This window comes from Sphingomonas sp. URJC2, assembly GCF_059803575.1.
Genome location: NZ_JAPFGX010000016.1, coordinates 1 through 53,894, shown reverse-complemented (window position 1 = coordinate 53,894; position 53,894 = coordinate 1). Strand labels below are relative to the sequence as shown.

Genomic DNA, 53,894 nt, shown 5'->3' with positions numbered 1-53,894 from the left:
TGCGGCCGGACAAAGCCGATCTCCGCCATATGGGCGTTGAACGCGATCAGATGATCGTAAAAGCCGCGCGCGTTGAGCAGCCCGACCGGCTTTTCATGATAGCCGAGCTGCGCCCAGCTGACCGCTTCCCACAGCTCGTCCTGCGTGCCGACGCCGCCCGGCAGGGTCACGAAGCCGTCGGCCAGATCGGTGAACAGCGCCTTGCGCTCATGCATGGTCTTGACGACGTGCAGCTCGGTCAGCCCCCGGTGCACGACTTCGGCGCGGGTCAGCGCCTCGGGGATCACGCCGATCACTTGGCCGCCCGCGCCCAGCGCCGCATCGGCCACCGCGCCCATCAGCCCCAGCCGGCCGCCGCCATAGACAAGGCCGATGCCGCGCGCGGCAAGCGCCCGGCCGACCTGCCGGGCAAGTTCGAGGTAGAATGGGTCGGCCGGGCTGGCCGACCCGCAATAAACGGCAAGACGCTTCAACACGGGTCCTTTCACCAGCGGGCGGTTACGCGCCCAGATCGTCGAGCATCAGCCCGGCGGTCGCCTTGGCGCTGCCGACGACGCCCGGAATGCCCGCCCCCGGATGGGTGCCCGCGCCGACGAAATACAGGTTGGGGATCACGTCGTCGCGGTTATGGGCGCGGAAATAGGCCGACTGCATCAGGATAGGCTCAAGGCTGAACGCGCTGCCGAGATGGGCGGCGAGATCGGCCTGGAAGTCGGTCGGCGCGTAATGGAAACGCTCGACGATCCGGTCCTTCAGGTCGGGAATGCCCAGCCGGCGCGCGACCTCGTCGAGGATGCGGTCGGCAAAGCGCGGCCCCTCGACATCCCAGTCGATGTCGAGCTTGCCCATGTGCGGCACCGGCGCCAGCACATAGAAGGTCGAGCAGCCCTCAGGGGCCATCGACGGATCGGTCGCGGTCGGGTGGTGCAGATAGAGCGAGAAATCGGGCGCCAGCCGGCCATTCGAATAAATGTCGTCGAGCAGCCCCTTGTAGCGCGGCCCGAACAGGATCGAATGGTGCGGCACCTGCGGAAAGCGGCCGCGCAGCCCGAAATGGACGACGAACAGCGAGGGCGAGAAGCGCTTGCGGCGCAGCCGCCGCGCCGCCTGCGGGCCGCGCGGGCTGTTCTTGAGCAGATCGCCATAGCTGTGGACGAGATCGGCGTTGGAGGCGACCGCATCGGCATCGGTGCGCCAGCCGCTTTTGGTGCGCACGCCGGTCGCGCGGCTGCCATTGGTTTCGATCTCGACCACCGGATCGCCCAGCCGCACCTCGCCGCCCAGCCGTTCGAACAGCTGCACCATGCCCGCGACCAGCCGGTTGGTGCCGCCCATCGCGAACCAGACGCCGCCATCCTTTTCAAGCTTGTGGATCAGGGCATAGACGCCGCTGGTCGCCATCGGATTGCCGCCGACCAGCAGCGTGTGGAACGACAGCGCCTCGCGCAGCTTTTCGTTGCGGACATAGCTCGACACGATCGAATAGACCGAGCGCCACGCCTGATAGCGGGCAAGCGCCGGCGCCGCCTTGAGCATCGAGCGGAAATCGAGGAACGGCACCGCGCCCAGCTTCAGATAGCCCTCGCGGTAGACGCCCGCCGAATAATCGAGGAACCGCTGATAGCCCGCAACATCGGCGGGATCGAGCTTGGCGATCTCGGCGCTCAGCTGCGGTTCGTCGTTCGAATAATCGAAGTTCGTCCCGTCGGGCCAGTTGAGCCGGTAGAACGGAAACACCGGCACCAGCGTCACGTCCTGCGCCATGTCATTGCCGCTCAGCTGCCACAGCTCAGCCAGCGAATCCGGGTCGGTGATGACGGTCGGCCCGCCATCGAAGATGAAGCCCTGACGATCCCAGAAATAGCCGCGCCCGCCGGGCTTGTCGCGCGCTTCGACGATCACCGTGTCGATGCCCGCCGATTGCAGCCGGATGGCCAGCGCAAGACCGCCAAAGCCCGATCCGATCACCACCGCCTTTTTCACGCCCTGTTCCTTATGATGGCCCCGATCGCGCGGGGAATGGGAATGGGAGGATTCCCCGTCAAGATACGCAGCTTGTCGAAAACGGATGTCTCGGCGGCGTAGAATCGCTGGATCAGCGGTTCGGGCAGGCCGTAGAAACGCTGCATCACCCGGTAACGCTCGTCCGGCCGCGCGGCGCGGAACAGCATGGTGTCGAGCAGCCGGTAAAAGCCGCGCCGCCGCCACGCCCGCGCAGCATGGCCATGGGTCAGCCGTTCAAGCGCCGCCGCCGACAGATCGGGCGCACGCGCGATCCGCGCCGCCAGCCGCACCGCATCGGGCAGCGAATAGCCGGTGGTCGCGTGGAACAGCCCGGCGCGCATCCCCGCCTTGGCCATGCCGGTGCCGGTCGACGCCCAATAGGCATCGAAATCGCCGCGCACCACGACCGGCAGCACGCCGGCTTCCTGCCGGTTGGCGGGCGTCACCGCCCAGCCCTTGGCCCGCGCATAATCATGGATCCGCGCCTTGACCGCCTCGACATCAAGATCGGGGCCGTCGGAATAATAGGTGTCCTCGATGAACAGCGTCTGCGGGCCGAAAGGCAGCACATAGACGAAGCGATAGCCGTCAATCTGCTCGACCGTCGCATCCATCACGATCGGCCGCGTCAGCCCGTGCGGTTCGGCGGTGTGCAGTTCCAGCCCGACAAATTTCTGCCACCCCGCGTCGAGCGTGGCGAGATCGCCGGGGCCGCGCGTGTCGATCACCGCCCCTTCGGCCTCTTCAGGCACCGCCGCCACCGTCGAGCCGAGGCGCAGCCGCTCGGCAGGCAGCGCGCGGCGCAGCACCGTGTCGAATTGTTCGGATTCGATCGAGTTGTAGCGGCTGGTCAGCGTCCGGCGGAGTTCGGGGAACAGGACATCATAGCCCTGCCAGCTGTGCGAAATGAACGGTTCGACCAGCCAGCGGTCCTCGGCCGCGACATCGCCGTCGAAAAACGACCAGACATGATTGCCGCCCAGCGTCTCGGCGCGTTCGTGCAGCACGAACGGCACTTCGGGCCGCTTCTGACTGAGCGCATAGGCGATCAGCCCGCCGGCCAGCCCGCCGCCCAGAATGGTGATCGGCCGGGTCACGCCACGCCCTGCCCGGAACGGCGCGGCCATCCCCGTGCAGGGCAAGCTCCCCCGGCACGGGACGCTGTGATCATGGTCTGGGCATGCGGCACATGCCCCCTTAGCGCGGATCGGGGGGCGATTGAAATGGCCCGGCGCGCGCAAATCCAACCTGCATCAATCTGCATGACCGGCGGTGCAGGCTGCGCTATAGCCGCGCCGCGATGACTGGTCTGCTGCTTGCCGCCCTGATGATGACGCTGATCGTCGGCCTGCGCTATCTGGCCGTCAGCGGGGCGTTTGCGCTCGTCACCCGCCGCATCCGCCCCGGCCTTTATGCCGGGCTGGATCCGCAGATTCGCCGCGAGATTTCATGGTCGCTGCTGTCGGCGGCGATCTACGGCGTGCCCGCCGGGCTGATGGCCTGGTCGTGGCAGACGCTCGGCTGGACGCGCATCTATACCGATATCAACGCCTATCCGCTGTGGTGGCTGCCCGTCTCGGTGCTCGCCTATCTGTTCGCCCATGACAGCTGGTTCTACTGGACCCACCGGCTGATGCACCGGCCGCGCTGGTTCCGCATCGCCCATGCCGTGCATCATGACAGCCGCCCGCCCACCGCCTGGGCGGCGATGAGCTTTCATCCCGTGGAGGCGCTGACCGGCGCGGTCGTCATTCCTTCACTGGTTTTCCTTATTCCCATCCATGTGTCGATGCTGGGCGTGGTGCTCGGCATCATGACGCTGATGGGCGTGACCAATCACATGGGCTGGGAGATTTTCCCCCGCGCCCTTGTGCATGGGCCGGCCGGGCGCTGGCTGATCACGGCCAGCCACCATCAGCGGCATCACGAGCAGTACAGGTGCAATTATGGGCTTTATTTTCGCGTCTGGGACCGGCTGTGCGGAACCGATCAGGGCTTGGGGGATCTGGACGCGTCGGCTCGCGCTCGCGCTGAGCGCAGGGCTGCTGGTCGGGGCGGCAAGCCCGGCCACGCTTGACCTGACGATCGCCGGCGTGCGTTCCACCAAGGGGACGCTGCGCCTGTGCATCACCCGCGATCCGGCCAATTTTCCGCGCTGCGTCGACGATCAGCGGGCGATCACGCGCAATGTGCCGGCGGGCGCGCCGCGGCTGGCGCTGACCGGGCTGGCGACCGGCGACTGGGCGGTCGCGCTGATCCATGACGAAAACGACAATCGCAAGCTCGATACCTTTGCCGGCATCCCGCGCGAAGGCTTTGCCTTTTCGCGCAACCCGCCGCTCGGCTTTGGCGCGCCGCGCTTCGACGCCGCGCGCTTTCCGGTGACCGGCGAGGCCGCCCAGACGCTCAGGATGCGCTATCTGCTCTGATGCCGCCGGCCCGCGCCGCGCGGGCTTGCATCGCAGGCGCTGTGCGCCAACATGACGCCGCCCGGGCAGCACGCGATCACGCCCGGTCCGGCAACCTGCGGCGGGGGCGCGGCGTTGCCGGCGGATCAACTGCCAGGGATCATCCATGTCCGCCCCTTTTGCGCCCACCCCTTTTGCCGCTTGCCGGCCCTGCCCGCGTCCGTCCGCGTCGACCGCCCGCCGCGCCGCGCTGCTGCTGGCGGCACTGGCGACCGGCGCGCCCGCCCTGGCCGTGCAGGACAGCGGACCGCCCGCCAATGCCGCCCCGCCCCGCGACGATTATGCGCTGACCTTCGGGCTCGGCGCGGCGGTCAACCCCAGCTATGCCGGCTCCAACGACTATCAGGTCAATCCGGGCGGCATCATCCGTGGCCGCGTCGCGGGCTTTGCGTTCCAGACCCAGGGGCTGGGGCTGCTCGTCGACCTGATCCGCGACGGATCGGGCGCGCTCGACGTGCAGGCGGGGCCGGTGGTCGCGCTCAATCCCAACCGCGTGAACCGGATTCAGGACCGGCGCGTCGCCGCGCTGGGCGAACTGGATCTGGCGGTCGAGGTCGGCGGCTATCTGGGCCTGTCAAAGACCGGCATCGTCACCAGCCCCTATGACAGCCTGACGATGACCGTCGTGGTGCGCCGCGACGTCACCGGCACGCATGACAGCCATGTCATCGAACCCCGGATCACCTATGCGACCCCGCTCGACCGGCGCACGCTGGTCGCGCTGTCGGTCGACACGACGATCGTCGGCCAAGGCTTTGCCCGCACCTATTTCGGCGTCACGCCGCAGGGCGCGGCAGCGAGCGGCCTTGCCGCTTATGATCTGGGCGGCGGCGTGCAGGATGTCGGGCTGAACCTGATCGGCGTGCGCAGCCTGGGCCGCGACGTGCGCCGGGGCTGGGCGCTGTTCGGAATTGCCGGCTTTTCCCGCATCCTCGGCGATTTCGCGCGGTCGCCGGTGGTGGGCGATGCCGGCAGCCCCAATCAGTTCTTCAGCGCGATGGGCCTTGCCTATAGTTTCTGATCCGGCGCTTTCCGGCGGAACACCGCTTGTTGCAGCGAAACGAACGCTCTACATCCGCGCGTCAAGACATGCGCGGAGCACATGATGTATAAATGGTCGCTATTTACTTGTGCAATACTTGTAGCCGCCAGCCCGGCCGCCGCGCAGCTGGGCAATGACCGCAATGCGCTGACCATCGGCATCGGCGCGGGCGCGATCCCGTCTTATGAAGGGTCGAACGACTATCGGCTGATCCCCGCCCCGGTGCTGCGCGGCCGCGTGGCCGGATTCGGCTTCAACACCGTGCGCACGCACCTTTATGTCGATGCCTGGCGCGACGGCGCGGGCAAGGTCGATTTCCAGATCGGGCCGGTGATCGGCGTCAATCCCAACCGCACCGGCCAGATCGGCGACCGCAGGGTCGAGGCGCTGGGCGAGCTGGACCTGGCGATCGAGGCCGGCGGCTATGTCGGCGTGACCAAGACCGGGCTGGCGACGCCGTTCGATTCGCTCAGCCTCACGGTGTCCTATCAGAAGGACATCTCCGATACCCATGACAGCCATGTGATCCGCCCGCAGATCGCCTATATCCGGCCGCTCAACCTCAAGACCGCGCTGCGCGTGACGGCGGGCGGCGAGATTGTCGGCAGCGGCTATGCCCGCACCTATTTCGGCATCGATGCGGCGGGCGCGGCGGCCAGCGGCCTTGCCCGCTATCAGCTGGACGGCGGCCTCAAGGACGTGAACATCGGTGTCGGCGTCAGCCATGCGCTGACCGGCACGCTGCTGAAGGGCTGGTCGGTGTTCGGCCAGGCCAGCTATGCCCGCGTGCTCGGCGATTTCGCCGACAGCCCGGTGGTGCGGGTGGCTGGCAATCCCAACACCTTTGCGGCGGCACTGGGCATCGCCTACAGCTTCTGACCGGTTCCGGCCCCGCGCCCGGCGCGCGGGGCCGGACCCCACTGGCATATTGCACGCAAAGCCCCTAAGCATGGGGCATCCCCGGGGGAACGCTGCACCGGCGTTTGAGAGGCGGGCACGAGCCCGCGACCCGCTGAACCTGATCCGGCTGACACCGGCGGAGGGAGGGAGTGACCGGGCGCTGCACAGGCGCCAGCCGCTCCTATCTCCCCGTTTTTCGAGGACGAAAGAGCGCATCATGGCTGACATTCCCGCCCGCACCGAGCTGAAGGTCACGACCGGCCCCATCCGGGGCAGCCGCAAGATCCATGTCGGCCCGCTCAAGGTCGCGATGCGCGAGATCGTGCTGGAACCGTCGTCGGGCGAGCCGCCGCTGCGCGTCTATGACACCTCCGGCCCCTATACCGATCCCGATGCGCGCATCGACATCATGGCCGGCCTGCCCGAGCTGCGGCGCGACTGGATCCGCGGGCGCGGCGATGTCGAGGAGGTGCCCCAGCGCGAGGTGCGGCCCGAGGACAATGGCCAGCTTGGCCCCGACCGGTCGGGCGGCGTCGCCCCCTTCCCCCATGTCCGCAAGCAGGTGCTGCGCGCGCGGCAGGGGCAGAATGTCACCCAGATGCATTATGCCCGGCGCGGCATCATCACGCCCGAAATGGAATATGTCGCCGAGCGCGAAAATCTCGGCCGGGCGCGGCTGAAGGAGCAGCTGGCGCGCGACGGCGAGGATTTCGGTGCCGCCATCCCCGATTTCGTGACGCCCGAATTCGTCCGCGACGAAGTGGCGCGCGGGCGGGCGATCATCCCGGCCAACATCAACCATCCCGAAATCGAGCCGATGGCGATCGGGCGCAATTTCCTGGTCAAGATCAACGCCAATATCGGCAATTCCGCCGTCGCGTCGGACGTGGCGAGCGAGGTCGACAAGATGGTGTGGGCGATCCGCTGGGGCGCCGACACCGTCATGGACCTGTCGACCGGGCGCAACATCCACGACACGCGCGAATGGATCCTGCGCAACGCGCCGGTGCCGATCGGCACCGTGCCCATCTATCAGGCGCTCGAGAAAGTGGGCGGCATCGCCGAGGATCTGACCTGGGAGATTTTCCGCGACACGCTGATCGAACAGGCCGAACAGGGCGTCGATTATTTCACCATCCATGCCGGGGTGCGGCTGCCCTATATCCCGATGACGGCGAAGCGCGTGACCGGGATCGTGTCGCGCGGCGGCTCGATCATGGCCAAATGGTGCCTCGCCCATCACCGCGAATCCTTCCTCTATGAGCGGTTCGACGAGATTTGCGAGATCATGAAGGCCTATGACGTCAGCTTCTCGCTGGGCGACGGACTGCGGCCGGGATCGATCGCCGATGCCAATGACGAGGCGCAGTTCGCCGAGCTTTACACGCTGGGCGAGCTGACCAAGCGCGCATGGGCGCATGACTGCCAGGTGATGATCGAAGGGCCGGGCCATGTGCCGATGCACAAGGTCAAAGCCAACATGGACAAGCAGTTGGAAGCGTGCGGCGAAGCGCCCTTCTACACGCTCGGGCCGCTGACCACCGACATCGCGCCGGGCTATGACCATATCACCAGCGCCATCGGCGCGGCGATGATCGGCTGGTTCGGCACGGCGATGCTCTGCTATGTCACGCCCAAGGAGCATCTGGGCCTGCCCGACCGCGACGATGTGAAGGTGGGTGTCGTCACCTACAAGCTCGCCGCCCATGCCGCCGATCTCGCCAAGGGCCATCCGGCGGCTAAGCTGCGCGACGACGCGCTAAGCCGGGCGCGGTTCGAGTTTCGCTGGCGCGACCAGTTCAACCTGTCGCTCGATCCCGACACGGCGGAGCAGTATCACGACCAGACCCTGCCCGCCGAAGGGGCCAAGACCGCGCATTTCTGTTCAATGTGCGGGCCGAAATTCTGTTCGATGAAGATCACCCAGGAGGTGCGCGAGTTTGCCGGGCGGCAGAACCAGCAGGCCGACGCGTTCCTCGCCGCGACCGAAGCCCCCGCCGATCCGGCAGCGGCCGAGGCGGGGATGCAGGAAATGAGCGCCCGCTACCGCGAAGGCGGCGATCTTTACGTCCCGGCGGAGTAAGCGCTGAACGCGGAACGGGGCGCGGATAGGAGCGCAGGCCGGGGTGGCGGCTGAGGTTGGCGGCAATCTCCGCTTAAGCCTTTCCCGCTACGGTTTGCGCCTCGCCAACGGCCCGAGGTGTGCCGCATGACGTTCAGCTTTTCCGATTTCGCCGGGGCCGTCAGGGCCGAGGGCGAGGTCAGCGCCGAACAGGTGCTGGCCGCGCGCCGCTGGGCCTGGGCCGACGGGGTGATCACCCCGGACGAAGCGGATACGATCTTCGAGCTCAACCATCTGGTCAGCCGGCCGACCGCCGACTGGACCGATTTCTTCGTCGAGGCGCTGACCGAATATCTGGTCAATGGCGTCGCGCCGCGCGGCCATGTCAGCGACGACAATGCCCGCTGGCTGATCGACCATGCCAGCCGCGACGGCCGGGTCGAAAGCCATGCCGAGCTGGAACTGATCGTCCGCGTGCTCGAAAAAGCCGAGACCGCGCCCGAGGCGCTCAGGACCTTCGCCCTCGCCCAGATCGAGCGCGAAGTGCTGACCGGCGAGGGGCCGACCCGGCGCGGCGACGCGCTGCGGCCGGGCATGATCACTGATACCGAGGTGGCGCTGCTGCGCCAGCTGCTCTTTGCCGGCGGCAGCGCCCATGGCACGATGATCAGCCATGACGAAGCCGAGACGCTGTGGGCGATCAAGGACGCGACGCTGGGCGCGGCCAATGCCCTGGGCTGGCAGACGCTGTTCGTGCAGGCGGTGGCGCGGCACCTGACCGGCCATGGCGGGCGCGGCAACGTCACCCGCGCCGATGCCGCGCGGCTGGACGCGTTCATGGCCGACACCCGGCCGGGGATTGGCGGCTTTCTGGGCCGCATGGCCCGCGCGCTGGGGGAACGCCCGGACTTCCGGTCAGCCGCGATGTTCGAACAGGATCATGCCGCCGCCGCCGCCCAGGCACAGGCGGTGACGGCCGCCGAAGCCCAGTGGCTGCGCACGCGCATGGACGCTGACGGCCAGCTCGACCCGCTCGAACAGGCGTTGCTCGACTTCCTCGCCGAGGACTAAGGCAGGGCGCGGCCGGTCAGGCCATGGTCGCAACCAGCGCGCCCCGGCCCCGCGCCCGCGCTTTCCAGACCTGTTCGTGGAAGAAGAACGCGACCGCGTTCACGCACGGTTCGATCAGCGCGATCCCGCCGGCAATCTCGACCGAGCCGGTGAGCAGATAGGCGACCGAAAAGCCGATCGTCAGATGCAGCGCGAGATAGGTCAGCGTCTTGATGAGATCGAGCGGCATGGCGACAGTCCCTGTTGAGCGCCCCCAGTTAAGACCGATTCGCAACAAGCGCCAATCAGGATCGCGCGTCACAGTCATCGATCCGGACGATCAGCACGGCCTTTCGCGGCCTGCCTGAGCTTACCGGCCTGACCCGCTTCAGCCATCCAGCGTCCGCGCCAGCGTCGCGCAGGCGGCGAACAGCCGGTCGCGCGCATCGCTGCCGAGCATTTCGCACAGCAGCCCGTCAAAGGCGAGCCGCCGCCGCGCACCGGCGGCATCGATCATCACCAGGAGCGTCGCTTCGTCATGCGACAGCACCGAACAGCAGGGCGGCGAGATCGCGAACGGCTCCGGCCAGCAGCTGCGCACCGTTTCCAGCAACAGATGCAGCGCCCGCGCCGCCTGTGCGCACCCCAGCCGTTCATGCGCGACCTGCAACGGGCAGCGCCGCATATGGCGGGCCAGCACCCAGCGGCGGACCGCACCGGCAATGGCGACCTGCGCGGGCGTCAGCTGGTCAAGACGGGGAAGGGCGAGCTGGAGGCGTTGGTCGAGCATGGACGAAGCATGTCATGCCGCTTTATTGCGATCAAGTCGCATTAGCAGATAAATTACCGGGCCGGTCGGTCGGTCAGGCTTCGGGCCGCGCCGCCCAATAATCAAAGGCTTGACCTTGCAGCCGGGCGACGAGCGCGCGCGCCGCCGGCCCTGTCCAGTCGCCATCATGCCCCATCATCAGCGCGCGTCCGCCGGCCCACCAGCCCTGGCCGGGCAGCCCGTCCGATTCGCGCACCACCAGCACGGCCAGTTCCGGCTCGCCCCGCCCCGCCGCCTCGGCATCGATCGCATCGAGCGTGCGGCACAGGCTGCGCATCAGCGGGCGGGTGAAACGATGGCCAAGCTGGCCAAGCAGCCCGGCATAGCTGACCGCCGCGCGCGCCCGCGCCGCCGCGATCAGCAGCGCGCGAACGCGGTCACGGTCGGCAACGGCGGACACCGGCGCGTGCGCGAAGTCGATGCTGTCGGTCACCGGTCGATTGTGGCGCGTCCCGCCGCACCGCTCAACGCCGTTCAGCGCAGGATCATCGACGGGCACGCAGGATTGGCACTCGTCCCCGGCAGGAGCCACAGCATCATGCGTTTGTCCGGATTAAGCCTCGCCCTCGCCGCGCTGATCGGGCTGGGCGGCTGCGCAACCCTTGGCGATGGCGGCTATGTCGGCACCGAATGGGGGCCGACCCGCTATGCCCCCGGCCCGGTCGCCTGGGGTGCGCCATGGTTCGGCCCGCCCGGCGGCCAATGGGTCGGTGCATGGGGCGGCGGCTGGGGCGATCCATTCCATGCCGGCTGGGGTGCCGGGCCCGGCTGGGGCAACCGCTGGGGCGGCTGGTATGGTCCCGGCCAAGGGCCGTGGCTGTTCGATCGCGATGGCCGGCGTTACCGGACGCCGCGCGAACGCGCCTTCGAGATTGAGCGCCGGCGCGACCGGCGCGAATTCCGGGCTGACCGGGCGCTTGACCGGCGCGACTATCGCGCGGACCGCCGCGCCGACCGCAATGCCTATCGCAGCGGCACGGTCAGCCGCGGCGAATATCGCGCCGAACGCCGGCAGGACCGGCGCGAATATCGGGTGGAGCGCTGGCGCGACCGCGCCGACTATCGGCAGGACCGGCGCGAGGATCGCCGCGATTTCAGGCGGGGCCAACCCGGCCGGCGGCGCTAGGGCGGGCGTCCCCCGCGCCAGCGCCCCGGCGCGGCTTATTTACGCCCGGCCTTCCACGCGCGCACCGCCTGCATCGCGCCCTTGATATGGCCGAGCGGTTCCGCCGCCGTATAGGCGAACAGGATCCGGCCATCGGGCGCGATCACATAGGAGGTGCGGTTGCTCATCGCCACGCCGGGGGCGAGCGCGACGTCATAGCTTTTGATGACCGCCGGGGTCGCGCTGGCGACCGCGAATTTGCTGCGGCATTCCTCGACCGAAAAGCGCTTGAGCGTCTCGATATCGTCGGCCGACATGCCGATCACCGTCGCGCCGAGCTTGGCAAACTCCGGCGTCGCCTCGGCGAATTCATGCGCCTCGATCGTGCAGCCCGAGGTGAAGGCCTTGGGGTAGAAATACAGGACCACCGGGCCCTTTTTGAGCGCATTGCCGAGCGCAAAGGAAAACGCCTTGCCGGCAAGCGCACCCTGTGCGGAGAAATCGGGCGCACGCGCCCCGGGGGCGAGCGCTGCCATTGCAGGGGCGGCGGAGAGGGCGAGTGCGGCGCCCAGAAGGCGGGCGGCACGCAGGTAAGCGCTACGGGGGCGAAGCATCGGGCGTCTCCTCGGATTGCGGGGCGCCCTTTCCATAAGCGCCCCGTCAGCCCGACGCCAGCATCAGCGGGCCACCCAGCCGATGATGAAGTAAAGAACGGCGATTTCGATGCCGAGCGCCAGCAGCATGATGACTGCGGCAATGCGCACGATCAGCGGATCGATGCCGGTCGCGCGGGCGAGGCCGCCGCACACGCCCATCATCTTGGCATTGGCGCGGTCGAGACGGAAAGCAGACATGGTCGGTTCCTTATGAACGACGGGGCCGATGATCAGGCGACAAACGCCACATTGGCCGGGCCGACCGCGGCGACGACGAAGAAAGCGGCAACCGCCAGCGCACCGACGACCGACACCAGCGATTCACGGACAGACGAAAAACCCGACATGATCATTCTCCCTTGGCGATGCCGACGGGACCGTCCCGCCAGCGACACCAAAGAGAATGCATGGGCCGTGCCAAGTCATAAAAAGCCCGGAAAACCGGGCTTTTCATTCCGATCCGGGTCAGCGGGCTCGCAAAATACGCCAAATCGACAGCGCCAAGCGCCGGATGTTGGCGGTTTCCGCGATCAGGCGAGGGTGTCGATGATGTGCGCGAGATCGACGTCGCGCTGCGACAGCCCGCCCGCGTCGTGCGTGGTCAGCAGAATGTCGACCCGGTTCCACACATTCGACCATTCGGGGTGATGATCGGCCTTTTCGGCGGCCAGCGCCACGCGGGTCATGAACGCAAAGGCTTCGGAGAAATCGGCGAACAGGAACCGCCGCGTCAGCGCATCGCGTGCCTCGTCAAAATCCCACTCGCCCAGCCGGTCGAGCGCGGCCGCGCGCTGCGCTTCATCGAGCTGTTCGACCATTGCTTGTCCCTTCATGCCTGTTTCCCCTATGTCGCCTTCATGGGATCGCCACGTCAACGGCCGGAAACATATGCGCCCGACGCTGCGACCATCGAGGCGCTGGCGCGCGCGACGCTCGCCGGCCTGCCCGACACCTTCCGCGTTCATCTGCAGGCGGTGGTCGTGCAGGTGCATGACTGGCCGGACGAGGCGCTGCTGGCAGAGATGGCGATCGACGATCCGCTCGACCTGACCGGCGTCTATCTGGGCCAGCCGGTCGGGGACAAGCATAATGGCGCGATCGCCGCCCTGCCCGACATGATCCAGCTGTTCCGGATGCCGATGCTGTTCGAATGGGCCGAAACCGGGGTCGCGCTCGAACATCTCGTCGCGCATGTGACGATCCATGAAATCGGCCATCATTTCGGGCTGTCGGATGCCGATATGGCCGCGCTCGAGGATGCCGCGCTGGAGGATGGGGCCTGACCGCGCTTACCCTTGACCGGCTGGCCTGCCGCCGGGGCGGGCGGCTGCTATTCACCGGCCTGTCGCTCGATCTGCGCGCCGGGCAGGCGATCCGCATCAGCGGCGCGAACGGCACCGGCAAATCCAGCCTGTTGCGGGTGGCGGCCGGGCTGCTCGCGCCCTTTGGCGGCACGGTGGTGCGGCAGGGCCGGGTTGCGCTGGCCGACGAGGCGCTGGCGCTCGACCGCGATCTGCCGCTGGCCGAGGCGCTGGGCTTCTGGGCGCGGCTCGACGGGCGGGCGGCGCGGCTTGGCCCCGCGCTGGCGGCGCTGGGGCTGGAGGCGCTGGCCCCGGTGCCGGTGCGGATGCTGTCGACCGGGCAGCGCAAGCGCGCCGTGCTGGCCCGCGCGGTGCTGAGCGCCGCGCCGATCTGGCTGCTCGACGAACCGACCAACGGGCTGGACGCCGACGCCATCGCCCTGCTGGAGCGCGCCTGCGCGACGCATCTGGAGGCGGGCGGGCTGATCCTTGCCGCCACGCATCAGCCACTTTCCCTGCCGGGGGCGGCGACGCTTGACCTCACCCCCTTTGCCGAGGCCGCGCGCGCCCGGACGATGGCGGAGGATGACGATGATTGAGATCATCCGCCGCGACCTTGGCCTTGCCTGGCGCAGCGGCGGCGCGGGGCTGCCGCTTGCCTTTTTCCTGTTGAGCGCGACGCTGTTCGCCTTTGCGATCGGGCCGGATGCCGCGCTGCTCGCGCGGACCGGGCCGGGGCTGGCCTGGCTGGCAGCGCTGCTCGCCGCGCTGCTGCCGCTCGACCGGCTGATCGAGCCGGACCGGCTGGGCGGCGTGCTCGACCAGCTGGCGCTGCGCGGCCATGCCGATGAAGCGGTGGCGGCGGCCAAGCTGATCGCCCATTGGCTGAGCTTCGGCCCGCCGCTGATGCTCGCTTTGCTGCCGGCGGCGGCATTGCTGTCGATCGACGGGCCGGCGCTGCTGCGGCTCGAACTGGCGCTGGCGCTCGGCACCCCGGCGCTGGCGGCACTGGGGCTGACGGTCGCGGCGCTGACCGCCGGGCTGCGCGGCACCGGGGCGCTGGGCGGGCTGCTGATGCTGCCGCTGGCGGTGCCGGTGCTGATCTTCGGCGCGGGGGCGGTGGCGGACGGGTCCGGCTCGGCGCTCAGGCTGCTCGGCGCGGTATCGCTGCTGCTGACGGCAGGCGCGCCCTTTGCCGCCGGCGCGGCGCTGCGCGCGGCGCGGGAGTAGGTGGGGAGTTGTTTGTGCCGCGCCTTGCGGCGCGGGGGCGGCGTTGTTTGTGGTGCGGCTCACGCCGCACGGGCCGGTGCCGCGACCAAACAAAGACTCCCGGTGCCGGGAGCAAACAACTCCCCCGCAACCTCAATCCACCCTCAATCCCGCTGCCAGCGCGCCCAGATCGCGGTCGGCAGGATCAGCCCGCGCGCTTCCTCGCGCACGCCCAGTTCGCCGCATTCGACGCGGCCGGGCAGATCGGCAAAGGCCTGGGCGACCAGCTCGCCGATCGCCAGCGCCGACAGCCGCACCGCATAGACGGTGAGGAACAGGAAGCGCGATTCGGCGTCGAGCAGGCGGCGGCAATCGGCAACCAGCGGCGCCAGATGCTCTTCAAGCTTCCACACCTCGCCTTCGGGGCCACGGCCATATTTGGGCGGATCGAGGATGATCCCGTCATAACGCCGGCCGCGCCGCACCTCGCGCGCGACGAACTTCGCGGCATCGTCGACGATCCAGCGCACCGGCCGGTCGTCCATCCCCGACAGCCGGGCATTGGCGCGCGCCGCCTCGACCGATTTCTTCGAGGCGTCGACATGCACCATTTCGGCCCCGGTCGCCGCCAGCGCCAGCGTGCCGACGCCGGTATAGCCGAACAGGTTGAGCGCGGTGGCCGGCTTCAGGCCGCGCATCCAGTCCCACACCGGGGCCATGTCGGGGAAAAATCCCAGATGCCGGAACGGCGTGCAGGCGGCGGTGAAGCGCGCCTCGTTCCAGGCGAGCGGCCAGCCCTCGCGCGGGACCGGCCGGTCGAAGCGCCAGCGCCCGCCGCCATCCTCGTCCGATCCGGGCACGAACTCGCCGTCAGCCTGCCAGTCGGCGCTGGCGGGCGCCCACATCGCCTGCGGTTCGGGGCGGATGAAGCGGTAGCGGCCATAGCGTTCGAGCTTGCGGCCATGGCCGCTGTCGATCAGGCCGTAATCGGCCCAGCCATCGCCGATGAGCAGCCGGGGCGCGTCCATTCAGCCCTGCACCCCGGCAACCGGCGTCGCGCGCGCGGCGATATGGCCGATCACCGCCTCCAGATCGTTGGGCAACAGGCTGAACCGTTCCTCGCGCTCGAACAGCTTGCCGACGCGCGCCGGGAGCGAGGGGCGGATGCCGGTCGCGCGTTCGACCGCGTCGCGGAATTTGGCCGGATGCGCGGTCGCCAGCGTCACCACCGGCACATCGCCGGGCAGATCCGCCGCCCGCGCGGCGGCGAGCGCGACGGCGCTGTGCGGATCGATCACCTCGCCCGCGCGCTCGCACGCCCAGCGCATGGCGAGCGACATTTCATCGGCATCGATCCGCGCGCTCGAAAACAGCGGCCGCGCGCCCGTCAGCTGCGCATCGGTGAGCCGCATCGCCCGGTTGGCGGCAAAGGCCGCCATCTGGCCGGGCACGGCGGCGGCATCGAGATCGTGGAGCAGCCGTTCGAAGTTTGAGCTGACCTGAATGTCCATCGACGGAGTCGCGGTGGGCGTGACCACCCCGGCGGCATAATCGCCGGTCGACAGAGCCCGGTGCAGAATGTCGTTTACATTGGTGGCAACGATCAGCCGCGCCACCGGCAGGCCCATGCGCGCGGCGACATAGCCGGCGAACACATCGCCGAAATTGCCCGTCGGCACGGCAAAGGCGACCTGCCGGTCGGGCGCGCCCAGCCGGACGGCGGCGTAGAAATAATAGACGATCTGGGCCATCAGCCGCGCCCAGTTGATCGAGTTGACCGCCGACAAAGTGAAGCGGCCGGCGAAATCCGGGCGGCCGAACATCGCCTTCACCATCGCCTGGGCATCGTCGAAACTGCCCTCGATGGCGATGTTGTGGACATTGGGGGCGAGCACCGTGGTCATCTGCCGCCGCTGCACGTCCGACACCCGGCCATGCGGGTGGAGCATGAAGATATCGACCTTGGCCCGCCCGGCGAGCGCGTCGATGGCGGCCGAGCCGGTATCGCCCGAGGTCGCGCCGATAACGGTCAGATGCGTGTCGCGCCGCGACAGGAAGCGCTCGAACAACAGGCCGAGCAGCTGGAGCGCGACATCCTTGAACGCCAGTGTCGGGCCATGGAACAGCTCCAGCAGCCAATGGCGCTGGTCGAGCTGGACCAGCGGCGTCACCCCTGCATGGGCGAAGCGGCCATAGGCCTGGGTGCACAGCGCCTTCAGCGCATCATCGTCGATCGCCCCGCCGACAAAGGGGCGCATGACGGCAACCGCCGTGTCGACATAATCCAGCCCGGCAAGCGCGGCGATCTCCGCCCGGTCGAGGCGCGGCCAGGCGCTGGGCACGTAAAGCCCCCCGTCACCGGCAAGGCCGGCCAGGGTCACGGCCTCGAAATCGAGCGTCGGCGCCGCGCCGCGCGTGCTGATATAGTCCATGGCGGGCCGGATTAACCGTCGGGGACCGCCGGGGCAAGAAAGCGATCAGCCGCGCGCGCGGCGGCGCAGGGCGAGCAGATAGATGACCGCCGCGGCGCCGGCGAAGAAGAACCATTGCAGCGCATAGGCGATGTGATTGTCGGGCACATCGGCAAGGCTGGGTGGCCGGGCGGGCAACAGGCCGGGGGCCGGCGTCGTTGCCACCAGCCGCCAGACATGCGCCTTGTCGGGCGCGATCACGCCGCTGACCGGCCCGCCGGTCCAGCGCGGCGGCGCGGGCGTAGGCGACCAGCCCATCACCGCCTGAAAACCCGGCCCCTCGGCCCCGCGCGCACAGGCGGCGACATGCACCCAGCCAGTATCGCCCTTGGGGTTGCGGCCGGCCTGCGCGCTCCAGCCGGTGACGGTCAGGCAATAGGCCGAGGCCCGGCGGAACAGCGGCGGATCGCGCGGATCGGGCACCGCCGGTAGCGCGATTTCGGGCAGGCCGCGCGCGGCGGCATAACGGGCGATCAGCGCCTTTTTCTCGGCCGAACGCGCCAGCTGCCAGATGCCGAGCGCGATCATCACCGCCACCGCCCCGGCGACGATGATGGTGGGGACAAGCGGCAGGCGCAGGGGCGTGCGGGGACTGGTCATGACGGCTCGATCCGGCCTTCGCGCGCCTGATTGCGATGTTCAAGGAAGATCAGCGCCGCCTTGGCCGCGCGCAGGCTGAAGAGCGTCAGCACCAGCGTCAGCGGGCCCCAGAGCAACAGATGAACGAACACCGGCGGCGAAAAACGCAGCTCGACCAGAAGGGCCGCGACGGTCACCACCGTGCCGATGCCGAGCGTCAGGAACGCCGCCGGCCCGTCGCCGACATTATAGCGCCCGAAATCCAGCTCGCACGCCCGGCAGCGCGGCGCGAAACGGACCACGCCATCGAACAATGTCGGTGCGCCACAGGCCGGGCACAGGCCGCGCAGGGCAGCGGCGGCGAGTTCGGGAGACGCCATGTCAGTCCTTCCCCGGCGGGCGGTTTGCGTCAGCTGCAATGCAAAACGGCGCCGGGACGATCCGCCCCGGCGCCGTTTGAACAGGATGGGCGCAGCCCATCACCGGATCAGCCGTGAACCGGCGCGCCCCAGCTGCCCCACACATAGATGGCGACGAACAGGAACAGCCACACCACGTCGACAAAGTGCCAGTACCACGCCGCCGCTTCGAAGCCGAAATGCTGGCGCGGGGTGAAATCGCCGCGATAGCCGCGCACCAGGCAGACGATCAGGAAGATCGTGCCGACAAGCACGTGGAAGCCGTGAAAGCCGGTCGCCATGTAGAAGGCGGCACCGTAATTCAGGCCCTTAAACGGGATCGGCGAGTGCAGATATTCATAGGCCTGGATGGCCGAGAACAGCAGGCCGAGGCCGATGGTCAGCCACAGGCCCTTCTTGAACCCTTCGCGATCGCCGTTGATCAGCGAATGATGCGCCCAGGTCACGGTGGTGCCCGAGCAGAGCAGGATCAGCGTGTTGAGCAGCGGGAAGGCGAACGGATCGATCACTTCCAGCCCCTTGGGCGGCCACTGGGCGGCGATCTCGGCGATCTGCGCCGACCCGTCGACGATTTCGAGCGGCACCGGGAACAGCGAGAAGTCGAACCACGCCCAGAACCAGCCGACGAAGAACATCACTTCCGAGGCGATGAACAGGATCATGCCGTAGCGCAGGTGCAGCTGCACGACCGGGGTGTGATCGCCGCTGTTCGCTTCGCGCACAACGTCCGACCACCAGCCATACATGGTGTAGAGCACGCCGGCGAGGCCGAGCAGGAACACATAGCCGCCATAGGCCGCCTGGTGCATCCACATCACGCCGCCGACCGCCATGGTCAGCGCCGAGAACGAGCCCAGGAGAGGCCAGGGGCTGGGGGGCAGAATGTGATAATCGTGGTTCTTGGCGCCGGCCATGATGCGTCCCTGCTCCGTTGATCGAAAAGCCCTAGCTGCCCTGCCCGGCGGAATCCACCGGGTAGAAGGTGTAGCTGAGGGTGATTTGCTGGATATCCTTCGTGTCGGGATCATCAAGGATCGCCGGATCGACGAAGAATGTGACCGGCATGCGCACGCGCTCGCCGGGCTTGAGCGTCTGCTCGGTAAAGCAGAAACACTCGATCTTGTTGAAATATTTGCCCGCCTGATCGGGCGAGACGTTGAACACCGCGCGGCCCGTCACCGGCCGATCGGTCAGGTTCTGGGCATAATAGAACGCCATGTCGCGCGCGCCGACCGCAACGCGCTGCACCGGCTGTTCGGGACCGAAGCGCCAGGGCAGACCCGAGGCGGTGTTCGCGTCGAAACGCACGGCCACCTGCACGCTGCTGGCACGGGTCGGCAGATCGGCCTCGGTCGCGCGCATCGTCGTGCCGCCAAAGCCGGTGACCTGACAGAACAGCCGGTAAAGCGGCACGGCGGCAAAGCCGAGGCCGACCATGGCAAGCGCCATCAGCGCGGCGAGCGCGGCGCTGCGGCGGTTGCGGAGCGCGAGATCGGTCATACGCCCGGCTGCCCGATCTTGGCGAAGGTGAGGAAGAAGAACAACAGCGCCATGCCGGCCAGCACAAGCGCCATCACCCGCGACCGGGCACGCTGACGGGCGCGGATCTCTTCGATCGGATCGGTCATGCGAGCCTCATCGCGACGATGTCGGCAACGAGCGCACCGAACAGGATGAACAGATACAGGATCGAAAAAGCGAACAGCTTTTTCTCGGCCTTCATGCCCTCCACCGGCTGCGCCGGCGGAAAGCCGACGCGCACCGCAAGCAGCAGGAACACCGCGCTCAGCACCGCCGCCGCGACGCCGTAAACCGGCCCGGCAAGCCCCAAGGGCCAGGGGGCGACCGCCGCCGCGATCATCGGCAGCGTGTAGAGGAAGATCTGCCGCCGCGTCGCGCGTTCACCCGCGACCACCGGCAGCATCGGCACGCCGGCATTGGCGTAATCCATGCGCACGAACAGCGCGAGCGCCCAGAAATGCGGCGGCGTCCACAGGAAGATGATCATGAACAGGAGCACCGGCATCAGCGTGACGTCGCCGGTGACGGCGGCCCAGCCGATCAGCGGCGGGAACGCCCCGGCGGCGCCGCCGATCACGATGTTCTGCGGCGTCCGCGGCTTCAGCCACATCGTGTAGATGACGGCGTAGAAGAAGATCGAGAAGGCGAGGATCGCAGCGGCGAGCCAGTTGGTCGCCAGCCCCATGATCACCACCGAAAAGCCCGACAGCGCCATGCCGAAATGCAGCGCCGATTCAGGCGCCATCCGCCCGGCGGGCAAAGGCCGGCGCGCGGTGCGCTTCATCTTGGCGTCGATATCGGCTTCATACCATTGGTTGAGCGCCCCGGCGGCACCCGCCGCAACGGCGATGCACAGGATGGCGGTGAAGCCGATCACCGGATCGATCCCGCCCGGCGCGGCGAGCAGGCCGCACAGGGCGGTGAAGACGACGAGCGTCATCACCCGCGGCTTGGTCAGCGCGAGAAAGTCCCGCCAGTCGGCGGGCATCGGAACGGATGCGTCGAGCGTGGTGCTGTTCATCGCCTGGCACTCTTGCTGTGCAGCCGGCGCGAAAGGCCATGCCTCCCGCGCCGTCCGCTGCACGTCCCGCCAACAGGGCGGGGCCGGTGGCCCGCCGCCACGATCGGCAGCGGGCCGGACGCCGAAGGTCAGTCGATCTTCGGCAGGGTTTCGAACTGGTGGAACGGCGGCGGGCTGGACAGGGTCCATTCCAGCGTCGTCGCACCTTCGCCCCACGGATTGTCGGCAGCCTTGCGGCCGGCGAGCAGCGAGACGATCACGTTGACGAAGAAGATCGCCATGCCGAGCGCCATGATGCCATAGCCGACGCTCGCCAGATGGTTGTAGGCGGCATAGGCATCCGGATAGTCCGGATAGCGGCGCGGCATGCCCTGGGTGCCCAGGAAGTGCATCGGGAAGAACAGCACGTTCACGCCGACGAAGAACACCCAGAAATGCAGCTGGCCGAGCAGCTCGTTATACTGGCGGCCGCTCATCTTGGCGAACCAGTAATAGAAGCCGGCGAACAGCGCGAACACCGCGCCCAGCGACAGCACATAGTGGAAGTGCGCGACGACATAATAGGTGTCGTGCAGATTGTCGTCGACGCCGCCATTGGCGAGCACGACGCCGGTCACGCCACCGACGGTGAACATGAAGATGAACCCGAGCGCCCACAGCATCGGCGTCTTGAAGGTGATCGAGCCGCCCCACATGGTCGCGATCCACGAGAAGATCTTGATGCCGGTCGGCACCGCGATCACCATCGTCGCCGCGGTGAAGTACATCTTCACATTCACGCTCATGCCGGTCGTGAACATGTGGTGCGCCCACACGACGAAGCCGATCACGCCGATCGCCACCATCGCATAGGCCATGCCCAGATAACCGAACACCGGCTTGCGGCTGAAGGTCGCGATGATCTGGCTGACGATGCCGAAGCCCGGCAGGATCATGATGTACACTTCGGGATGGCCGAAGAACCAGAACAGATGCTGGTAAAGCACCGGATCGCCGCCGCCGGCCGCATCATAGAATGCGGTGCCGAAGTTGCGGTCGGTGAGCAGCATGGTGATCGCGGCCGCGAGCACCGGCAGCGCGAGCAGCAGCAGGAAGGCGGTGACCAGCACCGACCACACGAACAGCGGCATCTTGTGCAGGGTCATGCCCGGCGCGCGCATGTTGAAGATGGTGGTGATGAAGTTGATCGCGCCAAGGATCGACGCCGCGCCGGCCAAGTGCAGCGACAGGATCGCCATGTCGACCGCCGGGCCCGCCGAGCCGCTGGTCGACAGCGGCGGATAGACGGTCCAGCCCGTGCCCGCGCCATTGCCGGTGCCGCCCGGCACAAAGGCCGAGCCGAGCAGCAGCAGAAAGGCGGGAACAGTCAGCCAGAAGCTGATATTGTTCATGCGCGGAAAGGCCATGTCCGGCGCGCCGATCATGATCGGCACGAACCAGTTGCCAAAGCCGCCGATCATCGCCGGCATGACCATGAAGAACACCATGATCAGGCCATGGGCGGTGATCAGCGCGTTCCACAGGTGATAGGCCTGATCCATCGAGGCGGTCGAGCCTTCGACGATGCTGGCCCAGCCCTGCAGATACTGGACGCCGGGGGCGGCCAGTTCCATGCGCATCAGGCCCGAAATCGCGCCACCGACGATCCCCGCGATGATCGCGAAGATCAGGTAAAGCGTGCCGATATCCTTGTGGTTGGTCGACAGGAACCAGCGCGCGAAGAAGCCCGGCTTGTGATCGGCATCATGCGCGTGATGCCCATGGTCCGCGACAAAGGCGGACGGGGTTGCAGCAATCTCAGTCATCAGTTGGTACCCTGGCTGGGTTCGCCGCCGGGGGCGGCAGAAACGCTGGCGGTCTCGGCGGCGGGGGCAGCCGCTGCGGCAGCGGCCGGCGCGGCCTCGGCCGCACCCGGCATCTTGCCGCCCTTGGCCGCGACCCAGGCCGCGAACTTTTCAGCCGACACGACTTCGATCGCGATCGGCATATAAGCGTGGCGTGCGCCGCACAGTTCCGAGCACTGGCCGAAATACACGCCTTCCTTTTCCGCCTTGAACGCGATCTCGTTCACGCGGCCGGGGATGGCGTCGAGCTTCACCCAGAAGGACGGCATCGCAAAGCTGTGGATCACGTCGTTGGACGTGGTCAGCAGGCGGATTTCCTGCCCGACCGGAATGACCATGCGGTTGTCGACGGCAAGCAGGCGCGGGCCATCGGCGTCGGTGCGCTGCTTGGCACCCGGCTTGGGCTGGTCCTCGAGCATGTTCGACACGATCTCGAACCCGCCATGATCCGGATACTGATAGGTCCAGTACCACTGGTTGCCGATCGCCTTGACCGTGACCGCATCCTTGCCGGCCGGCTTGAACTGGGCGGCGAGCAGGCTGATCGAGGGAATGGCGATGCCGACCAGGATCAGCACCGGCACCAGCGTCCAGATCACCTCGATCGCGGTGTTGTGCGACGTCTTGGACGGCACCGGATTGGCGGCGCGGCGGAAGCGGACGATGCACCACAGCAGCAGGCCGAGCACGAGGACGCAGATCGCGACCATGATCGGCATCAGCAGCGCATCATGCATCCAAAGCGCACGGCGGCCATTGGGCGAGAACTGGGTCTGCAGGCCGATCGCGCGATCGGTCGGCATGCCGATGCCGGCCACCGGGGCCTGCACGGCGTCGTCGGCGGGTGCCTGGGCCGCAGCCGGAGCTGCGGCCACCGGTTTGGCTTCGGCCGCCACCGTCGCTGCTTGTTGGGGCGCATCCTGCGCCTGGGCAATGGCCGGCGCACATGCGAGGCCGATCGCGAGCAAGAGGGTTTTGGCGAGCTTCATAGGCGTCCCGTTTTCTTCCATCGGTTGTTGCTGGCGGACGCCGGCAACAGGCGGTCCTGACAACGAAATCGGGCGGCTTATAGGCGCGGTTCCGGGCCGCCTCAAGATCGGTTATGTCCGCTAACATATATTATAGAACACGGGCGCAGCATTGCACGCCCGGGGCCAAGCGCGTATCGCGGCGGGCATGACCGCCGCCGCTTCCCCCGACCTGTCCGACGATCAGATTCTGGCCGAATTCCGTAGCGCCGGCGCGCTGCTCGACGGGCATTTCATCCTGTCATCGGGCCTGCGCAGCCCCCGTTATCTGCAATGTGCGCGGGTGCTGATGAACCCGGCGCGCGGGGCCCGACTCGCCGCCGCACTCGCCGCGCGGCTGCCGGACGATGTGCGCGCGGCGATCAGCGCGGTGGTGTCGCCGGCGATGGGCGGGGTGATTGCCGGCCATGAAATGGGCCGCACGCTCGGCGTCGATGCGATGTTCCTCGAAAGGCCCGACGGGGTGTTCCATCTGCGCCGCGGCTTTGCGCTGGAGCTGGGGCAGAAGGTGCTGATGATGGAGGATGTGGTGACGACCGGCCTGTCGTCGCGCGAAGCCATTGCCGCGATCCGCGCCGCCGGGGGCGAAGTCGTCGCCGCCGCCGCGCTGGTCGACCGGTCGAACGGCAGCGCCGATCTGGGCGTGCCGTTTTTCCCGCTGATCCGGCTCGACGTGCCAAGCTATGCGCCCGACGCGTTGCCGCCCGAGCTGGCGGCGATCCCGGCGGTCAAGCCCGGAAGCCGCGCGGCATGACCCTGCGGCTGGGCGTCAACATCGATCATGTCGCCACCATCCGCAACGCGCGCGGCGGCGACCATCCCGATCCGGTGCGCGCGGCGGAGATCGTCGCCGCGTGCGGGGCCGACGGCATCACCGCTCATCTGCGCGAGGACCGTCGCCATATCCGCGATGCCGATCTGGAACGGATCATGGCCGCGACCGATCTGCCGCTCAATCTGGAGATGGCGGCGACCGAGGAGATGCTGGCGATCGCGCTGCGCCACCGCCCGCACGCCACCTGCATCGTGCCCGAAAAGCGCGAGGAGCGGACGACCGAGGGCGGGCTGGACGCCGCCGGGCTGCACAACCAGCTGGCACCACTGGTGTCGCGGCTGGGCGATGCCGGCATCCGCGTCAGCCTGTTCATCGAACCCGATCCGCGCCAGATCGAGGCGGCGATCCGGCTGGGCGCGCCGGTCGTCGAGTTCCACACCGGCCGCTATGCGCATCTGCTGCTGGCGGACGATCAGCCGGCGGCAACCGCCGAGCTGGCGCGCATCGCCGATGCCGCGGCGCTCGCGGCCAAGAACGGCATCGAATCGCATGCCGGGCACGGGCTGACCTTCGCCAATGTCGTGCCCATCGCCGCCATCCCGCAGATTGCCGAGCTGAACATCGGCCATTATCTGATCGGCGAGGCGATTTTCATCGGGCTGGACCAGAGCATCCGGCAGATGCGGGCGCTGATGGATGAAGCGCGCGGCATTACGGGGACGCGCGCCGGTTCATGATCGTCGGCCTCGGCTCCGATCTGTGCAGCATCGAGCGGATCGCAGCCTCGCTCGCGCGGTTCGGCGACCGGTTCGAACAGCGGGTGTTCACCGATGCCGAGCGCGCCCGCGCCGCGCGGCGGCCGCTGACCAAAGCGGGCACCCTCGCCAAGCGCTTTGCCGCCAAGGAGGCGTTTTCCAAGGCGGTCGGCACCGGCTTTCGCCGCGGCGTGTTCATGCGCGACATCGGCGTGGTCAACCTGCCCTCGGGCGCGCCGACGCTCGCGCTGGAGGGCGGCGCGCGCGCGGCGCTCGATGCGCTGATCCCCGCCGGCCATGTCGCGCGGATACATTTGACATTGACCGACGACCATCCCTGGGCGCAGGCGTTCGTGATTATCGAGGCGGTGGCGGAATGATGGCACCGCCCCGATCCCCGTTCAGCGCCTGCACAGCCACAGGGTGCAACAGCGGCAGGCGCATGGCCGGGGGCATGATCGGGTGAACGGAACGGACGGAATGGAACAGGGCGCGACGATGGCAGGGCCGAAAGACAAGACCGACTGGCTGGCCGAGGCGCGCGGCATCTTCTGGCTGCTGCTGGCAGTGCTCGGCTTTCACAGCTTCATCGCCAAGCCATTCTATATCCCGTCGGAATCGATGATGCCCGGCCTGCTGGTCGGCGACCGGCTGGTCGTGTCCAAATATCCCTATGGCTGGTCCTATGTCTCGCCGACCTTCCATATCCTGCCGTTCATGCCGGGGCGGCTGTTCGGGCGGCTGCCGGAGCGCGGCGATGTCGTGATCGCCTCCCCGCCGGGCGTCCGGCAGGATTATATCAAGCGGGTGATCGGCCTTCCCGGCGACCGGATCGAGATGCGCGGCGGCACTCTGGTGCTGAACGGCGTGCCGGTCCGGCGGTCGCTGCCAGCGCCGCGACTGATCCCCGTCGACGCCAATGCGCCATGCCGCGACGACCAGTTTCCCGGCCGCCTTGTGACCGGCCCGGACGGCAAGCCCTATTGCGCGCTGCCGATCGTGCGCGAAACCCTAGCCAATGGCCGCAGCTTCGACACCATCGATCTGGGGGCCAGCTCGACCGACGATTTCCCGCCGCTGACCGTGCCCGAGGGGCATGTGTTCCTGGTCGGCGACAATCGCGACCGCTCCGCCGACAGCCGTGTGCCGCTCGACCAGGGCGGGCTGGGCGGGCCGGTGCCGTGGGAGAATCTGGGCGGCCGGGCGGAGTTCATCACCTTCTCGCTCGACGGCACGGCCGAATGGTACAATCCGATCAGCTGGCTGCAGGCGCTGCGCGGCGGCCGGGCGGGCAATTCGCTGCATCCGGCACGCGCGGAGCGCTGACCGCGCGCCGGCCCGCTCCAGGCCTTTGATTTGGCGCATTTTCCGAGTCGCCGGGTGGATCCAACCCGGCTTGAAAATGCTCCAGGCCAGGCCGCGCATCACAGCCGACGCCGGCCCAAAAAGTTCGGGCGCTGAGCCTGAAGCGCAGCGCCCGGAACGATCCGTCGAGATTGGGGAAAGGCCGGAGGCTCAGCGCGGCCCAGATGCCGCGCCGGGCATCCCGCCCGGCATGCCCTGCTGTTGCTGCTGCATCTGCTGGAGCACCGCGGCGGGGATGAAATCGATCAGCTCGACCTCGAAAATCAGCAGCGAGTTGGCCGGGATCTTGCCGCCGCCGACTTCGCGCTCGCCATAGCCCAGCTCGGGCTTGATCCAGAACCGCGCCTGACCGCCGCGCTTGAGCAGCTTCAGCCCTTCGGAAAAGCCGGGGATGACCTGCGCGACCTCCATCGGGGCGCGTTCATTCTGGTCGAACACCGTGCCGTCGCGCAGCATGCCCTTATATTTGACGAGCACGACATCGGTATCGGCCGGGCTGTCGCCCTCGCCGGCCTTGAGCATCTGATATTGCAGGCCCGATGCGGTCTGGGTGACGCCGGGCTGGCCCGCATTCCACGACAGGAACTGCGCGGACGAGCCGGTCTGCGCGATCACCGGGCCGGTGCCGACCCAGGCGAGCCCGAACGCGGCCACCGCCGCGACGCCAAGGCCGCCCCACAACATCGACAGCACCCGCCGGGAAACGGGACGAAGCGGAACGGCGGTCACGGACATGGATCAACTCCGGTGGTCAGGCCCGGTCAGTCGGGCGATAACGGCCGGCAGCTAAACCACAGCCGGCCGTCCGGGGAAAGCCGGAAAGCCAGGATATTGGCGCAAAAGACGAAAATGCCCCCGTGCGGGGCAAAGGGGGCGGACCGGCCGCCCCCGCCAGCGTCTTACTTGACGCCGTCGCGCTCGGCCCGCTTGCGCTCCAGCTTGCGGGCGCGGCGGATCGCGGCAGCGCGCTCACGGGCGCGCTTTTCCGACGGCTTTTCATAATGGCGGCGCAGCTTCATCTCGCGATAGACGCCTTCGCGCTGCAGCTTCTTCTTGAGCGCGCGCAGCGCCTGGTCAACATTGTTGTCGCGGACGAGGATTTGCATAACGCCGTCAGACTCCGTTTCCCGAAAACGGATGCGAGGCCGACAGCCGGCCTCTCACCCGCAAAGCATAATAGAAGGTTCGTCGCAAACCGGGTTTGCGCCGTTCGCGCCGCCCTAGCAGCCGGATCGCGATTCGACAAGCATTTGCGCGCAGCCGCCCGGCAATCGCCGCGCACGCCCTTGATTTCGGCGCGGACGGCCCCGGAATCGCAAGGCCCCGCGCACCCATGCGGGCGGCGGGGCCTTTGTCCCGGCAGCCCGTTTCCGGGCAGCCAAAAAAATCTCAGTATTTCTGCTGCCGTTCGTAAAGGGACTTATAATGCTGGATACGGGTGACGCGCAGTCCGGGCATCCCCGAACGGTCGACGGCCCGCTGCCAGGCAGCGAATTCCTCGACGGTGAGACCATAGCGCTCGCAGGCCTCGTCGACGGTCAGCAGGCCGCCATTGACGGCAGCCACGACCTCGGCCTTGCGGCGCACGACCCAACGGCTGGTGTTGGGCGGCGGCAGGCTGTCGAGGGTGAGCGACTCCCCGAGCGGGCCGATCACCTGGGCGGGGCGGATTCTCTGGTTCTCGATCATTTCTACCTCAAACAGGGCGGTTCTCGCCTCGATACGCAACGCTTGCCGGGCATAGGCCCAACAGGGTTCAGGAACGCTGAAACCGAAAGGTAAACCGCCTGGTCATGATCGGGCCTCCACGCGGAGCAGAGCAGCCACATCGCTGTTGAAACAACCGGTCGCGCCTGCGCCATTCGACCGGCCGGTGCCGAACAGGTGGACAAGACGTGCGCCGGCATCGCCGTCGCCCTGCGCGGCGGCAACGATCTGGGCGGTGCGGCTGGCCGACTGACGCGCCACCGCGACCGCGACCAAAGTCGCATAATCGGGTTGCGTCGCCCGCCGTGCCCGCCGTGCCAGCCCAAGATCGATTTCCACTGCGCCCGGTCCTGTTTTCTGTTCGTCGGGGGACGGCATAGACCGATCAGGGCTAAAGGGAGGTAAAGCCCGGTGCGTCCGTAAAACCACAATATGGCAAGCCTTTGCCGCTTGGCGACGGAACCGGGTGTGTCATTGTTTGGTCGCGGCACCGGGTGTTTTTGATTGGGAAGAACGGCACCGGCCCGCACCCCCACCCGGCCTCCCATAGCGTAACCTGCCGTTGGGAGGCCGGGTGGGGGTGTGGACCGGTGCCGCCCCTGCGCCGTGAGGCGCAGCACAAACAACACCACCCCCGCAAAACCCCCTGCATTCTCAAACGCGGCCCGAGCGCCTATATGCCGCGCCGATGACTGAAGGTGCAGATTTCCAGCTCGGCCCGGATTTGCGGGGCAAGCGCATCGTCGTCGCCATGTCGGGCGGCGTCGACAGTTCGGTCGTGGCGGCGCTTGCCGCGCGGTCGGGGGCCGAGACGATCGGCGTCACCTTGCAGCTTTACGATCATGGCGCGGCGGTCGGCCGCACCGGCAGCTGCTGCGCCGGGCAGGACATCCGCGACGCCCGCGCCGTCTGCGACCGACTGGGCATCGCGCATTACGTGTTCGATCATGAAAGCCGGTTCCGCGACAGCGTGATCGACCAGTTCGCCGACGAATATCTGGCCGGGCGCACGCCGATCCCGTGCGTGCGCTGCAACATGGGGGTGAAGTTCACCGACCTGTTCGGGCTGGCGCGGCAGCTGGGCGCGGACTGTCTGGCGACCGGCCATTATGTCCGCCGCGTCGTCGGGCCGGAGGGGGCAGAGCTGCACCGCGCGCTCGATCCGGCGCGCGACCAGAGCTATTTCCTGTTTGCGACCACGACCGAACAGCTCGATTTCCTGCGTTTCCCGCTGGGCGGCCTGCCCAAGCCCGAAGTGCGCGCGATCGCAGCCGAGCTGGGCCTTGGCGTCGCTATGAAGCCCGACAGCCAGGATATCTGCTTCGTCCCCGACGGCGATTATGCCGGGCTGGTGCGCAAGCTGCGCCCCGATGCCGACACGGCGGGCGAGATTGTCGATCTGGAAGGCCGGGTGCTCGGCCGTCATCCGGGCCTTATTCATTACACGGTCGGCCAGCGGCGCGGGCTGGAGATTGGCGGGCAAGCCGAGCCGCTTTACGTCGTCCGCCTCGACGCGGCGGCGCGCCGGGTGATTGTCGGCCCGCGCCGCGCGCTTGCGGTCGCCGCCGCGCAGCTGAGCGAGATCAACTGGCTGGGCGGCGGCTATACCGGGCCGGTCCATGCCAAGGTGCGGTCGATGGCCAAGCCCGCCCCGGCGCGGCTGGAGGGCGACCGGCTGGTGTTCGACGCCCCCGAATATGGCGTGTCGCCGGGCCAGGCGGCGGTGCTTTATGCCGGGGAGCGGGTGCTGGGCGGCGGCTGGATCGCGGCGACTGAAAGCGCGCTTGCCACCGCTGCCTGAACGGGCCGGCGAACCAAGCTAGGCCCGTTCGCGCCGGGCGACCAGATAAAGCGCCATCCCCGCCCCGCCGAGCACGCCCAGCACCTGCCAGCTGCCCGCCCCCGACTGGGCGGCGACCCAGCCGCAGGTGGCGATGCCGGCCAGGGTCAGCGCCCATATGCCCGCCCGGCCCGGCTCGGCGCGCGGCAGGGCGGCGATGCTGAGCGCATAGATGATCATCCGCGCGAGCACGCTTGCCACCGCCAGCCAGGCAAAGCCGCCGGTCAGCGCCAGCACGGCGATGAACGCGCCCATGAACCAGATCGACCGGGCGGGGGTCGCAAAGCGCGGATCGACGGCCGCGAACCAGCGCGGCAGCAGCCCGTCGCGCCCCATCGCATAGGTGGTGCGCGCGCTGCCGGTGACGCCCGCGGCGACATTGCCGGTGACCGAAGCGATGGCGGCGATGGTGAGCAGCAGCGCCCCGGCCTCCCCCCATACCGCGCGGCCGAACGCGATCATCGGCGCATCGCCCCCGGCCGCGCCCGCCGGGGCCGTGCCCATCACCGCCAGATAGGCGGCCTGGATGAGCGTATAGACCAGCGCCGTCAGCACCACCGTGCCGATCAGCGCGCGCGGCAGCGTGCGGCCCGGCCGCCGCGTCTCGCCCGCCGCAACCACGCTGTTTTCGAACCCGACAAAGGCATAAAGCGTCAGCAGCGCCGCCGCGTTGAGTTCGGCAAGCGGCGGCACCGCCGGCGGCACCGGCACCGACCGCAGCAACCCCGACAGGTCGGGCGCGGTCATGACGAGCGCCGCCAGCGCGAGCAGGACGAGCGGCGCGGCCTTGAGCAGCGTCATCGCATCGACCAGCCGCACCGCCCGGCGCACCCCGGCGACATTGACCGCGCAGACGAGCGCGATGACCGCCAGGATCAGCGCCGCGCGCACCGGCCCGGTGCCGAGCACCGGCCATAGCCCGGCCGCATAGGCCACCAGCACATTGAGATTGGCCGCGAGCGCCGTCGCCCGCGCGACATAATAGAGCCAGCCGGCCTGAAAGGCGACGAACGGCCCGAACGGTGCCGCATAGACGACCGGCCCGCCCGACAGCGGATGATGCCCGGCGATGCGCGCAAAGGGCAGCGCAATGACCAGCGCGAGCAGCCCGAACAGCGGAAAGGCAAACGGACTGAACGCGCCGAACCGTTCGGCCAGCGTCCCCGGCAGGACGAAAATCCCCGCCCCCACCAGCCCGTTAAACGCCAGAAACGCCGATCCCAGCAGCCCGATGTCGCGCCGCAACGCACCGTCGGCGGCCGAGCCGGTGCCGCTCAAAGCGCGAACAGCCCCTCGATCACCGTCACGCAGCCGCCGCCGAGCAGCACCCGGTCCCCGGCCAGCCGGCAGGCGACATGGCCGCCCCGTGCGCTGGCCTGGAACGCGGTGAACGCCTCGCGGCTCAGCCGTCTGGCCCAGAACGGGGTGAGCGCGGCATGGGCGGACCCGGTGACCGGGTCCTCGTCAATCCCGCACACCGGCACGAACACCCGGCTGACAATATCGGTCGCAGCACCGGGCGCGGTGGCAATCGCCATCACCCCGGTCGCGGCAAGGGCACGGAAATCGGGGGCAAGCGCGCGCACCGCCGCTTCGTCGGCAAGCAGCACGATCACCGCCGGCTCCGCCGCATCGCCTTCAGACTGGAAGGTCGCGGCCCCCGCCACGCCAAGTGCTGCTGCGACATCGGCGCGGTCATGCGGCACCACCGGCACCGCCGGCAGGTCGAGCCGGTAGCGGTCGCCGTCGCGCGCCACCGTCAGCACGCCGGCCTTGCGCGTGCGGAAACGCACCGCATCGCGCCCGTTCATCAGCACATGCCCCGCCGCCAGCGTCGCATGGCCGCACATCGCCACTTCGACCGCAGGGGTGAACCAGCGCAGCTCATAATCGGCATCGCCGGTCGCGGGGATGGTGAAGGCGGTTTCAGCGAGATTGTTCTCGTTGGCGATGGCCGCGAGCAGCGCATCGGGCAGCCAGGCGTCGAGCGGCATCACCGCCGCCTGATTGCCGGCAAAGCGCCGGTCGGCAAAGGCATCGACCTGGGTGAACGCCAGCCTCGTTCCGCTCATCGCTCCCGCATCTCCCGCAAATGTTCATCGGCCTGCCCGGCCCGGTCGATCTTGCCCTCCGGATCGAGGTGGATCAGCACCTCGGTATCCGGAAAGGCACGGGCAAGCCGCCCCTCCATCTCCTCGACCACATCATGCGCCTCGGCAATGGTCATCGCCGGATCGACCCAGACATGGAATTGCGCGAAATCCTGCATGCCGCTGGTGCGGGTGCGCAGATCGTGAATCCCCCGGAACGCCGGATGGTCGTTGGCAAGCGCGATAAAGGCGCGGCGCTTCGGTTCGGGCCATTCGCGGTCCATCAGCTGGTCGACGGCGGTGCGCGCCGCGGACCATGCGCCGCGGATCAACCACAGCGCAATCGCGATCCCGCCCAATGCATCGGCCCCGGACAGCCCGGCCCCGGCCTCAAGCGCAAGCGCGGCGATGACGCCCAGATTGAGCATCAGATCGGACTGGTAATGCAGATTGTCGGCGGCAATCGCCACCGATCCGGTGCGCCGGATCACCCGCCGCTGCACGGCAAGCAGCGCCGCCGTCACCCCGATCGCCGCCAGCGACACGCCGATCCCCCATTCGGGGCTGGCGGGCACGGCCCCCGCGACCAGCCGGTCGACCGCGCGCCAGCCAATGCCGGCGGCCGACACCGCGATCAGCCCGACCTGGGCGAGCGCGGCCAGCGCCTCCGCCTTGCCATGGCCGAAGCGGTGGTCATGATCGGCGGGAAGTGCTGCCAGCTGCACCGCCCAGAGCGTGATCAGCGACGCCGCCAGATCGAACCCGGTATCGGCAAGCGAGCCGAGCATCGCGACCGATCCGGTGCGCCATGCGGCAAAGCCCTTGAGCGCCAGCAGCAGCAGCGCCGCCGACACGCTGGCCAGCGCCGCCATGCGCGTCAGCCGCGCATAAGGGGCCGGATCACGGGCCGGATCGCTGGCCAGATCGCGCGCCGGCCCGGTCATGGATAGAGCAGCGACGTCCGCCAGCCATCGCCGTCGCGTTCGAACAGGCGGCGCTCGTGCAGCCGGTGGGCGCGGTCGAGCCAGAATTCGATCCTGAGCGGCGTGACCCGGTAGCCGCCCCAATGCGGCGGGCGGGGCACATCCTGCCCGTCGAACCGCGCGCGCGCGTCTTCATAGCGCGCCTCGAACGTCGCCCGGTCGGGCAGGGTCCGGGACTGGTCGGACGCCCAGGCGCCCAGCTGCGAATCGCGCGACCGGGAGGCGAAATAGGCATCCGATTCGGCGTCGCCGACGATCGACACCGGCCCTTCGATGCGGATCTGGCGGCGCAGCGATTTCCAGTGGAACAGCAGGGCCGCCTGCGCATTGACGGCCAGATCGCCGGCCTTGCGCCCTTCGCGGTTGGTGTAGAACACGAACCCGTCCGGCCCATGGCCCTTGAGCAGCACCATCCGCACCGCCGGCCGCCCCGCGGCATCGGCGGTCGCAAGCGCCATCGCGTTCGAATCGTTGATCTCGCTCGCTCGCGCCTCCTGATACCAGATGTCGAACAGGGCGAAGGGATCGGTGAGGGTTTCAAACGGGCTGGCCATGGCCCGGGCCTCTACGCCCGCCCCGCCCGAAATGCCAGCGCCGGGCGGGATCAGAGACCGCGCTTGCGCGCCTGCGGATAGCTGCCGAGCAGCCGCACCCATTTGGTGTGGAAGCGCAGCTCGTCGAGCGCGCGATCGACCGCCGGGTCGCCCGGCATGCCTTCGATATCGGCATAGAATTCGGTCGCCGCAAAGCTGCCGCCGCGCTGATAGCTTTCCAGCTTGGTCATGTTGACGCCATTGGTCGCAAAGCCGCCCAGCGCCTTGTAGAGCGCGGCGGGGATGTTCTTCACCTCGAACGTCAGGCTGGTCATCACCGGCACGCCCGCCGCCGGCACCCGCGCCTCGCACGCCAGCACGGTGAAGCGCGTCATGTTGTGCGGCGCATCGGCAATCGATTCGGCAAGCACGTCGAGCCCGTAGAGCGCGGCGGCAAAGCGCGGCGCGATGGCGGCGGCGCCGACCTCGCCCTGCTCAGCCACCAGCGCGGCGGCAGCGGCGGTGTCGGCATAGGGCACCGGCCGGATGCCGCGCGCGCGCAGCCATTGCCGGCTCTGCCCCAGCGCCTGAGGATGGCTGATCGCCTGCGTCACCGGCACCCCGGCGCGGCCGAGCAGGCACGGCTCGATGGGTAGGAAATGTTCATCGACAATCGCCAGCCCGGATTCGGGCAGCAGGAAATGAATGTCGGCCACCCGCCCGTGCAGCGAGTTTTCAATCGGGATCACGGCATGGCCGGCGCGGCCCTCGCGCACCGCCTCCAGCGCGTCTTCGAAGCTGAAACAGGGCAAGGGCAGCCCGTCGGGAAAATGGCCGAGCGCGGCCAGATGCGAATTCGCCCCCGGCGCGCCCTGAAAGGCGACGGCGCGCGCGGGATCGGCGGCGGCGGCGGCGGCCATTTCGGCCACAAGCCGTCGGGCGGGTTCGGGATAGCTCTGCACGGGGCGGGGGGTTAGGCAGTTTTGCCGCTTTTGTGAACCCAGACGCCCGCTTGCGGGCGGGCGCGTCTATTCTTAAAGGAACCGCGGCTTTTTAGAGGATCAGGAGCAACATGGACGACCGCAACAACACGATCGCCGGCTGGGTGCTGGGTGCCGGCATCGTGGCGCTGGGCGCCGGCATTGTCTCGAGCGAGCTGTTCAAGGCCGAACGGCCCGAGAAGATGGGTTATCCGATTGCCGGCGTCGTCGAGACGGGCGGCAGCGCGGCGGAAGCCGAGGAATCGATCGAGGCGCGCATGGCCAAGGCCGATCCGGCGGCGGGCGAAAAGAGCTTCGCCAAATGCGCGGCCTGCCATTCGATCAACAAGGGCGGCGCGAATGGCGTCGGCCCCAATCTGTGGGGCACGGTGGGCAGCAACCATGCCCATGTCGCCGGCTTCGCCTATTCGGATGCGCTCAAGGGCAAGAGCGGCCCGTGGGACTGGGCCAGCCTTGATGCCTGGCTGAAAAGCCCGCGCAAATATGCCGAAGGCACCAAGATGACCTTTGCCGGCATCGGCGACGGGCAGGAACGCGCCAATGTCATCGCCTATCTGAACGCGCAGAGCGATGCGCCCAAGCCGATGCCCGAGGCCCCGGCAGAAACAACCGATGACGCGGCGAGCGAGGAAGCAGCCGCCGAAGCGCCCGCCGAACTCAACGCGGCCGAGGCTCCGGCGGCAGGCGAATAAGCCCGCGCGCCCCGCGCCTGCTGATACAAAAAGGGCCGCGCCCGGGACGATCCGGGCGCGGCCTTTTTTTGCGCTCAAGGTCAGCGATCAGTCGGCAAACGGATCGCGGACGAGGATCGTGTCCTCGCGTTCCGGGCTGGTCGACACCAGTGCGACCGGGCACTGGATCAGTTCCTCGATGCGGCGGATATATTTGATCGCCTGCGCCGGCAGCTGCGCCCAGCTACGCGCGCCGGCGGTCGATTCGGACCAGCCGGGAATCTCTTCATAGATCGGCTCGACCGCCGCCTGATCGGCGGCATGGGCAGGGAAATGGTCGAGCACGCGCCCGCCCAGCCGGTAGCCGGTGCAGATGCGGATCGTCTCCAGCCCGTCGAGCACGTCGAGCTTGGTCAGCGCGATGCCGGTGACGCCCGACACCGCGACCGACTGGCGGACGAGCACGGCATCGAACCAGCCGCAGCGGCGCTTGCGCCCGGTGACGGTGCCGAACTCATGCCCGCGCTCGCCCAGCCGCTGGCCGATTTCGTCCTGCAGCTCGGTCGGGAACGGGCCGGAGCCGACGCGCGTCGTATAGGCCTTGGCGATGCCGAGCACGAAGCCGACCGCCGACGGCCCCAGCCCCGATCCGCCGGCCGCGGTGCCGGCAATGGTGTTGGAGCTGGTGACGAACGGATACGTGCCGTGATCGACATCGAGCAGCACGCCCTGCGCGCCTTCGAACAGGATGCGCCGCCCGCGCCGCCGCGCCTCGTTGAGCGTCAGCCAGACCGGGCGGGCAAAGGCGAGCACGAAATCGGCAATGCCGCGCAGTTCATCGAGCAACGCCGCACGGTCGATCGGCGGCTCGCCAAACCCGGCGCGCAGCGCGTCATGATGCGCGGTCAGCCGGTCGAGCTGCGGCCCCAGATCGTCGAGATGCGCCAGATCGCACACCCGGATCGCGCGCCGGCCGACCTTGTCCTCATAGGCCGGGCCGATGCCGCGCCGGGTGGTGCCGATCTTGCCCGCGCCGCTCGCATCCTCGCGCAGCGCATCGAGATCGCGGTGAAAGGGCAGAATCAGCGCGCAATTATCGGCGATCATCAGCGTGTCGGGGGTAACGGCGACACCCTGACCGCGCAGCTTGTCGACTTCGGCCCGGAGCGCCCAGGGATCGAGCACGACGCCATTGCCGATCACCGACGGCGTGCCGCGCACAATGCCCGACGGCAGCAAGGACAGCTTGTAGACATTCTCGCCGATGACGAGCGTGTGGCCGGCATTGTGGCCGCCCTGAAACCGCACGACCAGATCGGCGCGCTCGGCAAGCCAGTCGACGATCTTGCCCTTGCCCTCGTCGCCCCACTGAGCGCCGATCACCGCCACATTCGCCACGCTTCATCCTCCCGCAGACCCGGCGTCGCCTAGAGAAGCCCGCCCGCCGGGTCCAGCCTCTTTGCTCCCCCCGGCACCGTGCAGGCGACAGCGCCATGCCCCCGCGCTATGATGGCGCGGATGGCAGGTGGGGCGATGGACGGGCGGATGGACTGGATCAGCCTGATCGTGGCGGCGGCGCTGCTGCTGGGCGCGACGCCCAATATCGCTGCCCGGACCGGCGAGGCGCGGCTGGTCACGGCCCCGCTCGCGCTCACCCGCATCGGCTATGGCCCCGACCCGCGCCAGACCATCGGCCTGTTCCGGCGCGGCAGGGAGACGATGCCGCTGATCGTCTATCTGCATGGCGGCGGATGGAACGCCGGGACGCCGGCAGCGGGCGAAGGCAGCCAGGCCGAACATTTCACCCGCACCGGCCATGCCTATGCGACCATCGGCTACCGCTTTGTCGGGACGGCGCGGGTCGAGGATCAGCTGGCCGAGATTGCGGGCGCGATCGCGCGGCTGGCGCGGATGCCGGGGATCGACGGCCGCCGGATCGTGCTGATCGGCCACAGCTCGGGCGGGCATCTGGCGGCGATGCTGGGCGCCGACCCGCAATGGCTGGAGCGCGCGGGCGTCCCGCTGGGGGCGGTGCGCGGGGTCGTGCTGCTCGATCCGGCGGCGCTCGACGTCACCGCGGTGTTGGGGCGCGGCGCGCGCGGCGGGGCGATCGATGCGTTTTTCCGCCCCGCATTCGGCGACGATCCGGCGCGGCAATGGGCGCTGTCGCCGCTGGCGCATGCCGCCGCGCCCAATGCCGCGGGCTGGCTGATGCTGCACGATGTCGCCAATCCCGGCAGCGGCTGGCAATGCCGCGCGCTGGCGCGCGATCTGGTGCGCGCGGGAGCAGGCCCGGTCTATGTCCAGCCCATTGCGGGAACCAGCCATGTCCGGCTGAACGACGAGATTGGCAGGCCGCTCGACCCCGCGACCGCGCAGATCGACGCGTTTCTGGATCAGCTGCCGGGCGGCTGAACGATCCGGCGGGTCAGCCGAGCGCCACCGCGCCCGCGCCCTCCAGCCGGTGCGAACAGCCAAGCGCGCGCGCATCGCAGCGCGCATCGAGCGCGGCGACCGTCGACCAGCCCTGCGCCCGCATCGCCTCGGCCGCCGCCGGATCATGGCCGAGCGGCAGGAACAGCCGGTGATCGGCGGCGGTGCGCGCCACCCGCTCGATCAGCGGATCGGGATAGATTGAGAACCCGACCGCCGGCTCCTCGCACCCGGTGTCGCTCAGGATCGTATAGGTGCCGCCGCGCCCGATTTCGCCCGCCAGCCCGTCGACGAACAGTGAGAAGCCAAGCCAGCTCTGATATTCAAAGCCATGCCGCTCGGTCGGATCGAGGGTGATCTGCGCCGCCCCGCCGATGCGCGCGGCAATCTGTTCGAGCGCGGCCAGCCTGGTGGCGAGCGCGCCGCCGCCATCGATGGCGCGCAGCCGCGCGACCGCCTCGGCAAAGGGTCCGGCCGCCTCGATCAGCGGCAGATAGGCCTGCGCCCCCGCCGCCACCAGCCCGCCGGCATCCTTGGCATCGAGCAGGCAGCGCACCCGCGCGACATCTGCCGGGGCAAGTGGCAGCGGCCCGGCGGCCAGCACATCGACCAGATCGGGCAAGGTCAGGTCGATGGTGATGCGCGGCGCGCCCGCCGCCGCCAGCGCCTCGATGGCGACCATGGCGATTTCGGCCGCCGCCGCCGCCGAATCGCGGCCGATCAGTTCGGCGCCCAGCTGGGTCATTTCGCGTTCGGGGCGCAGCTGGGTCGCGCGCAGCTTCATCACCGGCCCGCCATAGCTGAGCCGCAGCGGCCGCGCGCGGTGCGCCATGCGCGTGGTGGCGATGCGCCCGACCTGGGTGGTGATGTCGGGGCGCAGCGCCAGCGTGCGCTGCGACACCGGATCGACGACGCGCAGCAGATCGCGCGCCGAGGCCGATTTCAGCCGGCCGACCAGCGATTCCTCGAACTCCGCGAGCGGCGGCGCGACCCGTTCATAGCCATGGCCGGCAACCGCATCGAGCGCGGCGCGCAGGATCGCGGCGGCGGCTTCGGCTTCGGGCGGCAGGCGGTCGCGCAGACCTTCGGGAAGAAGAGCGTGGGTCATGTCGGTCGGTCTCGGCTGGGCGGGCGCGCCGGATGCGGTCAGGCCCGGCGGCCGGAATGCCCGCCGCTCTAGTGCGACGGGCGGGGTTCGACAAGCCGCCGACACCCCGCCCGCATTTCGCCCGTCCCGGGCCTCAGCCGAAGTTGAGCGCCATCACCTTGCGCACGCCCGGCAGGCCGCGCAGCGCCGCCAGCAGCGCCTCGCCGACCGCGCTGTCGAGCGACAGCAGCAGCACCGCCTCGCCCCCCGCCGCGCGGCGGCCGAGATGGAAGGTGCCGATATTGACCCCCGCATCGCCAAGCGCGGTGCCGATCCGGCCGATAAAGCCCGGCGCATCCTCGTTCACGACATAGAGCATATGGCCGGCGAGATCGGCCTCGACCTTGATGCCGAACAGCTCGACCAGCCGGGGATTGCTGTCGCCGAACAGCGTGCCGGCGACCGATTTTTCCCCCTCGCTGGTGCGCACCGACACGCGCAGCAGCGTGTGATAATCGCCCTCCCGGTCGTGGCGGACCTCGCGCACATCAAGGCCGCGTTCCTTGGCGAGGAACGGCGCGTTCACCATGTTCACCGTGTCCGAATAGACGCGCATCAGCCCGGCAAGCACCGCGCCGGTGATCGGCTTCTGGTTGAGATCGGCGGCCGCGCCCTCGACCTCGATCGCAATGCCCGACAGCGCGTCATGCGCAAGCTGGCCGACCAGGCTGCCCAGCTTTTCGGCCAGCGCCATATAGGGCCGCAGCCGGGGCGCATCCTCGGCCGAGACCGAGGGCATGTTGAGCGCGTTGGTGACCGCGCCGGTCAGCAGATAGTCCGACATCTGTTCGGCGACCTGGATCGCGACATTGATCTGCGCCTCGCTGGTCGATGCGCCCAGATGCGGGGTCGAGACAAAGCCCGGCGTGCCGAACAAGGGCGAGGCGGTGGCCGGTTCCTCGACAAACACGTCGAGCGCGGCCCCCGCGACATGGCCCGAATCGAGCGCATCCTTGAGCGCGGCTTCATCGATCAGCCCGCCGCGCGCGCAGTTAACGATGCGCACGCCCTTTTTGGTCCGCGCCAGATTCTCGCGCGACAGGATGTTGCGCGTCTGGTCGGTCAGCGGGGTGTGCAGGGTGATGAAATCGGCGCGCGCCAGCAGCTCGTCCAGCGTCACTTTCTCCACGCCCAGTTCGCGCGCGCGCTCGACCGACAGGAACGGGTCGAAGGCGATGACCTTCATCTTGAGGCCGATGGCGCGATCCGCGACGATCGACCCGATATTGCCGCAGCCGATCAGCCCCAGCGTCTTGGCGGTCAGCTCGACCCCCATGAAGCGGTTCTTTTCCCATTTGCCGGCCTGGGTGGAGGCATCGGCCTCGGGCAGCTGGCGGGCGAGCGCGAACATCAGCGCGATCGCATGTTCGGCGGTGGTGATCGAATTGCCGAACGGCGTGTTCATGACGACGACGCCGCGCGCCGAGGCGGCGGGAATGTCGACATTGTCGACGCCGATGCCGGCGCGGCCGACCACCTTCATCCGGGTGGCGGCGGCGAGCACATCCTTGGTCACCTTGGTGGCCGAACGGATGGCAAGACCGTCATAATCGCCGATGATCGCGATCAGCTCGTCCCGGCTGAGGCCGGGGCGTTCATCGACGGTGATGCCGCGTTCGCGGAAGATCGCGGCGGCGCGGGGATCCATTTTGTCGGAAATCAGGACTTTGGGCATGGGTCATGGCCTTTGCAGGGGGGACGCCAGGGGAAACGCGGCGAACAGGGGGGATAAGGGCAGGCAGGATGCAGGCGCGGCCGGTCGCCGCGCCCGCAGGTCAGGGGCGCAGCTGCGCCCAGGCCCAGTCGAGCCAGGGGCCGAGCGCGACGATATCGGCGGTGTCGACCGTCGCCCCGCACCAGATGCGCAGGCCCGGCGGCGCGTCGCGATAGCCGGCAATATCATAGGCCGCACCTTCGGCCTCGAGCAGCCCGGCGAGCTTCTTGACCAGCGCGGCCTGCCCGGCCTCGTCCAGCCCGGCGACGGCTGAATCGGCAAACTTCAGGCACACCGAAGTGGTCGAGCGCGTGGCCGGATCGACCGCCAGATGATCGAGCCAGGGCCGGGCGGCGACGATGTCGTCGAGCGCGGCGGCATTGGCATTGGTGCGCGCGATCAGCGCATCCAGCCCGCCCAGCCCGTCGGCCCATTCGAGCGCGAAGATATAATCCTCGACCGCCAGCATCGACGGGGTGTTGATCGTCTCGCCGGTGAAAATGCCCTCGATCAGCTTGCCGCCCTTGGTCATGCGGAAGATCTTGGGCAGCGGCCAGGCCGGGACATGGCTTTCCAGCCGCTCGACCGCGCGCGGGCCGAGGATCAGCACGCCGTGTCCGCCCTCGCCGCCCAGCACCTTCTGCCAGCTATAGGTGCAGACATCGATCTTGTCCCAGGGCAGGTCCATCGCGAACACCGCGCTGGTCGAATCGGCGATGGTCAGCCCCTGCCGGTCGGCGGGGATCCAGTCGCCATCGGGCACGCGCACGCCCGAGGTGGTGCCATTCCAGGTAAAGATGACGTCATGGCTGAAATCGACCCCGCCCAGATCGGGCAGCGCGCCATAGGGCGCCTTGAGGACGGTCGGATCGAGGCGCAGCTGCTTGACCGCATCGGTCACCCAGCCTTCGCCAAAGCTTTCCCAGGCAAGGAGCGTCACCGGCCGCGCGCCGAGCAGCGACCACATCGCCATTTCGACCGCGCCGGTATCCGAGGCGGGGACGATGCCGATCCGGTGGGTGTCGGGAACGCGCAGGATCTTGCGCGTCAGGTCGATCGCATGCGCGAGCCGTGCCTTGCCGAGCTTCGACCGGTGCGAGCGGCCAAGCACATCGGTCGCCAGCCGGTCGGTCGACCAGCCGGGAGGCTTGGCGCAGGGGCCGGACGAGAAAAAGGGGCGGGCCGGGCGTTCCGCGGGCTTGTCGGCAGCGGCGGGACGGAGTCCGGGCGTCGGGGCAGTGTCGGTCACAGTCATAAACTCTCCTCGCAGAGAGCACGCGCCGCGTTGGGACGGCGTGGCCCACGACCGGCCTTAGAGGCAAAGCGGGGGAAGTCAATCCGGCGATGCCCCCGCACCCGCGCCGCCATACCGGCGCGAAACTGCGGCCGGGCGCGGCAACCATGCTTGGCGCGGGCCGCTTTCGGGCCGATAAACAGCGTCATGCGCGGTCTTGGGGCACGAACTGGGGTGGCATTGCTGTGCATGGCCGTTGCCGGCTGTGCGGGCGGCGACCGCGCGGCGCGGCGCGACCCGGCGGCACCGGCGCGCCCGTCGGGCATCGATTCGCCGGAGATCCGCCAGTGCCTTGCCGATCTGGCGACGGTCGGCGCGCGGGTGACGCCCTTGCCCGACCGCGATCATGGCCAGGGCTGTTCGGCCTATGGCAGCGTCCGGCTCGACCAGGCGAGCGTGCCGGTGTCCAATCTCGGCCCGATGCGCTGCCCGCTCGCCCGCGCCTTTGCCGGCTGGCTGCGCCACGGCGTCGGCGCGGCGGCGCGCGTCTATTTCGGCACCGATCTGGCGCGGGTCGAAAGCTATGGCAGCTATGCCTGCCGCAACATCAACGGCGCACAGGCCGGCCGGCGTTCCGAACATGCCCAGGCCAATGCCGTCGACATCGCCGCCTTCGTCCTTGCCGACGGGCGGCGGATCAGCATCAAGGCGGACTGGCGCTCGTCCGATCCGCAGGTGCGCGCATTCATGGCCGCGATCCACGCGTCGGCGTGCAAGCGCTTCGCGACCGTGCTCGGCCCCGATTACAACGCGCTCCACGCCGATCATCTGCATCTCGACATGGGCCGGGGTCCGTTCTGCCGCTGAGCGTGTCGGCGCCGCCGGCCTTTGCCTTTGGCGCGCCGGGTCGCTACATGCCCGGGATGACAGACACTCGCGTTCCCTCCCGCGTCTTCCCGCCGGCCTCTGAGGAGGCGGAAGCCGCCCGGCACTTCACCCAGACCCCGCAGACCGCGCACCCCGCCTATCGGCTGGCGTTCCAGGATCATGAGTTCCTGCTGCGCGAGGATCTGCGCCCGGTGCGCTTCCAGCTCGAACTGCTGAAGCCCGAGCTGCTGCTCGACGAAGCCGGGATCGGCTCGACCTTCGTGTTCTATGGCTCGGCCCGCATTCCCGAGCCGGACAAGGCGGCGGCGCTGCTCGACAAGGCGACCGACGCGCGCAGCCGCGCCATCGCCGAGCGGCTGGCGGCCAAGGCCCGCTATTACGAGGTCGCGCGCGAGCTGGCGCGCCTTGCCAGCGGCACCCCCGCCGACACGTCCGGCCGGCACCAGTTCGTCGTGTGTTCGGGCGGCGGCCCGTCGATCATGGAAGCCGCCAATCGGGGCGCGCAGGATGTCGGCCGGGAATCGGTCGGCCTCAACATTGTGCTGCCGCACGAACAGACGCCCAACCCCTATGTGACGCCGGGGCTGAGCTTCCAGTTCCATTATTTCGCGCTGCGCAAGATGCACTTCCTGCTGCGCGCGCGCGCGGTCGCGGTGTTCCCCGGCGGCTTCGGCACGTTCGACGAATTCTTCGAGCTGCTGACGCTGATGCAGACCGGCAAGGTGCAGCCGATCCCGGTGCTGCTCTATGGCCGCGAGTTCTGGGACAAGGTGATCAACTTCGAAGCGCTCGCCGATGAAGGCGTGATCGCCCACAAGGATCTGAGCCTGTTCCACTATGTCGAAACGGCCGAAGAAGGCTGGGAGTTTGTCTGCAACTGGTGGCGCGGCGACTGCTGAGCCCCGGTGACGCCGGGCGGCCGCGCTGGCTGCCCTGCTCATACCTCCCGCCCCGCCTCCCCACCCGGCCACCAATGATACCATCAGGCTATGGTGGCCGGGTGGGGAGGCGGGGCGGGAGGTGCATGGGTTCGCATTAGCGCAACCTGATATCAGCGCCCGGTCTGGGCGCGGTGCAGCAGCTTCTGATCGGCCAGCACCAGCGCCATCATCGCCTCTACGACCGGCACGCCGCGAATGCCGACGCACGGATCATGCCGCCCGCGCGTCGCGATCTGCGTCGCATCGCCGGTCGGCGTCACCGTGTCGACCGGGGTCAGGATCGAGCTTGTCGGCTTGAACGCGACGCGCAGCCTGACCGGCTGGCCGGTGGCGATGCCGCCGGCAATCCCGCCGGCATGGTTGCTGGCAAAGACGGGCAGCCCATCCGGCCCGGGGCGCATCGCATCGGCATTGCCCTCCCCGCTCAGCCGCGCGGCGGCAAAGCCGTCGCCGATCTCGACGCCCTTGACCGCGTTGATCGACATCATCGCCCCCGCCAGCTCGGCATCGAGCTTGGCATAAAGCGGCGCGCCCCAGCCGGCGGGCACGCCCACCGCCTCGCACGTCACCACCGCGCCCAGCGACGATCCCGCCTTGCGCGCGGCATCGACCATCGCCTCCCAGCGCGCCGCCGCCGCCGCATCGGGGCAGAAAAACGGATTGGCGTCGATCTCAGCATCGTCGAACGCGGTCGCGGCATCGCCGCCCAGTTCGCTCACCCAGGCGCGGATGCGCACTTCGGGGATGACGAGCCGGGCGACCGCGCCCGCCGCCACCCGCGCCGCCGTCTCGCGCGCCGAGGAACGGCCGCCGCCGCGCGGATCGCGCAGGCCGTATTTGGCGTCATAGGCATAATCGGCATGGCCGGGGCGATAGGCGCGGGCGACCTCGGCATAATCGCGCGAGCGCTGGTCGACATTCTCGATCATCAGGCTGATCGGGGTGCCGGTCGTCCGCCCCTCATAGACGCCCGACAGGATCCGCACCGCATCCGGTTCCTGCCGCTGGGTGGTGAAGCGCGACTGGCCCGGCCGCCGCCGGTCGAGCCAGGGCTGGATATCGGCTTCGGCCAGCGCCAGCCCGGGCGGGCAGCCATCGACCACCGCGCCCAGCGCCAGGCCATGCGATTCGCCCCAGCTGGTGAACCGGAACATCCGCCCGAAGCTGTTGACGCTCATCGTCCTCGCCCGCCGCCGCTCAGGCCAGCGCGATGTCGGGCGCGTCCTCGGCCTTCATGCCGATGACGTTGTAGCCGGCATCGACATGATGCGTCTCGCCGGTGACGCCCGAGGCGAGGTCGCTGAGCAGATACAGCCCCGCCCCGCCGACATCCTCGATGGTCACGTTGCGGCGCAGCGGCGCGTTCAGCTCGTTCCACTTCATGATGTAGCGGAAATCGCCGATGCCCGAGGCGGCCAGCGTCTTGATCGGCCCGGCCGAGATCGCGTTGACGCGGATATTCTCCGGCCCCAGATCCATCGCCAGATATTTGACGCTGGTCTCAAGCGCCGCCTTGGCCACGCCCATGACATTGTAATGCGGAATGACCTTTTCCGCGCCATAATAGCTGAGCGTCAGCAGCGACCCGCCCTCGGGCATCAGCGCGCGCGCGCGCCGCGCCACCGCGACAAAGCTGTAGGCGCTGATGTTCATCGTCAGCAGGAAGTTGTCGAGGCTGGTGTCGACGAACTTGCCGCGCAGCTCGTTCTTGTCGGAAAAGCCGATCGCATGGACGACGAAATCGATCGTCGGCCAGCGCGCGGCGAGCGTCGCGAACGCCTGATCGAGCGCGGCCATGTCCGACACATCGCAGTCGATCAGGAAATCCGAACCCAGCTGCTCGGCAAGCGGGCGGACGCGCTTTTCCAGCGCCTCGCCCTGATAGGAAAAGGCCAGCTCGGCGCCGGCTTCGCTCAGCTTGCGGGCAATGCCCCATGCCAGCGAACGGTCATTGGCAAGGCCCATGATGAGCCCGCGTTTGCCATGCATCAGACCAGTCACATATCGTCCTTTGGCTGCGTCAAAGCGGCTCCCCTTAGCGCGTCTTGCGGAACTTCCGCCAGTGCGGCGTTCAGATGGGCGGCAAACACCACGCCCAGCCCGAGGGCGAAGAAATAGACGAGCGCGATGATCACCCCGGCCAGGCTGCCATAGGTCAGGTCATAGCCGCCGAGCAGGCTGAGCAGGCGCGGCAGCAGCGCGGTGACCATCAGCCACCAGATGGCGATGAAAGCCGGCCCCGGCCATTTGCGGCAGCCGGCCCGAAAGGCCCCCGGCGTCATCACATAGAACAGCAGATAAAAGGCCGCGAAGATCACCAGCCCCGGCACCGCGCGCGACACGCTGAGCAGCCAGACCAGCCCCTGATCGGCAAAGGGCAGCCAGCGGAGGATCAGCTGTTCCGCAAGCGTCAGCGCCGCCTGCAGCAGGAACGACATCAGCACCAGCAGCACGGCCGCCAGCGTGATCGCCGTATAGCGCAGCCGCGCCATCCAGAAGGTCGCGGTCGAACGCACGCCATAAGCGCGGTAGAGAATGTCCTTGAGCGTCGCGATGAAGCCGCCGACGCTCCACAGCCCCGCCAGCGCGCCGATCCACAGCAGCTCGCCGCTGCGCGCGCCCAGCACCTCGGCAATCGGCTGCCGCAGCGTCGCGGCGACCGCCGGCGGCACCTGCCCCAGAAACTGGGCGATCGCCGCGCGCGTGGCGGCATCGCGGCCCAGCGCCTCGCCGATCGCGGCGAGCATGATGAAGAACGGGAACAGCGTGAGCAGCGTCAGATAGGCGATGTTGCCGGCATGGATGAAACCGTCGTTCCAGATCCCCGACGCCGCCCGCGCCAGCACAATGCGGACGCGCGATCCGGGGCCGAGCCGGGCAAGCGTGCGGTCGACATGCTGGCCGGCGCGCACCAGCCGGCGGCGGCGCGCCTCGGGCGTTTGCGGGGCCGGTGCCTCGGCACGCTCGATCTCCGCCCCGGCCTCCATGCCCGGCTAGACGCCCAGCGCGCCGCGCGGGTTGCGCCGCCCCGTCTCCCAGCCTTCGACAAACGCCTTGAGCTCGGCATCGTCGGCGGGAAGGTGGATCATCAGCGTGACCAATTGGTCGCCGCGCTCGCCGCCCTTTTTGTGAAAGCCCTTGCCCTTCAGCCGCAGCACCCGGCCCGAGCTGGACCCGGCGGGAATGGCGAGCATCACCGCGCCATCGACGGTCGGCACCTTGACCTTGGCGCCTTCGACCGCCTCGGTGAGCGTGACCGGCAGGTCGAGCCGGACATTGTCGCCGTCGCGGGTGAAGAAGCGGTGCGGCTGAATCTCGACGGTCACCATCGCATCGCCCGGCCCGCCCGGCCCTGGCTCGCCCTTGCCAGCAAGGCGCATCTGGGTGCCGGTCTCGACGCCGGCCGGCAGTTTCAGGTCGATGGTCTTGCCATCGCCGAGCGTGATCCGCTGCGGCTTCAGGATCGCGGCATCCTCGAACGGCACCTGCAACCGGTAGGACAGGTCGCCCCCCTTGGCCGGGGGCGTCGCGCGGCCGCCAAAGCCGCGGGTGAAGCCGCCGCCCATGCGGCCGAACAGCCCTTCGAAAATATCGCCGAAATCGCCGCTGTCGCCGCCGAACCCGGCCTGGCCATTGCCCGGACGGAAGCCGCCCCGGCCCGGCCCATAGCCAAAGGGCTGGGCCGGATTGCCGTCGGCATCGATCTCGCCGCGGTCGAACCGGGCGCGCTTGTCCTTGTCGCCCAGCAGGTCATAGGCGGCGGTCACCTGCGCGAACCGCTCGGCCGCCTTGGGGTTGTCGCTGTTGCGGTCGGGATGCAGCTCCTTGGCGAGCGTGCGATAGGCCTTTTTGATCTCGGCCTCGCTCGCGCCGCGCGCCACGCCCAGCACCGAATAGGGATCACCCGCCATCTGTTTTCCTGCCGTCCTTCCGCGCGTCAGATAATCAAATGTTGCATTTTTGCAACACAAACATGGGCCGCCGGGGCCGCCCCGGCAAGTCCTTCAGCCGCCATGATCGAGCCACCAGCGGAACAGGCTGTGGGCGATGGCATAGGGCGGCGGGGCGATGAACGGCGCATCCGCCGTCCCTCCCGCGCCCGCGGCCATCGCGGCGGCAACCCCAGCCCGGTCGACCCAGAAGGCGTCTTCCAGCTCGTCGGTGTCGAGCACCAGATCGGGCGCGTCGGCGGTCGCCACGCACGCCATCATCAGCGACGAGGGAAATGGCCAGGGCTGGCTGGTCACATAGCGGACATTGCGCACGCGGACGCCCGCTTCCTCCCACAGCTCGCGCGCAACGGCTTCCTCGATGCTCTCACCCGGTTCGACAAAGCCGGCCAGCGCCGAATAGCGCCCCTTAGGATAGCGCGGCTGGCGGCCGACCAGCACCCGCCCGTCATGTTCGGCGAGCATGATGACCACCGGATCGACGCGCGGATAGCTTTCGGTGCCGCAGGCATTGCAGGTGCGGCCCCAGCCGGCGCGGACGATGCGGCTGTCGCCGCTGCCGCAGCGCGCGCAGAAGCGGTGGCGCAGATGCCAGTCGATCAGGCTGCGCGCGGCGGCATAGGTCGCCGCCTCGGCCGAGGGCAGCAGATCGAGCATCCGGAAAATCGCCGGCGACCGCGTCGCCGCATCGGGCAGGCCGTAATCGAGCGCGACGAAATGCGGCCGCCCGTCAATCAGGCCGAGCAGCAGCAGCTCAGCCGCCTCATCGGCCTCGGCCAGGCTGCCCCAGTCGAGCAGCCCGTCGGGCGACAGCACCGGATCGATCCCGTCAAGGCGCAGCAGCCGCGCCCGCCAGTCGGCCATCGCGCCGGCCAGCGCCTCGGCATCGGCGCGCAGCCGGTCCGCCCGGTCGAGCGGGGAGCCGGTAAAGCCGGGCTGAAGGTTAAAGGGTGTCAGCATCACAGTCCTTCATAGACGGCGGCGATCAACTCGCGCGTGAAGCGGTGGCGGGTATCGGGCATATATTGGGCAAAGCCGCTGGCGCGCACGCCGCGCGCCCGGTCGACAAAGGCGACCGTCGCCGCCGCGCCGCCCCAGCCGAACGTCCCCGGCCCCGAACCCAGACCGACGGTTGCCGGCGTCGCGGCGAGCGTGACCCGACCGCCCGCGCCGAACCCCTGCCCGGCGACATTGGTGCCGGCGGTCGACGCGCCTTCGGGCAGCAGGTTCGACATGGCGCGGCGCGCGGTATCGGGCTGCATCACCCGCACATCGCCGATCGCGCCCTCGCCCGCCAGCATCTGCAGGAACCGGTCATAATCGCGCGGGCTGCTGACCAGCCCCGATCCGCCAAAGGGAAAGGCCGGGGGCGCGGCGAACACGCTGGTCCGCCCGCCATCGATCGGCAGCTCGCCCCGGTCGGTCAGATAGTAATTGGTCACCAGCCGCGGCAGCTCTGCCTCCGGCACCGAGAAGAAGGTGCTGGTCATCCCCAGCGGGCGGAACAGCCGCGCGTCCAGAAACGCATCGAAGCGCATGCCCGAGGCCAGCTCGATCACCCGCCCGAGCAGGTCGAGCGACACCGAATAGCTCCAGCGCGTGCCCGGATCGGCGATCAGCGGCAGCGTCGCCAGCCGGTCGGCAAACTCGGCCAGGCTGGGCGCGGGCACGACATCGGGCTGGTCGGGCAGCTTCAGCCGGGTGACGGCAAACGGCGTCAGGCCAAGGCGGAAATAGGCGTCGCGCAGCGGCCCCTTGGTGACGATGGTATAGCCTAAGCCCGCCGTGTGGGTGAGCAGATGCCGGACGGTGATCGGCTCCTGCGCCGGGCGGCTGTCCAGCCCCGCCGCCGGATCGGTCAGCACGCGCGGGCTGGCAAAGCCGGGGATGAAATCGGCGATATTCTGGTCGAGCGCCAGCCGCCCGTCCTCGACCAGCATCATCGCCGCGATCCCGGTGATCGGCTTGGTCATCGAATAGATGCGGTAGAGCGTATCCGGCCCGACCTCCGCCGCAGACCCGCGCGCCAGCGTCCCCGCGCTCAGAAAATAAGCGGCCCCGGTGCCGCGCGCGACGGCGGCGGCGGCCCCGGGCAGCGTCTTCTGCCCGACATAACGGCCGATGAGCGCATGGACGCCGCGCCAGACGGCGGGCACTGGTTCGGGCGCGGCAAAGGCCGGCCCGGCCCAGCCCGCCGCCAGCGCCCCTGCGCCCAGTCGGGCCGCGCCGCCCAGAAAGCCGCGCCGGTCGACCACATTCCAACCAGCCATGTTCCGGTCAGGCGCGTTCGCCATCATCATCCCCTTGTTCTTTCCCCGTGACGGCCAGCCCCTTGATGGCCAGCCGGGCGGCCTTGGCGAACAGGCTGGGCAGGCCCGCCCGGTCCAGTTCGGCGAGCGGCCACCATTCCCCGCCCGGCGGCGGCGCGCAACGGCTGTCGAGCCGCGCCACCGCCACGTCGAGGTCGAGCGAGAAATGCGTGAACACATGGCGCACCGGGGCCGCAAGCAGCATCCAGCGCGCGGCAAATGGCGCCTGCGCCAGCCGCGCGCCAGCCTCAGCCGGGTCGCCCCAGTCGCTCACCGGCAGCGCGCGCATCCCGGCCAGCAGCCCCTTTGGCGGCCGCCGCACCAGCAGCAGATCATCCCCGGCGGTGGCGAAAAACCCGATGCCGTGGCGATGCGGGCGCACCGGCTTTGCGGCGCGCACCGGATAGGCCGCCGGATCACCGGTCGCGGCAGCGGCGCAGGCCGGGCGCACCGGGCACAGCGCACAGGCCGGGTTGCGCGGCGTGCAGATGGTCGCGCCCAGATCCATCATCGCCTGCGCATAATCGCCGGGCCGCGCCGCCGGGGTCAGCCGGGCGGCATGATCGCGGATCGCCTGCCTGGCCTCGGCGACCGGCCGGTCGAGCGCGAACAGCCGCGCGATCACCCGTTCGACATTGCCGTCGACCACGGTCGCCGCCTCCCCGAACGCGATCGCGGCAATCGCCGCTGCCGTATAGGGACCGATCCCCGGCAGCGCGCGCAGCCCCTGCTCGGTCGCCGGAAACGCGCCGCCATGATCGGCCACCACCCTCCGCGCACAGGCGAGCAGGTTGCGTGCCCGCGCATAATAGCCAAGCCCCGCCCATGCCGCCATCAGCTCGGCATCCTCGGTCGCGGCCAGATCGAAGACGGTCGGCCAGCGGGCGGTGAAGCGCGCGAAATAGGGCGCGGCCGCCGCCACCGTCGTCTGTTGCAGCATGATTTCCGACAGCCACACCCGATAGGGATCGGGCGGCGGCGCGCCCGGCGGGCTGCGCCAGGGCAGGCGGCGGGCATGGCGGTCATACCAGGCAAGAAGATCGGGCGCGATCACGCCCCGGCTTTAGGCGGGTGGACGCTCGCGGGAAAGCTGTGGCAAGGATCGGGCGATGAGCGGTCGCAAACCGAAACAGGGGGATGGACGCGCGTCCGGGCGGGAGCAGGAGGCTCCGCGCGGCGGGCGGCCGCGCGCGGTGGCGGAAATGCTTCCCGCGATCGGCCGCGCCTCGTTCCGGCGGTTCGGCTTTGTCCAGCATGCCGTGGTCAGCCGCTGGGCCGAAATCGTCGGCGCGCGCTATGCCGATGTCTCGGCCCCCGAATCGATCCGCTTTCCGGCCGGGCAGCGCGCCGGCGGGGCGCTGACGCTGCAGGTGGCGAGCGCGCATGCGCCGATGCTCCAGCATGTGATCCCCGAAATCATCGCGCGGGTGAACCGGTTCTTCGGCTATCCGGCAATCGACCGGGTGGTGCTGCGTCAGGGCATGACGCCGCGCCCGCGCCGCGCGCCTGCACCGGCCGCCGCCGCGCCGCCGGCCGAAATCCCCGTCGATCTGGGCGACAGCCTGCGCGCGGTCGGCGATCCCGAGCTGCGCGCAGTGCTCGAACAGCTGGCGCGCGGCATTGCAAATGGCGACAGGCTGGCGGTCGCCGGCAAGGTGAAGGCATGATGATGCGGCGTTTTGTACCCCTGATCGGCATGGCGCTGCTGGCCGCAGCACCCGTCACCCCGGCCCAGACCGCCCCCGCCCGGGCCAACCCCGCCCGCACCGCCCCCGCCCGAACCGACTGGGCGGCACGCGTCACCGTCACCCCTTCGGGCAGCTATGTGCGCGGCAACCCCGATGCGCCGCGCAAGCTGGTCGAATATGCCAGCTATACCTGCGATCATTGCGCGCATTTCTCGGCCGAGGCCGCGACCCCGCTCGCCCGCGCGATTGCCGGCGGCAAGGTGAGCGTCGAGTTCCGCCACGCGCTGCGCGACCGGCTCGATCTGACGGCGGCCCTGCTCGCCCGCTGCGCCGGGCCGGCGCGCTTCTTTGCCGCCAGCGAAGCGATCTTTGCCGAGCAAAAGGCATGGATCGACCGCACCATCGCCTATGAACAGGCCGAGCGCCCGGCGCTCGAGGCCGCCAGCCCGGTCGAGCGCATCCGCATGACCGCGCGGGCGTCGGGCCTCACGGCACTCATCGCCCGGTTCGGCGTGCCGGCCGAACGCGCCAATGCCTGTCTGGCCGATGCGGCGCAGCAAAAGCTGCTGATCGATCAGGCCAATGAGGCGTGGAGCGAGCGCAAGATTCCCGGCACCCCCCATTTCATCCTGAACGGGGCGGCGCTCCCGGCCAATGACTGGCCGGGCATCGCCCCGCTCCTGTCCAAGTAACGGAGAGACTGACCATGCGTGTTGTCCTGATGCTCGGCGCGGCGGCGCTGGCCCTGTCTGCGTGCAGCCAGAGCGCCGACAATGGATCGGCCGCCGCCAATGGCAGCGCCGCCGCCCCCGCGACCGGCGCGGCCGCGATCCCGCCGCCCGCCGGCAAGGAATGGAGCGATGTCGTCACCGCCCTGCCCGAAGGCGGGATGCGCATGGGCAATCCGGATGCGCCGGTGAAGCTGGTCGAATATCTGTCGCTCACCTGCCCGCACTGTGCCGAATTCGCAGGCGAAGGCTTTGAAAAGCTGCGCGACCAATATGTGAAAAAGGGCACGGTCAGCCTTGAACTGCGGAACTATGTCCGCGACCCGATCGACATGACGCTGACACTGGTGTCGCGCTGCGGCGGGCCGGAGCCGTATTTCGCGATGACCGAACAGGCGCTCGCCACCCAGAACGAGATTTTCGACCGCGCGCAAAAGGCCGATCAGGCCGCCGTGCAGGCGCTGCAATCCCAGGCCCCGGCGCAGCAATTCCAGGGCCTTGCCCGGCTGCTCGGCTTTGACGCCTTTGCCCGCCAGCGCGGCATTGCCGAAGCGCGGCTGGACCAGTGCCTTGCCGACAAGGCGATGACCGACCAGCTGATCGCGATGCAGAAGACCGCCAATGACGAGCTGAAGATCCCGGGCACCCCGGCCTTTTTCCTCAACGGCCAGCTGCTCGAGGCGACCGGCACCTGGGAACAGCTGGAACCCAAGCTGAAGGCCGCCGGGGCCTGAGCGTCGCTGCCCCGGCACCGGGATGGCGGGACCGGCCGGGGCGGGGGGAGCTGAGATGCGCTTCACCGGCCTGAAGCTTGTCGGTTTCAAGAGCTTTGTCGAACCCGCCGAGCTGCGCATCGAGCCGGGGCTGACCGGCATTGTCGGCCCCAATGGCTGCGGCAAATCGAATCTGCTCGAGGCGCTGCGCTGGGTGATGGGTGAAGGATCGGCCCGGTCGCTGCGCGGCGGCGGCATGGACGATGTCATCTTCGCCGGCACCCAGCAGCGCCCGGCGCGCGACTTTGCCGAGGTGCAATTGTTCGCGCGCGGCGGGCCGGGCGGCGAGGATGACGAGATCGAGATCGTCCGCCGGATCGAGCGCGGGGCCGGCTCCGCCTATCGGCTCAACGGCCGCGATGTGCGCGCGCGCGACGTGGCGCTGCTGCTTGCCGATGCGGCGACCGGCGCGCATTCGCCGGCGCTGGTCAGCCAGGGGCGGATCGGCGCGGTGATCGCCGCCCGCCCGGTCGAGCGCCGGGCGATGCTGGAGGAAGCCGCGGGCATTGCCGGGCTGCACGTCCGGCGCAAGGATGCCGAGCAGAAGCTGCGCGCGACCGAGGCCAATCTGGTGCGGCTGGGCGAGATGATCGCCGATATGGAGGGGCGGACCGGCCAGCTGCGCCGTCAGGCGCGCGCCGCCGAACGCTATAGGGCGATTTCGGCCGACATCACCCGCGCCGAAGCGCGGATGATCTATGCCCGCTGGCGCGACGCGGCGGCAGCGGCAGAGGCCGCGCGCGCCGAGGCCAAAGCCGCCGAAGAGCGGGTGGCGGTGCTGGCCGAGGCGCAGCGCGATGCCGCCGCCGCAAGCGGAGCCGCCGCCCGCCAGCTGGCCGAGGCGCGCAGCGCGGTCGAGC

General features: G+C 69.0%; 62 protein-coding genes and 1 riboswitch (1 of these 63 running past the window's edge). Of the genes, 23 read left to right on the top strand and 39 right to left on the bottom strand.

The genetic code is table 11. From position 1 onward, the window contains the following. The 3 genes in view from OPU66_RS08090 to crtY are tightly spaced (at most 25 nt apart) and all read right to left on the bottom strand, a layout consistent with a single transcriptional unit that may run on beyond the window. Positions 1-473, bottom strand: partial view of an LOG family protein gene (locus OPU66_RS08090; RefSeq protein WP_498553113.1) — the 5' portion only. Its footprint begins 109 nt before the window's first position; the window shows 473 of its 582 coding nt (coding positions 1-473); the start codon lies at positions 471-473; its stop codon lies beyond the left edge, outside the window. A gap of 25 nt (positions 474-498) precedes the next feature. Further along, entirely contained in the window at positions 499-1,983 is a 1,485-nt protein-coding gene (locus tag OPU66_RS08085; RefSeq protein ID WP_498553112.1) for a phytoene desaturase, read from the bottom strand. Further along, positions 1,980-3,131: a lycopene beta-cyclase CrtY gene (gene crtY, locus OPU66_RS08080; protein ID WP_498553111.1), complete on the bottom strand. Its 1,152-nt coding sequence runs from the start codon at positions 3,129-3,131 to the stop codon at positions 1,980-1,982. The genes OPU66_RS08085 and crtY overlap by 4 nt, the downstream gene beginning before the upstream one ends. A gap of 173 nt (positions 3,132-3,304) precedes the next feature. On the opposite strand from crtY, the gene OPU66_RS08075 reads away from it, so the two are divergent. The 6 genes from OPU66_RS08075 (at position 3,305) to OPU66_RS08050 (ending at position 9,547) form a co-directional block, all read left to right on the top strand. Beyond that, entirely contained in the window at positions 3,305-4,081 is a 777-nt protein-coding gene (locus tag OPU66_RS08075; RefSeq protein WP_498553110.1) for a sterol desaturase family protein, read from the top strand. Positions 4,082-4,097: 16 nt separating this feature from the next. After that, positions 4,098-4,433, top strand: a complete 336-nt coding sequence (locus OPU66_RS08070; RefSeq protein WP_498553109.1) for a DUF2141 domain-containing protein — start codon at positions 4,098-4,100, stop codon at positions 4,431-4,433. 145 nt (positions 4,434-4,578) lie between these two features. Continuing rightward, positions 4,579-5,493 carry a MipA/OmpV family protein gene (locus OPU66_RS08065; RefSeq protein WP_498553108.1) on the top strand — a complete coding sequence of 305 codons (915 nt, stop codon included), beginning with the start codon at positions 4,579-4,581 and terminating at the stop codon, positions 5,491-5,493. 81 nt (positions 5,494-5,574) lie between these two features. After that, positions 5,575-6,393: a MipA/OmpV family protein gene (locus OPU66_RS08060; protein ID WP_498553107.1), complete on the top strand. Its 819-nt coding sequence runs from the start codon at positions 5,575-5,577 to the stop codon at positions 6,391-6,393. A gap of 78 nt (positions 6,394-6,471) precedes the next feature. Further along, positions 6,472-6,563, top strand: a riboswitch (TPP riboswitch). Between the two features lie 68 nt (positions 6,564-6,631). Further along, positions 6,632-8,497 carry a phosphomethylpyrimidine synthase ThiC gene (gene thiC, locus OPU66_RS08055; RefSeq protein ID WP_498553105.1) on the top strand — a complete coding sequence of 622 codons (1,866 nt, stop codon included), beginning with the start codon at positions 6,632-6,634 and terminating at the stop codon, positions 8,495-8,497. 126 nt (positions 8,498-8,623) lie between these two features. Beyond that, positions 8,624-9,547: a hypothetical protein gene (locus OPU66_RS08050; RefSeq protein ID WP_498553104.1), complete on the top strand. Its 924-nt coding sequence runs from the start codon at positions 8,624-8,626 to the stop codon at positions 9,545-9,547. 16 nt (positions 9,548-9,563) lie between these two features. On the opposite strand, the gene OPU66_RS08045 is transcribed toward OPU66_RS08050, so the two are convergent. The 3 genes from OPU66_RS08045 to OPU66_RS08035 form a co-directional block, all read right to left on the bottom strand. Next, on the bottom strand, positions 9,564-9,776 hold the full coding sequence (locus OPU66_RS08045) for a DUF2061 domain-containing protein (RefSeq protein ID WP_498553103.1): 213 nt from the start codon (positions 9,774-9,776) through the stop codon (positions 9,564-9,566). A gap of 138 nt (positions 9,777-9,914) precedes the next feature. Then, positions 9,915-10,316 (bottom strand): addiction module antidote protein, encoded by a 402-nt coding sequence (locus OPU66_RS08040; RefSeq protein ID WP_498553102.1) that lies wholly within the window; start codon positions 10,314-10,316, stop codon positions 9,915-9,917. A gap of 73 nt (positions 10,317-10,389) precedes the next feature. Beyond that, positions 10,390-10,788 carry a ribose-phosphate pyrophosphokinase gene (locus OPU66_RS08035; protein ID WP_498553101.1) on the bottom strand — a complete coding sequence of 133 codons (399 nt, stop codon included), beginning with the start codon at positions 10,786-10,788 and terminating at the stop codon, positions 10,390-10,392. 105 nt (positions 10,789-10,893) lie between these two features. Here OPU66_RS08035 and OPU66_RS08030 point away from each other — a divergent pair, with 105 nt between their 5' ends. Further along, positions 10,894-11,481: a hypothetical protein gene (locus tag OPU66_RS08030; RefSeq protein ID WP_498553100.1), complete on the top strand. Its 588-nt coding sequence runs from the start codon at positions 10,894-10,896 to the stop codon at positions 11,479-11,481. A gap of 35 nt (positions 11,482-11,516) precedes the next feature. Here OPU66_RS08030 and OPU66_RS08025 read toward each other — a convergent pair whose 3' ends face one another. The 3 genes from OPU66_RS08025 to OPU66_RS08015 all read right to left on the bottom strand — a co-directional run bounded on the left by OPU66_RS08025 (position 11,517) and on the right by OPU66_RS08015 (position 12,934). Next, entirely contained in the window at positions 11,517-12,074 is a 558-nt protein-coding gene (locus OPU66_RS08025; protein WP_498553099.1) for a peroxiredoxin, read from the bottom strand. 63 nt (positions 12,075-12,137) lie between these two features. Continuing rightward, complete coding sequence (locus tag OPU66_RS08020) at positions 12,138-12,314, bottom strand: PspC domain-containing protein (protein ID WP_498553098.1); 177 nt, start codon at positions 12,312-12,314, stop codon at positions 12,138-12,140. Positions 12,315-12,646: 332 nt separating this feature from the next. Beyond that, complete coding sequence (locus OPU66_RS08015; protein ID WP_498553124.1) at positions 12,647-12,934, bottom strand: 4a-hydroxytetrahydrobiopterin dehydratase; 288 nt, start codon at positions 12,932-12,934, stop codon at positions 12,647-12,649. Between the two features lie 39 nt (positions 12,935-12,973). Between OPU66_RS08015 and OPU66_RS08010 the strand changes: the two genes are divergently transcribed. From OPU66_RS08010 to OPU66_RS08000, 3 genes are read left to right on the top strand one after another with little or no spacing between them, the layout of a single operon-like run. Continuing rightward, positions 12,974-13,399, top strand: coding sequence for a metallopeptidase family protein (locus OPU66_RS08010; protein WP_498553097.1), 426 nt, complete (start codon positions 12,974-12,976; stop codon positions 13,397-13,399). Beyond that, a complete protein-coding gene (gene ccmA, locus OPU66_RS08005) occupies positions 13,396-14,016 on the top strand; it encodes a heme ABC exporter ATP-binding protein CcmA (protein ID WP_498553123.1) in 621 nt (206 codons plus the stop codon). The genes OPU66_RS08010 and ccmA overlap by 4 nt, the downstream gene beginning before the upstream one ends. Then, positions 14,003-14,647: a heme exporter protein CcmB gene (locus OPU66_RS08000; protein ID WP_498553096.1), complete on the top strand. Its 645-nt coding sequence runs from the start codon at positions 14,003-14,005 to the stop codon at positions 14,645-14,647. The genes ccmA and OPU66_RS08000 overlap by 14 nt, the downstream gene beginning before the upstream one ends. Before the next feature lie 143 nt (positions 14,648-14,790). On the opposite strand, the gene OPU66_RS07995 is transcribed toward OPU66_RS08000, so the two are convergent. From OPU66_RS07995 to coxB, 10 genes are all read right to left on the bottom strand, one after another. After that, positions 14,791-15,654 carry a class I SAM-dependent methyltransferase gene (locus OPU66_RS07995; protein ID WP_498553095.1) on the bottom strand — a complete coding sequence of 288 codons (864 nt, stop codon included), beginning with the start codon at positions 15,652-15,654 and terminating at the stop codon, positions 14,791-14,793. Beyond that, the gene (gene thrC / locus OPU66_RS07990) at positions 15,655-17,058 is read right to left on the bottom strand and encodes a threonine synthase (RefSeq protein WP_498553094.1); all 1,404 of its coding nucleotides are present in this window, start codon (positions 17,056-17,058) and stop codon (positions 15,655-15,657) included. Between the two features lie 45 nt (positions 17,059-17,103). Then, on the bottom strand, positions 17,104-17,697 hold the full coding sequence (locus OPU66_RS07985) for an SURF1 family cytochrome oxidase biogenesis protein (RefSeq protein WP_498553093.1): 594 nt from the start codon (positions 17,695-17,697) through the stop codon (positions 17,104-17,106). Further along, entirely contained in the window at positions 17,694-18,056 is a 363-nt protein-coding gene (locus tag OPU66_RS07980) for a DUF983 domain-containing protein (protein WP_498553092.1), read from the bottom strand. Before OPU66_RS07980 ends, OPU66_RS07985 begins: the two co-directional genes overlap by 4 nt. A gap of 107 nt (positions 18,057-18,163) precedes the next feature. Next, entirely contained in the window at positions 18,164-19,009 is an 846-nt protein-coding gene (locus OPU66_RS07975; protein ID WP_498553091.1) for a cytochrome c oxidase subunit 3, read from the bottom strand. Positions 19,010-19,040: 31 nt separating this feature from the next. Further along, on the bottom strand, positions 19,041-19,595 hold the full coding sequence (locus OPU66_RS07970) for a cytochrome c oxidase assembly protein (protein WP_498553089.1): 555 nt from the start codon (positions 19,593-19,595) through the stop codon (positions 19,041-19,043). Beyond that, the gene (locus OPU66_RS07965; RefSeq protein WP_498553087.1) at positions 19,592-19,723 is read right to left on the bottom strand and encodes a cytochrome c oxidase system small membrane protein; all 132 of its coding nucleotides are present in this window, start codon (positions 19,721-19,723) and stop codon (positions 19,592-19,594) included. Before OPU66_RS07965 ends, OPU66_RS07970 begins: the two co-directional genes overlap by 4 nt. Then, on the bottom strand, positions 19,720-20,637 hold the full coding sequence (locus tag OPU66_RS07960; RefSeq protein WP_498553086.1) for a heme o synthase: 918 nt from the start codon (positions 20,635-20,637) through the stop codon (positions 19,720-19,722). The genes OPU66_RS07965 and OPU66_RS07960 overlap by 4 nt, the downstream gene beginning before the upstream one ends. Positions 20,638-20,765: 128 nt before the next feature. After that, complete coding sequence (gene ctaD / locus OPU66_RS07955) at positions 20,766-22,442, bottom strand: cytochrome c oxidase subunit I (protein ID WP_498553085.1); 1,677 nt, start codon at positions 22,440-22,442, stop codon at positions 20,766-20,768. Continuing rightward, positions 22,442-23,470 (bottom strand): cytochrome c oxidase subunit II, encoded by a 1,029-nt coding sequence (coxB, locus tag OPU66_RS07950; protein ID WP_498553084.1) that lies wholly within the window; start codon positions 23,468-23,470, stop codon positions 22,442-22,444. Before coxB ends, ctaD begins: the two co-directional genes overlap by 1 nt. Positions 23,471-23,681: 211 nt before the next feature. Here coxB and pyrE point away from each other — a divergent pair, with 211 nt between their 5' ends. The 4 genes from pyrE (at position 23,682) to lepB (ending at position 26,365) form a co-directional block, all read left to right on the top strand. Then, positions 23,682-24,263 carry an orotate phosphoribosyltransferase gene (gene pyrE, locus OPU66_RS07945; RefSeq protein WP_498553122.1) on the top strand — a complete coding sequence of 194 codons (582 nt, stop codon included), beginning with the start codon at positions 23,682-23,684 and terminating at the stop codon, positions 24,261-24,263. Continuing rightward, entirely contained in the window at positions 24,260-25,021 is a 762-nt protein-coding gene (locus tag OPU66_RS07940; RefSeq protein ID WP_498553083.1) for a pyridoxine 5'-phosphate synthase, read from the top strand. Before pyrE ends, OPU66_RS07940 begins: the two co-directional genes overlap by 4 nt. Then, entirely contained in the window at positions 25,018-25,419 is a 402-nt protein-coding gene (acpS, locus tag OPU66_RS07935; protein ID WP_498553082.1) for a holo-ACP synthase, read from the top strand. Before OPU66_RS07940 ends, acpS begins: the two co-directional genes overlap by 4 nt. A 118-nt stretch (positions 25,420-25,537) precedes the next feature. Beyond that, positions 25,538-26,365 carry a signal peptidase I gene (gene lepB / locus OPU66_RS07930; RefSeq protein WP_498553081.1) on the top strand — a complete coding sequence of 276 codons (828 nt, stop codon included), beginning with the start codon at positions 25,538-25,540 and terminating at the stop codon, positions 26,363-26,365. Between the two features lie 189 nt (positions 26,366-26,554). Here lepB and OPU66_RS07925 read toward each other — a convergent pair whose 3' ends face one another. From OPU66_RS07925 to OPU66_RS07910, 4 genes are all read right to left on the bottom strand, one after another. Continuing rightward, entirely contained in the window at positions 26,555-27,139 is a 585-nt protein-coding gene (locus OPU66_RS07925) for an FKBP-type peptidyl-prolyl cis-trans isomerase (protein WP_498553080.1), read from the bottom strand. Between the two features lie 164 nt (positions 27,140-27,303). After that, positions 27,304-27,510: a 30S ribosomal protein S21 gene (gene rpsU / locus OPU66_RS07920; protein WP_046348761.1), complete on the bottom strand. Its 207-nt coding sequence runs from the start codon at positions 27,508-27,510 to the stop codon at positions 27,304-27,306. Between the two features lie 283 nt (positions 27,511-27,793). Beyond that, positions 27,794-28,093 (bottom strand): CtrA inhibitor SciP, encoded by a 300-nt coding sequence (sciP, locus tag OPU66_RS07915; protein ID WP_160591625.1) that lies wholly within the window; start codon positions 28,091-28,093, stop codon positions 27,794-27,796. Positions 28,094-28,195: 102 nt separating this feature from the next. After that, positions 28,196-28,450 carry a hypothetical protein gene (locus OPU66_RS07910; protein WP_160591627.1) on the bottom strand — a complete coding sequence of 85 codons (255 nt, stop codon included), beginning with the start codon at positions 28,448-28,450 and terminating at the stop codon, positions 28,196-28,198. Positions 28,451-28,799: 349 nt separating this feature from the next. Between OPU66_RS07910 and mnmA the strand changes: the two genes are divergently transcribed. Further along, positions 28,800-29,912, top strand: coding sequence for a tRNA 2-thiouridine(34) synthase MnmA (mnmA, locus tag OPU66_RS07905; protein WP_498553079.1), 1,113 nt, complete (start codon positions 28,800-28,802; stop codon positions 29,910-29,912). A gap of 18 nt (positions 29,913-29,930) precedes the next feature. Here the strand turns inward: mnmA and OPU66_RS07900 are convergent, their stop codons facing one another. Genes OPU66_RS07900 through OPU66_RS07880 form a run of 5 tightly spaced genes read right to left on the bottom strand, consistent with a single transcriptional unit; the run spans position 29,931 to position 34,519 of the window. Next, positions 29,931-31,229: an APC family permease gene (locus OPU66_RS07900; RefSeq protein ID WP_498553078.1), complete on the bottom strand. Its 1,299-nt coding sequence runs from the start codon at positions 31,227-31,229 to the stop codon at positions 29,931-29,933. Further along, complete coding sequence (locus tag OPU66_RS07895; RefSeq protein WP_498553076.1) at positions 31,226-32,023, bottom strand: PhzF family phenazine biosynthesis protein; 798 nt, start codon at positions 32,021-32,023, stop codon at positions 31,226-31,228. Before OPU66_RS07895 ends, OPU66_RS07900 begins: the two co-directional genes overlap by 4 nt. Further along, complete coding sequence (locus OPU66_RS07890; protein ID WP_498553074.1) at positions 32,020-32,985, bottom strand: cation diffusion facilitator family transporter; 966 nt, start codon at positions 32,983-32,985, stop codon at positions 32,020-32,022. Before OPU66_RS07890 ends, OPU66_RS07895 begins: the two co-directional genes overlap by 4 nt. Then, positions 32,982-33,578 carry a pyridoxamine 5'-phosphate oxidase gene (gene pdxH, locus OPU66_RS07885; protein WP_498553072.1) on the bottom strand — a complete coding sequence of 199 codons (597 nt, stop codon included), beginning with the start codon at positions 33,576-33,578 and terminating at the stop codon, positions 32,982-32,984. Before pdxH ends, OPU66_RS07890 begins: the two co-directional genes overlap by 4 nt. Positions 33,579-33,628: 50 nt before the next feature. Beyond that, entirely contained in the window at positions 33,629-34,519 is an 891-nt protein-coding gene (locus tag OPU66_RS07880; RefSeq protein WP_498553070.1) for a prephenate dehydratase, read from the bottom strand. Positions 34,520-34,629: 110 nt separating this feature from the next. On the opposite strand from OPU66_RS07880, the gene OPU66_RS07875 reads away from it, so the two are divergent. Beyond that, positions 34,630-35,250: a c-type cytochrome gene (locus tag OPU66_RS07875; protein WP_498553069.1), complete on the top strand. Its 621-nt coding sequence runs from the start codon at positions 34,630-34,632 to the stop codon at positions 35,248-35,250. A gap of 87 nt (positions 35,251-35,337) precedes the next feature. Here the strand turns inward: OPU66_RS07875 and OPU66_RS07870 are convergent, their stop codons facing one another. Continuing rightward, complete coding sequence (locus OPU66_RS07870) at positions 35,338-36,627, bottom strand: adenylosuccinate synthase (RefSeq protein WP_498553067.1); 1,290 nt, start codon at positions 36,625-36,627, stop codon at positions 35,338-35,340. Positions 36,628-36,735: 108 nt separating this feature from the next. Here OPU66_RS07870 and OPU66_RS07865 point away from each other — a divergent pair, with 108 nt between their 5' ends. Further along, entirely contained in the window at positions 36,736-37,644 is a 909-nt protein-coding gene (locus OPU66_RS07865) for an alpha/beta hydrolase (protein WP_498553065.1), read from the top strand. 13 nt (positions 37,645-37,657) lie between these two features. Here OPU66_RS07865 and OPU66_RS07860 read toward each other — a convergent pair whose 3' ends face one another. From OPU66_RS07860 to OPU66_RS07850, 3 genes are all read right to left on the bottom strand, one after another. Next, positions 37,658-38,770: an ATP phosphoribosyltransferase regulatory subunit gene (locus tag OPU66_RS07860; protein ID WP_498553064.1), complete on the bottom strand. Its 1,113-nt coding sequence runs from the start codon at positions 38,768-38,770 to the stop codon at positions 37,658-37,660. Between the two features lie 133 nt (positions 38,771-38,903). Continuing rightward, complete coding sequence (gene serA / locus OPU66_RS07855) at positions 38,904-40,484, bottom strand: phosphoglycerate dehydrogenase (protein WP_498553063.1); 1,581 nt, start codon at positions 40,482-40,484, stop codon at positions 38,904-38,906. A gap of 100 nt (positions 40,485-40,584) precedes the next feature. Continuing rightward, positions 40,585-41,778, bottom strand: a complete 1,194-nt coding sequence (locus tag OPU66_RS07850) for a phosphoserine transaminase (RefSeq protein ID WP_498553061.1) — start codon at positions 41,776-41,778, stop codon at positions 40,585-40,587. A gap of 186 nt (positions 41,779-41,964) precedes the next feature. On the opposite strand from OPU66_RS07850, the gene OPU66_RS07845 reads away from it, so the two are divergent. After that, on the top strand, positions 41,965-42,624 hold the full coding sequence (locus tag OPU66_RS07845) for an extensin family protein (protein WP_498553059.1): 660 nt from the start codon (positions 41,965-41,967) through the stop codon (positions 42,622-42,624). Between the two features lie 56 nt (positions 42,625-42,680). Beyond that, positions 42,681-43,544 carry an LOG family protein gene (locus tag OPU66_RS07840; RefSeq protein ID WP_498553058.1) on the top strand — a complete coding sequence of 288 codons (864 nt, stop codon included), beginning with the start codon at positions 42,681-42,683 and terminating at the stop codon, positions 43,542-43,544. Between the two features lie 152 nt (positions 43,545-43,696). On the opposite strand, the gene aroC is transcribed toward OPU66_RS07840, so the two are convergent. From aroC to mutY, 7 genes are all read right to left on the bottom strand, one after another. Next, the gene (aroC, locus tag OPU66_RS07835; protein WP_498553057.1) at positions 43,697-44,764 is read right to left on the bottom strand and encodes a chorismate synthase; all 1,068 of its coding nucleotides are present in this window, start codon (positions 44,762-44,764) and stop codon (positions 43,697-43,699) included. Positions 44,765-44,783: 19 nt separating this feature from the next. Then, a complete protein-coding gene (fabI, locus tag OPU66_RS07830; RefSeq protein ID WP_498553056.1) occupies positions 44,784-45,587 on the bottom strand; it encodes an enoyl-ACP reductase FabI in 804 nt (267 codons plus the stop codon). Then, a complete protein-coding gene (locus OPU66_RS07825) occupies positions 45,584-46,573 on the bottom strand; it encodes a YihY/virulence factor BrkB family protein (protein WP_498553055.1) in 990 nt (329 codons plus the stop codon). Before OPU66_RS07825 ends, fabI begins: the two co-directional genes overlap by 4 nt. A 6-nt stretch (positions 46,574-46,579) precedes the next feature. Next, positions 46,580-47,497: a DnaJ C-terminal domain-containing protein gene (locus OPU66_RS07820; protein ID WP_498553054.1), complete on the bottom strand. Its 918-nt coding sequence runs from the start codon at positions 47,495-47,497 to the stop codon at positions 46,580-46,582. A 93-nt stretch (positions 47,498-47,590) separates the two neighbouring features. Beyond that, on the bottom strand, positions 47,591-48,496 hold the full coding sequence (gene nudC, locus OPU66_RS07815; RefSeq protein ID WP_498553053.1) for an NAD(+) diphosphatase: 906 nt from the start codon (positions 48,494-48,496) through the stop codon (positions 47,591-47,593). After that, positions 48,496-49,806, bottom strand: a complete 1,311-nt coding sequence (locus tag OPU66_RS07810; RefSeq protein ID WP_498553052.1) for a serine hydrolase domain-containing protein — start codon at positions 49,804-49,806, stop codon at positions 48,496-48,498. Before OPU66_RS07810 ends, nudC begins: the two co-directional genes overlap by 1 nt. A 7-nt stretch (positions 49,807-49,813) precedes the next feature. Next, on the bottom strand, positions 49,814-50,899 hold the full coding sequence (mutY, locus tag OPU66_RS07805; RefSeq protein WP_498553051.1) for an A/G-specific adenine glycosylase: 1,086 nt from the start codon (positions 50,897-50,899) through the stop codon (positions 49,814-49,816). A 55-nt stretch (positions 50,900-50,954) separates the two neighbouring features. Here mutY and OPU66_RS07800 point away from each other — a divergent pair, with 55 nt between their 5' ends. The 4 genes from OPU66_RS07800 to OPU66_RS07785 all read left to right on the top strand — a co-directional run. Beyond that, positions 50,955-51,512, top strand: coding sequence for a DUF721 domain-containing protein (locus OPU66_RS07800; protein WP_498553050.1), 558 nt, complete (start codon positions 50,955-50,957; stop codon positions 51,510-51,512). Continuing rightward, complete coding sequence (locus OPU66_RS07795; protein WP_498553049.1) at positions 51,509-52,225, top strand: DsbA family protein; 717 nt, start codon at positions 51,509-51,511, stop codon at positions 52,223-52,225. The genes OPU66_RS07800 and OPU66_RS07795 overlap by 4 nt, the downstream gene beginning before the upstream one ends. 14 nt (positions 52,226-52,239) lie before the next feature. Then, positions 52,240-52,995 carry a thioredoxin domain-containing protein gene (locus OPU66_RS07790; protein WP_498553047.1) on the top strand — a complete coding sequence of 252 codons (756 nt, stop codon included), beginning with the start codon at positions 52,240-52,242 and terminating at the stop codon, positions 52,993-52,995. 55 nt (positions 52,996-53,050) lie between these two features. Then, positions 53,051-53,894 (top strand): AAA family ATPase (locus OPU66_RS07785; protein ID WP_498553046.1); only part of this gene is annotated, 844 nt, incomplete at its 3' end.

Bases quoted from the DNA above. Each gene is read 5' to 3' on its own strand.
- crtY (WP_498553111.1), bottom strand. From the start codon at position 3,131: ATGGCCGCGCCGTTCCGGGCAGGGCGTGGCGTGACCCGGCCGATCACC.
- OPU66_RS08075 (WP_498553110.1), top strand. From the start codon at position 3,305: ATGACTGGTCTGCTGCTTGCCGCCCTGATGATGACGCTGATCGTCGGC.
- OPU66_RS08065 (WP_498553108.1), top strand. From the start codon at position 4,579: ATGTCCGCCCCTTTTGCGCCCACCCCTTTTGCCGCTTGCCGGCCCTGC.
- OPU66_RS08060 (WP_498553107.1), top strand. From the start codon at position 5,575: ATGATGTATAAATGGTCGCTATTTACTTGTGCAATACTTGTAGCCGCC.
- thiC (WP_498553105.1), top strand. From the start codon at position 6,632: ATGGCTGACATTCCCGCCCGCACCGAGCTGAAGGTCACGACCGGCCCC.
- OPU66_RS08050 (WP_498553104.1), top strand. From the start codon at position 8,624: ATGACGTTCAGCTTTTCCGATTTCGCCGGGGCCGTCAGGGCCGAGGGC.
- OPU66_RS08045 (WP_498553103.1), bottom strand. From the start codon at position 9,776: ATGCCGCTCGATCTCATCAAGACGCTGACCTATCTCGCGCTGCATCTG.
- OPU66_RS08040 (WP_498553102.1), bottom strand. From the start codon at position 10,316: ATGCTCGACCAACGCCTCCAGCTCGCCCTTCCCCGTCTTGACCAGCTG.
- OPU66_RS08030 (WP_498553100.1), top strand. From the start codon at position 10,894: ATGCGTTTGTCCGGATTAAGCCTCGCCCTCGCCGCGCTGATCGGGCTG.
- OPU66_RS08025 (WP_498553099.1), bottom strand. From the start codon at position 12,074: ATGCTTCGCCCCCGTAGCGCTTACCTGCGTGCCGCCCGCCTTCTGGGC.
- OPU66_RS08020 (WP_498553098.1), bottom strand. From the start codon at position 12,314: ATGTCTGCTTTCCGTCTCGACCGCGCCAATGCCAAGATGATGGGCGTG.
- OPU66_RS08015 (WP_498553124.1), bottom strand. From the start codon at position 12,934: ATGGTCGAACAGCTCGATGAAGCGCAGCGCGCGGCCGCGCTCGACCGG.
- OPU66_RS08010 (WP_498553097.1), top strand. From the start codon at position 12,974: ATGGGATCGCCACGTCAACGGCCGGAAACATATGCGCCCGACGCTGCG.
- OPU66_RS08000 (WP_498553096.1), top strand. From the start codon at position 14,003: ATGACGATGATTGAGATCATCCGCCGCGACCTTGGCCTTGCCTGGCGC.
- OPU66_RS07995 (WP_498553095.1), bottom strand. From the start codon at position 15,654: ATGGACGCGCCCCGGCTGCTCATCGGCGATGGCTGGGCCGATTACGGC.
- thrC (WP_498553094.1), bottom strand. From the start codon at position 17,058: ATGGACTATATCAGCACGCGCGGCGCGGCGCCGACGCTCGATTTCGAG.
- OPU66_RS07985 (WP_498553093.1), bottom strand. From the start codon at position 17,697: ATGACCAGTCCCCGCACGCCCCTGCGCCTGCCGCTTGTCCCCACCATC.
- OPU66_RS07980 (WP_498553092.1), bottom strand. From the start codon at position 18,056: ATGGCGTCTCCCGAACTCGCCGCCGCTGCCCTGCGCGGCCTGTGCCCG.
- OPU66_RS07975 (WP_498553091.1), bottom strand. From the start codon at position 19,009: ATGGCCGGCGCCAAGAACCACGATTATCACATTCTGCCCCCCAGCCCC.
- OPU66_RS07970 (WP_498553089.1), bottom strand. From the start codon at position 19,595: ATGACCGATCTCGCGCTCCGCAACCGCCGCAGCGCCGCGCTCGCCGCG.
- OPU66_RS07965 (WP_498553087.1), bottom strand. From the start codon at position 19,723: ATGACCGATCCGATCGAAGAGATCCGCGCCCGTCAGCGTGCCCGGTCG.
- OPU66_RS07960 (WP_498553086.1), bottom strand. From the start codon at position 20,637: ATGAACAGCACCACGCTCGACGCATCCGTTCCGATGCCCGCCGACTGG.
- ctaD (WP_498553085.1), bottom strand. From the start codon at position 22,442: ATGACTGAGATTGCTGCAACCCCGTCCGCCTTTGTCGCGGACCATGGG.
- coxB (WP_498553084.1), bottom strand. From the start codon at position 23,470: ATGAAGCTCGCCAAAACCCTCTTGCTCGCGATCGGCCTCGCATGTGCG.
- OPU66_RS07940 (WP_498553083.1), top strand. From the start codon at position 24,260: ATGACCCTGCGGCTGGGCGTCAACATCGATCATGTCGCCACCATCCGC.
- acpS (WP_498553082.1), top strand. From the start codon at position 25,018: ATGATCGTCGGCCTCGGCTCCGATCTGTGCAGCATCGAGCGGATCGCA.
- lepB (WP_498553081.1), top strand. From the start codon at position 25,538: ATGGCAGGGCCGAAAGACAAGACCGACTGGCTGGCCGAGGCGCGCGGC.
- OPU66_RS07925 (WP_498553080.1), bottom strand. From the start codon at position 27,139: ATGTCCGTGACCGCCGTTCCGCTTCGTCCCGTTTCCCGGCGGGTGCTG.
- rpsU (WP_046348761.1), bottom strand. From the start codon at position 27,510: ATGCAAATCCTCGTCCGCGACAACAATGTTGACCAGGCGCTGCGCGCG.
- sciP (WP_160591625.1), bottom strand. From the start codon at position 28,093: ATGATCGAGAACCAGAGAATCCGCCCCGCCCAGGTGATCGGCCCGCTC.
- mnmA (WP_498553079.1), top strand. From the start codon at position 28,800: ATGACTGAAGGTGCAGATTTCCAGCTCGGCCCGGATTTGCGGGGCAAG.
- OPU66_RS07895 (WP_498553076.1), bottom strand. From the start codon at position 32,023: ATGAGCGGAACGAGGCTGGCGTTCACCCAGGTCGATGCCTTTGCCGAC.
- OPU66_RS07890 (WP_498553074.1), bottom strand. From the start codon at position 32,985: ATGACCGGGCCGGCGCGCGATCTGGCCAGCGATCCGGCCCGTGATCCG.
- pdxH (WP_498553072.1), bottom strand. From the start codon at position 33,578: ATGGCCAGCCCGTTTGAAACCCTCACCGATCCCTTCGCCCTGTTCGAC.
- OPU66_RS07875 (WP_498553069.1), top strand. From the start codon at position 34,630: ATGGACGACCGCAACAACACGATCGCCGGCTGGGTGCTGGGTGCCGGC.
- OPU66_RS07865 (WP_498553065.1), top strand. From the start codon at position 36,736: ATGATGGCGCGGATGGCAGGTGGGGCGATGGACGGGCGGATGGACTGG.
- OPU66_RS07860 (WP_498553064.1), bottom strand. From the start codon at position 38,770: ATGACCCACGCTCTTCTTCCCGAAGGTCTGCGCGACCGCCTGCCGCCC.
- serA (WP_498553063.1), bottom strand. From the start codon at position 40,484: ATGCCCAAAGTCCTGATTTCCGACAAAATGGATCCCCGCGCCGCCGCG.
- OPU66_RS07850 (WP_498553061.1), bottom strand. From the start codon at position 41,778: ATGACTGTGACCGACACTGCCCCGACGCCCGGACTCCGTCCCGCCGCT.
- OPU66_RS07845 (WP_498553059.1), top strand. From the start codon at position 41,965: ATGCGCGGTCTTGGGGCACGAACTGGGGTGGCATTGCTGTGCATGGCC.
- OPU66_RS07840 (WP_498553058.1), top strand. From the start codon at position 42,681: ATGACAGACACTCGCGTTCCCTCCCGCGTCTTCCCGCCGGCCTCTGAG.
- aroC (WP_498553057.1), bottom strand. From the start codon at position 44,764: ATGAGCGTCAACAGCTTCGGGCGGATGTTCCGGTTCACCAGCTGGGGC.
- OPU66_RS07825 (WP_498553055.1), bottom strand. From the start codon at position 46,573: ATGGAGGCCGGGGCGGAGATCGAGCGTGCCGAGGCACCGGCCCCGCAA.
- OPU66_RS07820 (WP_498553054.1), bottom strand. From the start codon at position 47,497: ATGGCGGGTGATCCCTATTCGGTGCTGGGCGTGGCGCGCGGCGCGAGC.
- nudC (WP_498553053.1), bottom strand. From the start codon at position 48,496: ATGCTGACACCCTTTAACCTTCAGCCCGGCTTTACCGGCTCCCCGCTC.
- OPU66_RS07810 (WP_498553052.1), bottom strand. From the start codon at position 49,806: ATGGCTGGTTGGAATGTGGTCGACCGGCGCGGCTTTCTGGGCGGCGCG.
- OPU66_RS07800 (WP_498553050.1), top strand. From the start codon at position 50,955: ATGAGCGGTCGCAAACCGAAACAGGGGGATGGACGCGCGTCCGGGCGG.
- OPU66_RS07795 (WP_498553049.1), top strand. From the start codon at position 51,509: ATGATGATGCGGCGTTTTGTACCCCTGATCGGCATGGCGCTGCTGGCC.
- OPU66_RS07790 (WP_498553047.1), top strand. From the start codon at position 52,240: ATGCGTGTTGTCCTGATGCTCGGCGCGGCGGCGCTGGCCCTGTCTGCG.